Origin of the sequence: Pseudomonas sp. 91RF (assembly GCF_003576265.1) — a bacterium.
Classification (GTDB): domain Bacteria; phylum Pseudomonadota; class Gammaproteobacteria; order Pseudomonadales; family Pseudomonadaceae; genus Aquipseudomonas; species Aquipseudomonas kribbensis.
The window spans coordinates 1-57,671 of the sequence record NZ_QWFC01000045.1 but is presented as its reverse complement, the minus strand read 5'-3'; the positions used below and the strand labels follow the sequence as shown (position 1 = coordinate 57,671).

The 57,671-nt window shown below is 62.5% G+C and carries 47 protein-coding genes (1 of these 47 running past the window's edge); 25 read left to right on the top strand and 22 right to left on the bottom strand.

Annotated elements, in window-relative coordinates:
• On the top strand, positions 1-10,162 hold the 3' portion of the coding sequence (locus tag DXT77_RS23230) for a filamentous hemagglutinin family protein (protein ID WP_119429342.1). The gene continues 2,348 nt to the left of window position 1, outside the view; only the last 10,162 of its 12,510 coding nucleotides appear in the window; its start codon lies off the left edge, out of view; its stop codon occupies positions 10,160-10,162.
• A gap of 48 nt (positions 10,163-10,210) precedes the next feature.
• On the opposite strand, the gene DXT77_RS23225 is transcribed toward DXT77_RS23230, so the two are convergent.
• The 3 genes from DXT77_RS23225 to DXT77_RS23215 form a co-directional block, all read right to left on the bottom strand.
• Complete coding sequence (locus DXT77_RS23225) at positions 10,211-10,552, bottom strand: type II toxin-antitoxin system RelE/ParE family toxin (RefSeq protein WP_119429341.1); 342 nt, start codon at positions 10,550-10,552, stop codon at positions 10,211-10,213.
• A complete protein-coding gene (locus DXT77_RS23220) occupies positions 10,485-10,679 on the bottom strand; it encodes a stability determinant (protein ID WP_119429340.1) in 195 nt (64 codons plus the stop codon). The genes DXT77_RS23225 and DXT77_RS23220 overlap by 68 nt, the downstream gene beginning before the upstream one ends.
• Before the next feature lie 254 nt (positions 10,680-10,933).
• Positions 10,934-11,881 carry a transporter gene (locus tag DXT77_RS23215; protein WP_119429339.1) on the bottom strand — a complete coding sequence of 316 codons (948 nt, stop codon included), beginning with the start codon at positions 11,879-11,881 and terminating at the stop codon, positions 10,934-10,936.
• Between the two features lie 211 nt (positions 11,882-12,092).
• Here DXT77_RS23215 and DXT77_RS23210 point away from each other — a divergent pair, with 211 nt between their 5' ends.
• The 11 genes from DXT77_RS23210 to DXT77_RS23160 all read left to right on the top strand — a co-directional run bounded on the left by DXT77_RS23210 (position 12,093) and on the right by DXT77_RS23160 (position 22,512).
• Entirely contained in the window at positions 12,093-13,127 is a 1,035-nt protein-coding gene (locus DXT77_RS23210; protein ID WP_119429338.1) for an AraC family transcriptional regulator, read from the top strand.
• A 57-nt stretch (positions 13,128-13,184) separates the two neighbouring features.
• Entirely contained in the window at positions 13,185-14,072 is an 888-nt protein-coding gene (locus DXT77_RS23205; RefSeq protein WP_119429337.1) for a Dyp-type peroxidase, read from the top strand.
• Between the two features lie 9 nt (positions 14,073-14,081).
• Complete coding sequence (locus tag DXT77_RS23200) at positions 14,082-15,050, top strand: Gfo/Idh/MocA family protein (RefSeq protein ID WP_119429336.1); 969 nt, start codon at positions 14,082-14,084, stop codon at positions 15,048-15,050.
• 208 nt (positions 15,051-15,258) lie between these two features.
• Complete coding sequence (locus tag DXT77_RS23195) at positions 15,259-16,011, top strand: GntR family transcriptional regulator (protein ID WP_119429335.1); 753 nt, start codon at positions 15,259-15,261, stop codon at positions 16,009-16,011.
• Positions 16,008-17,738, top strand: a complete 1,731-nt coding sequence (locus tag DXT77_RS23190) for a fumarate reductase/succinate dehydrogenase flavoprotein subunit (RefSeq protein WP_119429334.1) — start codon at positions 16,008-16,010, stop codon at positions 17,736-17,738. The genes DXT77_RS23195 and DXT77_RS23190 overlap by 4 nt, the downstream gene beginning before the upstream one ends.
• A 25-nt stretch (positions 17,739-17,763) precedes the next feature.
• Positions 17,764-18,009, top strand: coding sequence for a ferredoxin family protein (locus DXT77_RS23185; RefSeq protein WP_003225615.1), 246 nt, complete (start codon positions 17,764-17,766; stop codon positions 18,007-18,009).
• Positions 18,010-18,241: 232 nt separating this feature from the next.
• Positions 18,242-19,645 (top strand): ABC transporter substrate-binding protein, encoded by a 1,404-nt coding sequence (locus DXT77_RS23180; RefSeq protein ID WP_119429333.1) that lies wholly within the window; start codon positions 18,242-18,244, stop codon positions 19,643-19,645.
• Between the two features lie 2 nt (positions 19,646-19,647).
• The gene (locus DXT77_RS23175) at positions 19,648-20,430 is read left to right on the top strand and encodes an ABC transporter permease (protein WP_119429332.1); all 783 of its coding nucleotides are present in this window, start codon (positions 19,648-19,650) and stop codon (positions 20,428-20,430) included.
• Positions 20,430-21,278, top strand: a complete 849-nt coding sequence (locus DXT77_RS23170) for an ABC transporter ATP-binding protein (RefSeq protein ID WP_119429331.1) — start codon at positions 20,430-20,432, stop codon at positions 21,276-21,278. The genes DXT77_RS23175 and DXT77_RS23170 overlap by 1 nt, the downstream gene beginning before the upstream one ends.
• On the top strand, positions 21,275-22,237 hold the full coding sequence (locus DXT77_RS23165; protein WP_119429330.1) for a HEAT repeat domain-containing protein: 963 nt from the start codon (positions 21,275-21,277) through the stop codon (positions 22,235-22,237). The genes DXT77_RS23170 and DXT77_RS23165 overlap by 4 nt, the downstream gene beginning before the upstream one ends.
• Entirely contained in the window at positions 22,234-22,512 is a 279-nt protein-coding gene (locus DXT77_RS23160) for a DUF971 domain-containing protein (protein ID WP_119429329.1), read from the top strand. Before DXT77_RS23165 ends, DXT77_RS23160 begins: the two co-directional genes overlap by 4 nt.
• A gap of 125 nt (positions 22,513-22,637) precedes the next feature.
• Here DXT77_RS23160 and DXT77_RS23155 read toward each other — a convergent pair whose 3' ends face one another.
• Together DXT77_RS23155 and DXT77_RS23150 are read right to left on the bottom strand one after the other, a co-directional pair.
• Entirely contained in the window at positions 22,638-23,375 is a 738-nt protein-coding gene (locus DXT77_RS23155) for a TorF family putative porin (protein ID WP_119429328.1), read from the bottom strand.
• Between the two features lie 145 nt (positions 23,376-23,520).
• Positions 23,521-25,275 carry an amidohydrolase gene (locus tag DXT77_RS23150; RefSeq protein WP_119429327.1) on the bottom strand — a complete coding sequence of 585 codons (1,755 nt, stop codon included), beginning with the start codon at positions 25,273-25,275 and terminating at the stop codon, positions 23,521-23,523.
• A gap of 103 nt (positions 25,276-25,378) precedes the next feature.
• Between DXT77_RS23150 and DXT77_RS23145 the strand changes: the two genes are divergently transcribed.
• The 8 genes from DXT77_RS23145 to DXT77_RS23110 all read left to right on the top strand — a co-directional run bounded on the left by DXT77_RS23145 (position 25,379) and on the right by DXT77_RS23110 (position 34,110).
• Positions 25,379-26,296, top strand: coding sequence for a LysR family transcriptional regulator (locus DXT77_RS23145; protein ID WP_119429326.1), 918 nt, complete (start codon positions 25,379-25,381; stop codon positions 26,294-26,296).
• Positions 26,297-26,388: 92 nt separating this feature from the next.
• Complete coding sequence (gene lexA / locus DXT77_RS23140; protein ID WP_119429325.1) at positions 26,389-27,006, top strand: transcriptional repressor LexA; 618 nt, start codon at positions 26,389-26,391, stop codon at positions 27,004-27,006.
• Positions 27,006-27,623, top strand: coding sequence for a translesion DNA synthesis-associated protein ImuA (gene imuA, locus DXT77_RS23135; protein WP_119429324.1), 618 nt, complete (start codon positions 27,006-27,008; stop codon positions 27,621-27,623). The genes lexA and imuA overlap by 1 nt, the downstream gene beginning before the upstream one ends.
• Before the next feature lie 7 nt (positions 27,624-27,630).
• The gene (locus DXT77_RS23130) at positions 27,631-29,046 is read left to right on the top strand and encodes a DNA polymerase Y family protein (RefSeq protein WP_119429323.1); all 1,416 of its coding nucleotides are present in this window, start codon (positions 27,631-27,633) and stop codon (positions 29,044-29,046) included.
• On the top strand, positions 29,043-32,120 hold the full coding sequence (locus tag DXT77_RS23125) for an error-prone DNA polymerase (RefSeq protein WP_119429322.1): 3,078 nt from the start codon (positions 29,043-29,045) through the stop codon (positions 32,118-32,120). Before DXT77_RS23130 ends, DXT77_RS23125 begins: the two co-directional genes overlap by 4 nt.
• A 255-nt stretch (positions 32,121-32,375) precedes the next feature.
• Positions 32,376-33,062 (top strand): CsgG/HfaB family protein, encoded by a 687-nt coding sequence (locus DXT77_RS23120; RefSeq protein WP_167748751.1) that lies wholly within the window; start codon positions 32,376-32,378, stop codon positions 33,060-33,062.
• 29 nt (positions 33,063-33,091) lie between these two features.
• Positions 33,092-33,454, top strand: coding sequence for a DUF4810 domain-containing protein (locus DXT77_RS23115; RefSeq protein WP_085710128.1), 363 nt, complete (start codon positions 33,092-33,094; stop codon positions 33,452-33,454).
• Entirely contained in the window at positions 33,451-34,110 is a 660-nt protein-coding gene (locus DXT77_RS23110; protein WP_085710127.1) for a DUF799 domain-containing protein, read from the top strand. Before DXT77_RS23115 ends, DXT77_RS23110 begins: the two co-directional genes overlap by 4 nt.
• A gap of 39 nt (positions 34,111-34,149) precedes the next feature.
• On the opposite strand, the gene DXT77_RS23105 is transcribed toward DXT77_RS23110, so the two are convergent.
• From DXT77_RS23105 to DXT77_RS23075, 7 genes are all read right to left on the bottom strand, one after another.
• A complete protein-coding gene (locus DXT77_RS23105) occupies positions 34,150-34,809 on the bottom strand; it encodes a flavin reductase family protein (protein ID WP_114883506.1) in 660 nt (219 codons plus the stop codon).
• Positions 34,810-34,820: 11 nt separating this feature from the next.
• Positions 34,821-36,308: an amidohydrolase family protein gene (locus DXT77_RS23100; protein ID WP_119429321.1), complete on the bottom strand. Its 1,488-nt coding sequence runs from the start codon at positions 36,306-36,308 to the stop codon at positions 34,821-34,823.
• Complete coding sequence (locus DXT77_RS23095) at positions 36,305-37,501, bottom strand: amidohydrolase family protein (protein WP_119429320.1); 1,197 nt, start codon at positions 37,499-37,501, stop codon at positions 36,305-36,307. Before DXT77_RS23095 ends, DXT77_RS23100 begins: the two co-directional genes overlap by 4 nt.
• A gap of 130 nt (positions 37,502-37,631) precedes the next feature.
• Positions 37,632-38,684 (bottom strand): extracellular solute-binding protein, encoded by a 1,053-nt coding sequence (locus tag DXT77_RS23090; RefSeq protein ID WP_119429319.1) that lies wholly within the window; start codon positions 38,682-38,684, stop codon positions 37,632-37,634.
• Positions 38,685-38,699: 15 nt separating this feature from the next.
• A complete protein-coding gene (locus DXT77_RS23085) occupies positions 38,700-39,488 on the bottom strand; it encodes an ABC transporter permease (RefSeq protein WP_119429318.1) in 789 nt (262 codons plus the stop codon).
• Positions 39,485-40,402, bottom strand: coding sequence for an ABC transporter permease (locus tag DXT77_RS23080; protein WP_119429317.1), 918 nt, complete (start codon positions 40,400-40,402; stop codon positions 39,485-39,487). The genes DXT77_RS23085 and DXT77_RS23080 overlap by 4 nt, the downstream gene beginning before the upstream one ends.
• Position 40,403: 1 nt before the next feature.
• The gene (locus DXT77_RS23075) at positions 40,404-41,489 is read right to left on the bottom strand and encodes an ABC transporter ATP-binding protein (RefSeq protein WP_119429316.1); all 1,086 of its coding nucleotides are present in this window, start codon (positions 41,487-41,489) and stop codon (positions 40,404-40,406) included.
• Positions 41,490-41,628: 139 nt separating this feature from the next.
• Between DXT77_RS23075 and DXT77_RS23070 the strand changes: the two genes are divergently transcribed.
• The 3 genes from DXT77_RS23070 to DXT77_RS23060 all read left to right on the top strand — a co-directional run bounded on the left by DXT77_RS23070 (position 41,629) and on the right by DXT77_RS23060 (position 47,227).
• Entirely contained in the window at positions 41,629-42,318 is a 690-nt protein-coding gene (locus DXT77_RS23070; protein WP_085710119.1) for a GntR family transcriptional regulator, read from the top strand.
• A 131-nt stretch (positions 42,319-42,449) separates the two neighbouring features.
• Entirely contained in the window at positions 42,450-44,561 is a 2,112-nt protein-coding gene (locus DXT77_RS23065) for a PAS domain-containing hybrid sensor histidine kinase/response regulator (RefSeq protein ID WP_119429315.1), read from the top strand.
• Positions 44,562-44,590: 29 nt separating this feature from the next.
• On the top strand, positions 44,591-47,227 hold the full coding sequence (locus DXT77_RS23060; protein WP_119429314.1) for an excinuclease ABC subunit UvrA: 2,637 nt from the start codon (positions 44,591-44,593) through the stop codon (positions 47,225-47,227).
• An 89-nt stretch (positions 47,228-47,316) separates the two neighbouring features.
• On the opposite strand, the gene DXT77_RS23055 is transcribed toward DXT77_RS23060, so the two are convergent.
• From DXT77_RS23055 to DXT77_RS23025, 7 genes are all read right to left on the bottom strand, one after another.
• Entirely contained in the window at positions 47,317-49,260 is a 1,944-nt protein-coding gene (locus DXT77_RS23055; protein WP_119429313.1) for a response regulator, read from the bottom strand.
• Complete coding sequence (locus DXT77_RS23050) at positions 49,250-50,125, bottom strand: sensor histidine kinase KdpD (RefSeq protein WP_119429312.1); 876 nt, start codon at positions 50,123-50,125, stop codon at positions 49,250-49,252. The genes DXT77_RS23055 and DXT77_RS23050 overlap by 11 nt, the downstream gene beginning before the upstream one ends.
• Positions 50,118-51,128 carry an ATP-binding protein gene (locus DXT77_RS23045; protein WP_119429356.1) on the bottom strand — a complete coding sequence of 337 codons (1,011 nt, stop codon included), beginning with the start codon at positions 51,126-51,128 and terminating at the stop codon, positions 50,118-50,120. The genes DXT77_RS23050 and DXT77_RS23045 overlap by 8 nt, the downstream gene beginning before the upstream one ends.
• On the bottom strand, positions 51,125-51,529 hold the full coding sequence (locus DXT77_RS23040) for an anti-sigma regulatory factor (RefSeq protein ID WP_119429311.1): 405 nt from the start codon (positions 51,527-51,529) through the stop codon (positions 51,125-51,127). The genes DXT77_RS23045 and DXT77_RS23040 overlap by 4 nt, the downstream gene beginning before the upstream one ends.
• Positions 51,526-51,888, bottom strand: a complete 363-nt coding sequence (locus DXT77_RS23035; protein ID WP_007959463.1) for an STAS domain-containing protein — start codon at positions 51,886-51,888, stop codon at positions 51,526-51,528. The genes DXT77_RS23040 and DXT77_RS23035 overlap by 4 nt, the downstream gene beginning before the upstream one ends.
• Positions 51,889-51,890: 2 nt before the next feature.
• Positions 51,891-52,742: an STAS domain-containing protein gene (locus DXT77_RS23030; protein ID WP_119429310.1), complete on the bottom strand. Its 852-nt coding sequence runs from the start codon at positions 52,740-52,742 to the stop codon at positions 51,891-51,893.
• Positions 52,743-52,983: 241 nt separating this feature from the next.
• Positions 52,984-53,505 carry a DUF4142 domain-containing protein gene (locus tag DXT77_RS23025; RefSeq protein WP_119429309.1) on the bottom strand — a complete coding sequence of 174 codons (522 nt, stop codon included), beginning with the start codon at positions 53,503-53,505 and terminating at the stop codon, positions 52,984-52,986.
• 204 nt (positions 53,506-53,709) lie between these two features.
• On the opposite strand from DXT77_RS23025, the gene DXT77_RS23020 reads away from it, so the two are divergent.
• Complete coding sequence (locus tag DXT77_RS23020) at positions 53,710-53,952, top strand: YdcH family protein (protein WP_085710111.1); 243 nt, start codon at positions 53,710-53,712, stop codon at positions 53,950-53,952.
• A 109-nt stretch (positions 53,953-54,061) separates the two neighbouring features.
• Entirely contained in the window at positions 54,062-54,232 is a 171-nt protein-coding gene (locus DXT77_RS29950) for a hypothetical protein (RefSeq protein ID WP_178083487.1), read from the top strand.
• A 137-nt stretch (positions 54,233-54,369) separates the two neighbouring features.
• Here the strand turns inward: DXT77_RS29950 and DXT77_RS23015 are convergent, their stop codons facing one another.
• The 3 genes from DXT77_RS23015 to DXT77_RS23005 all read right to left on the bottom strand — a co-directional run bounded on the left by DXT77_RS23015 (position 54,370) and on the right by DXT77_RS23005 (position 57,561).
• Positions 54,370-55,386, bottom strand: a complete 1,017-nt coding sequence (locus DXT77_RS23015; RefSeq protein WP_372238684.1) for an SMP-30/gluconolactonase/LRE family protein — start codon at positions 55,384-55,386, stop codon at positions 54,370-54,372.
• A 56-nt stretch (positions 55,387-55,442) separates the two neighbouring features.
• Positions 55,443-56,588 (bottom strand): SRPBCC family protein, encoded by a 1,146-nt coding sequence (locus DXT77_RS23010; protein ID WP_119429307.1) that lies wholly within the window; start codon positions 56,586-56,588, stop codon positions 55,443-55,445.
• A 109-nt stretch (positions 56,589-56,697) separates the two neighbouring features.
• On the bottom strand, positions 56,698-57,561 hold the full coding sequence (locus DXT77_RS23005; protein WP_119429306.1) for a LysR family transcriptional regulator: 864 nt from the start codon (positions 57,559-57,561) through the stop codon (positions 56,698-56,700).
• Positions 57,562-57,671 lie beyond the last annotated feature (110 nt).

Sequence of the window (57,671 nt, the reverse complement as noted above, 5' to 3'; positions counted from 1 at the left end):
CAAGGGCAAACTCTATCTTGATAACGATCAGCTCAACGGATTCCGCCTCGGTGCGCTCAAGGTTTCGGCCAAGGATCAGATCGCCGTTGACGGTGCACTCACGGTCGATAACGGTGGTGACATTACCCTGTACGCCCCGGATGTGCAGGTCGGCGCCGATCTGACTGCTCGCGGTGGCAGTCTGCGTCTGGGCAACGTACTCAATCAGTTCAATGGTGGCGCAAACACCGACACTCGTCTGGCGGCCAAAGCCGACAAAAAGACGCAAACCCGCATCGCCGAGGGCGTGCTTCTCGACACCCGCGGCCTGTGGAGCAACCTGCGCACCAACCCGGACGACAACGCCAGCCTGGCGTATCTGAACGGTGGCCTGATATCGATCCGCAGCAGCGGTGATATCCACGTCGCTGCCGGTAGCCTGGTCGACGTTTCTTCCGGTGGCGCTGTGCTCGCAAACGGTAAGGCCCGGGGCGGCAAGGGCGGTGATCTGACGCTGGAATCCAGTGCCATTTCCGCGCCTGGCAAAACCCGTCTGAACCTCGATGGCGAACTGCGCGGTTACGGCGTCACGGGCGGCGGCACACTGACGGTGCAGGCCAACAAAATTCTTGTCGGGCAAACGGATAAAGCCCTGGCAGACAACACCCTGCAACTGTCCACCGACCTGTTCAGTAAAGGGTTCTCCGCCTACAACCTGATCGGCCTGAGCGGGCTCGATGTTGCCGAAGGCACCGCAATCGACGTGAACATGCCGGTGTACCGTTTCGGCGATGCGGCACCCAGCCAGGTCAGTGGCGTCGATCCGCGAACGGCGCTGGAGCTGTGGACACCCACGCTGTTCCAGGAAAACCCGACCAAGGGCGTGCTGACCCAGCGCGCCGGTGCCAGCCTGACACTGCAAGGCGGCGCGACGCTGGTCGAGTTGATCGACGCCGCCAACAGCACCTTGACCCTGGGCCGTGGCTCGCGCATCAGCGTCGACCCGGGGCAGAGCATCAAGCTGCGCGGTGCCGGGCAGATCACCGTCGGCGGTGAACTGAATGCCTGGGGCGGCACGATCGATATTCGTCAACAACAATTCGGCTCGATCCAGCCGGCCACCTCCATTCAAACGGCGGATCCGAACGCGCATGACCGCTCGATCTGGATCGGCGAGCATGCCGTGCTGGATGTCGCCGGGCGTGCGAATACGGCAACCGACACCCTGGGCCGCACTTACGGTCAGGTCGGCAAGGGCGGCAGCATCATCATCGGCGGCGAGATCGATTCGAAACTGGCAACGGCCACGGCCACGGCCGCCGATGCCTACGTGATTGTGCGTCCGGGCGCGCGGCTGGATGCCTCGGGCACCGAGGCTGTTCTGGATATCGCCGGTCAGGGCCCGACCCGCGTGGCAACGGATGGCGGGCGCATCGGTTTGAGTTCCTACACAGGCCTGTTCATTGAAGGCAACTTGCGGGCGGCGGCGGGTGGCGTCGGGGCGGCCGGTGGTCGTCTGGAACTGGCGCTGGAGACGCCGCTGTATTCCGACTCGGCGAGCAACGCGGTGCGTGCACCGAGGGAAATGATCATCGGCCAAGGGGCAGGGAACGGGCTGTTGCCCGCGAATCTGCAACCCGGCGAAGGCGCCGATGGCTTGCGCTACGGTCAAGCCCGTTTGAGTGCCGATGGCTTGATGACGGGCGGGTTCGACAATCTCAGCCTGTTGAGCAACGGCCTGTTGTCGTTTGACGGTGACGTCAATCTGCGCATGAATCAGAGCCTCAGTCTGTTCGCCGGAGCGCTGTCGCTCGCCGAGAATTCCAAAGGCACGGCACGGATCGACTTGAGTGCTCCGTACCTGCGTCTGTCGGGTGTGGGCACCTACTTTGCCGGCTTCAGCATGATGCGACCACGACTGCTCCCTGGCCCGACGACCCGGTTGTCCGACGCGACGTTCAATGCCTCCGCGAACCTCCTGGATGTGAGCAATGGCCTGTCCTTCGGGACTCAGGGTTCGATCCTGCAACGGCAGGCGCCGGCCGTTGAATACAGCCGTCGGGCTTTCGGTCTGGTGAGCCTCGACAGCAGCGGCGACCTGCGTTTCCTCGCGCCGAACGATGGCGCTGTGGGCACCCGTTTGTGGACGCCAGGCGACTTGAATCTAGGGGCGGCGCAGATCTATCCCGCCACCGGTATTCAGGCCGAGGTGCGCGTCGGTTATCAGGGCGAGGTTCCGGTTTCTCAACACACCTTGCGGATCAGCGGCCACGGAGCCGCACCGGCTGCAGTGCCGTACTCGGCATTCGGAAAGCTGATTTTTTCCGCCGCGTACATCGAGCAGGGCGGTGTCTTGCGTGCACCGCTGGGCAAGATCGTATTGGGTGACGATCTGCTCAGCACTACTCGCGAGGTTCATCTCTTGCCGGGCAGTCTGACCTCGGTCAGCGGCGCCGGTCTTGTCATGCCGTACGGCGGCACCACGGACGGTATCGACTATCGCTACAACGGCAAATCCGTGGTGCTCGACGGCATCACTGGCGAAACCTCAGGTGTGTCGATCGGCACGCAGTACGCCGACGTGCAGGGCGGCGCGGTCATCGACCTGTCCGGCGGCGGGGATCTGCGCGGAGCCGGCTTCGTGTCCGGTCGTGGTGGCTCTACCGATGCGCGCTTCAACCCGCTGGTGCGCAATGCGCCTGACGGCACCTTCAGCCTGCCGGGGCTGGCGAGCAACCCGGTCTATGCCATCGTGCCTGGCAACCAGAGCAGCTATGCGCCGATGCTGGCCGAGGCCGGTGCGGTGGATCCGCGCATCGGCCAGCAGATCACCATTGGAGGCGGCGTTCCGGGGTTGGCGGCGGGTACTTACACACTGTTGCCGTCAACGTTCGCCTTGATGCCCGGTGCGTTCCGCGTTGAGGTAAACGGTCAGGCGACGCCCGGCGTGACAACGGGGGCGCTGCCACTGCGCAATGGTTCATGGACCAGCAGCGGGCAGATGTCGATTGCCAATACCGGCCTGCGTGACAGCCTGGCCAGTCAGGTCATTCTCACGTCTGCCGATGTGTTGCGTCGTTACTCGCAGTACAACGAAACCGGTTTTACCCGGTTCATCCAGAGCGACGCCGCCCGGCGCGGTGTGCCGCGTGCGCTGACACCGATGGACGGCAAGATACTGGATCTGCGCCTGGCCCCGGGGGGCAAACAAGGCATCGCTTTGCAGTTCAACGGGCGCGCGTTGTTCGAGGCTGCCGAGGGCGGTCTGGTCGGAGCGGCGGTGGTGCGTGGTGGTTATGCGGGCGCCAGCTTTGAAATCCTCGGTTCAGGGCATGCACCGACTCAGGGGTTCAGTGGTGTGTCGTTGTACGCCGATACGCTCAATAATCTCAATGCCGGGCGTCTGGCCATCGGTGCGATGCCGAATGTCCTGTACAACACCGCCGCCAACATTATCGGTTTCGTGGGCACCAGCCCAAACATTGTCTTGCGTGAGGGGGCGATTCTCTCTGCGCCGGAGGTCTTGCTGCGTACCACGTCAACGCTTGGCGGCATCACGGTCGAGGCAGGGGGCGGGATCAATACGCTGGGGCGTGGCAACGTGGCCTACGACTCGATGGCCGGTTTCGTTTATGAGCCGAAAGCCTCCAGCGTGTTGCTCGTTTCCAACGGTTGGACCCAGGTACTCGCGCCGGAGCTGGCAAGTGCCATTACCGGAGCGGGCAGTATCCGGATCGGCACTTGCGCAACGAATGCGTGCAGCAATCCGGCCCTGCTGTATTCGAACGGCAGCATCACTGCCGCCACGGATAACCAGTTCGAACTCGGTGAAGCCGTGCGTTTCGGCACCCGTCATCTGGCATTGTCGGTCGGCTCGGTCAATGCCGGCAGTGCCGAGGCACTGGCGGCGGCAGGCAGCCGCGTACCCGCCGGCCTCACGCTGAACCAGAACGTACTCGACCGCTTGTTGCGCGGTGATACACAGTTTGGTGCGCCGGCCCTGGAAACCCTGAGCCTGACCACTCGCGACGCCTTCAATTTCTACGGCAGCGTCAGTCTCGACACGATCGATTCACAGACCGGCCAGAGCAAACTGCAGAATCTGGTGCTGGTCACTCCGGCGATTTACGGTCTGGGCAACGCCAGCGACGTGGCGAGTATCCGTACCGCCAACCTGATCTGGAACGGCGCTAAGCAGAGTCCTGGCGCGGTCATCACGGGTGGCGCCGGTACAGGCAGTGGCACGCTGGACATTCAGGCCCAGCGAATCGAGCTGGGTTACGGACCGATGCCTCAGGCCAGCGGCCTGGATCAGAACAATCGTCTGGCGCTGGGGTTCGCCAACGTCAACCTGAGCGCCAGCGACCGCATCACCGCCAATCACAAGGGCAGCCTGGCGGTGTATCAGGAGCAGGGCGCTTACGATCCGGTCAAGGGTTACAGCTTCAGCGGCGGCCATCTGAATCTGCGTACACCGTTGCTCACTGGCGAGGCGGCATCAGTCAGCCTGCTCAAGGCCGGCAATAGCCTGACCTTAAGCGGCGCCGGGGCTGCCGGCGGGGCCAATGCCCTGGGTGCGGAGTTGAACCTTGAAGCCCGCGATATCGTGCTCGACAGCCGAATCGCATTGGCCAGCGGCAAACTGACGGTGAAGTCCGAGGGTGATTTGATCCTCGGCGGCAATTCCGTGCTGGAGCTGTCCGGACGCACCTTGCCGTTCAACGATGTCAGCAAGTACAGCTGGGGTGGCGACATATCGCTGTACAGCGCCAACGGCAATATCCGTCAGGCCGCAGGCTCGCGGATCGATCTGTCGGCGAAGAACAATCAGGCCGGTAACCTCAGCGTCGTCGCTCTGGCCGATGCGGCCGGGATGGTCGACCTGCAAGGCGAGATTGTCGGCGGCAGTAGCGGTTACTACGACGCCGGGGGCACGCTGGTGCCGTACAAGGCGGGTGGCGTCGACATTCGCGCGCAACGTCTGGGCGGTGACGCCACCGAGCAGTTCGCCGCACTCAATCAGCGCTTGAATGCCGGACAGGTTTACGGCAGCCGCAGCCTGCAACTCAAACAAGGCAATCTTGTGATCGGCGACGGCCTCAAGGCCGGTGAGGTCAATGTGTCGGTGGACAATGGCAGCCTGACGGTTGCCGGTCTGATCGACGCCAGCGGCGAACGTGTCGGCAGCATTCGTCTGTCGGCGAAAAACGGTCTGACCCTGGCGGGCAACAGTGTGCTCGATGCCCATGGCCGCGTGCTGCGGGTCGACAGCTACGGCAAGATCATCGATGCGCCGAACCGTGCCACGGTCGAACTCGGTTCCGGCGATGGTTTGCTCACGCTGGGGAGCGGCGCGCGCATCGACCTGCGCCACGGCACCGATGCCGTGCCCGGTTTCCTCGCCGGGCAACACGATGGAATGCTGCGCGGCACGCTGGAGCTGAACGCGCCACGTCTGGGCAGCAATGACATCGCCATCGACGCCAGCGGTGTGTTGACCATTCAGGGCTCGCGCTCTATCGGGCTCAATGGCATGCGCCGCTACACCGATGCCCGCGATGGTGTCGATCAGGCGGTCAGTGGCCGGCCGTATCAAGTGATTGATCAGGCCATGCTTGAACGCATTCACGGTGATAGCAAAGACTTTATCAACGCTGCTTTGGGCAACGGTGATCTGTTGCAACGCAAACTCGCCGGACTGAATAACGCCACCTACGCCGATGCATTCCATCTGCGGCCGGGCGTGGAAATCGCCAGCAAGACTGCCAGCGGTGATCTGGTGGTGGAGGGCGATCTGGACCTTTCGGGCTATCGCTATGCCAGTCTCAATCCGCACACGCGACTGAACCCGTTGGTGTACGGGTCAGGGGAGGCCGGCAGCCTGGTGATCCGCGCTGGTGGCAACCTCGACATTTACGGCAGCATCAACGACGGCTTCGCGCCGCCATCGGAAACCAAGGATGACGCTGGCTGGAAACTGATTGCCGGTGTGCAGCCGTTCGGTGGCGATCTGATCGTGCCGGGCAGTGGGGTGACGCTGGCCGAGGGCACGCAGTTTCCGGTGGGCGCGACGCTCAATTACGACGTGACGATTCAAGGCGCGCGACTGGCCAGTGGCACGTTGCTGCCGACCCAGGCGGTACTGGGCGAGGCGTACACGTTCAGCGCCGGCACTGTGCTGGCGGGGGCTATCCATGATGCCAGCGGTAATCTGTTGTATGCGGCGGGAACGTTGCTCGGCGAAAGTGTGACGTTGCCGGCGAACACTCGCCTGGGTGCCGGTATCCGCCTGAACAAGGCGACGAGTCTGCAGGCCATGACCTGGCCCAAGGGCGTGCCGCTGCCAGGGGTATTCGACCTCGATCTTTTAACGGTTTCCGGTGTGAAGCTGAGCAGCTCGCTGGCCTTGCTGCGCGGCTCGCTGATTCCTTCGATGACTGATGTAAAGCTTGCCGACGGCACTTCGCTGATCGAACTGCGTCCGTTCAACGGCACGCAGCAAGGCAGGAACTGGGCGTTGGCCAGTATGTTGCCTTCGGGCAGTGCATCCTGGTCAATGCGTGCGGTGGCCGGTGCCGATCTTGAGGCGGCGGACAGCCGTGCCGTGAAGCCTGTCACCACCGATGGCAATCTGCGGCTGGCGGACACTCATTACGGTGTCACGCTGACCCAGGCAACGGGGATACTTGTGTGGGCACCGGACAATCCGTATGACCTTCCGGGGTATTACCCTGTGCCCGATGACCAATTGGAGATCTGTTCGCAGGTGGAAGGACTCTGTGTGCCGATGGCACGTTGGGTCTGGGCGCCGGGCAATGGTCAAGGACCTGACTACGAACCCGTTCCCGAGGAGTATCAGGTCCTTTGTGAAATCTATCCGGAACTCTGCATCGGCAATAATCCCGGCACAACCGCCAAGGCCCACAGCCAGATGTTCAGCGTATTGCGCACCGGTACGGGCGACCTCGATCTGATGGCTGCCGGCAACTTGAGCATGGATTCACCGTTCGGCGTTTACACCGCCGGCACTCAATCAGGGAACGTCGATCCGTTGTACAACCAGAAACGTGGGCATCTGTCGGACAGTAATTCGGTGCTGGGCACTGCCGGTGCTGATTATGAAAAATGGGTCAACGGCGGCACCGACAGTCTTTATCAGGCCTGGTATCCGCAGATGGGCGGCAATCTGACGATCAACGCGGGCGGGTCTGTTTCGGGCGATTCGGTAGGTCAGAAAATTCGATCGACTTCAGGTGGAACCCGGGAGCAGATCGCAAGTGTCGCGGTGGGCAACTGGCTGTGGCGCCAAGGCACGGGCAACCCGGATATGCCCACGGCCTGGTGGATCAACTTCGGCAGCTATGCCACCCAATTGATGCCAGATACGAACACCAATACCGAACCGTACCTGGTCGGGTTCACCGGTTTTGGCACTTTGGGCGGCGGTAATATCAGCCTGCGGGCCGGTGGTGATGCCGGCATGCTCAAGCCGTTGGGTGATGCCGTTAACAATCCTCGAAGCCAGGGTCTGATCGTCGCGGTGGGCAGCACCGGTCGAGTCGCCAGCGATGGCAGCGTGCAGATGACCGGTGGTGGCGACATGGATATTCGAATCGGCGGTACGTTCAACCCGTCGCTGCAAGCGCGGGCAGGAGAATCCGGCACCGGCAAACCGGTCCATGATCTGCAAGGTGCGCTGATCAACCTGCGCGGCGCGGCACGGATGACGGGTGGGGCACTGGGTGGAATCAACCTGCAGTACGGCGCCGGCGCCGTGGTCAATGATCTTCGGGAAACCCGGGCACTTGATCCGTTTACCTCGACCACCGCCAGCGCTTCCGGAGGCGTGGTGCTGATTCCGGGTGACTCGGGCATGAGCCTGAGCAGCCGTGGGGATCTGGTGTTGGGCGGTGCAGGGGATCCCGGGCGAGTGAGCCTGATGAACGCCAGCCCGATCATGGCGGCCAACGGCAGCGTTCAGCAGGGCGGTACTCTGAGTGGCTTCTCATTGTGGACTGACCACACCGCAATCGATCTGTTCTCGGCTGGCGGGAACCTGACGCCGGGCACACAGCCAGCCGAATTCAATACATCCAACGGCCTGATCACGGGCCGCAATACCTCGCCTACCGACGGCCGGTTTGTCTATCCGTCGATACTGCGCGCGGTGGCGGGCGAGGGGTCGATCTATGCCGGGCCATCCGCGACGTTCACTGGCGTAAACAACTATCCGCTGCAAGGTTATTCACTGCTCCTGGCTCCGTCGAAGTCGGGACAGCTTGAACTGCTGGCAGGTGACTCCATCTACGCCGGTGGTTATGCGATCAACCAGTCGGGAGCCAGCCCGATGGCCATTACCACGCCGTTCAACCCGGCGTTCAACACCTATACCACCAACAGCAACACCAGCAAGCCGGTGCGCACCAACTACAGCGACGATGGTGTGGCACCAGATAGCAACATGCGATATCCGCTATTTGCCTTTGGTCCCGATAGCTACTCGGGTTTGAACAATGTACAGGGGCCGGCGCGTTTCTATGCACTGACGGGTGACCTGGTGGGCGTTCGCAGTGGCGAAACGTTGAGCTTTTCCACTTCCAGACGCACCTGGTACGAAGCCGCCGGGCCCGTGTGGATGATCGCCGGTCGTGACATCGTCGCCTCCGGCACCACCCTGGGGCAGCCTACGGCAGTACCGGGTTCGGAAATAAGCAACGGCAAGGATGATATTTCTTCCACCGGCAACCTGTTCGTCCACAATGATCCACGAGACGTATCGCGAGTGTCGGCAGGTCGCGACATTCTCTACAGCAGCTTCGATATCGCCGGGCCTGGAACGCTGGATATCAATGCCGGGCGCAACATCCTGATGGAGAACCGCGCCAGCATCACCAGCCTCGGCTCGTTGGTGGCAGGTGATAAACAACCGGGAGCCAGCGTGGTATTGCAGGCCGGTGTGGGCGCGCAGGGGCCGGATTACTCGCGGTTCATCGCCCGTTACCTGAACCCGCAGAACCTCGCCAATCCGAACGCATCGCTCAACGGGCAACCAGGCAAAGTAGTCAAAACCTACCTCGACGAATTGCAGAGCTGGCTGACCCTCGGCTACGGCTTCAGCGGCAACGCCGAACAGGCGCAAGCCTTCTTCGCTGCACTGCCAAGCGCCGAACAGGCGATCTTCGCCCGTCAGGTGTACTTCGCCGAACTGCGTGCCGGTGGCCTGGAATACAACCAGGTTGGCGGCCCGCGCAAAGGCAGTTACCTGCGCGGTCGCAACGCCATTGCTTCGCTGTTCCCGACCACCGATGTGGCCGGCAATCCGATCCGCTATGACGGCGATATCACGATGTACGGCGGAGCGGGGGTGAAAACCCTGTTCGGCGGCGACATCCAGATGCTTACGCCGGGCGGTGGTCAGGTGTTCGGCATCGAAGGTGCGGCGCCGCCGTCCACGGCGGGGATCATCACTCAGGGTTCGGGCAACATTCAGCTCTACTCCGAGGGCAGCATTCTGCTGGGGCAGAGCCGGATCATGACGACGTTTGGTGGCTCGATTCTCGGCTGGTCCGCCGAGGGCGATATCAACGCCGGTCGCGGCTCGAAAACCACCGTGGTCTACACCCCGCCGAAACGCGTGTACGACACCTGGGGCAACGTGACCCTGTCGCCATCGGTGCCGAGCACCGGCGCCGGTATCGCCACACTCAATCCGATTGCCGAAGTGGCACCCGGCGACATCGACCTGATCGCGCCGCTGGGCACCATCGATGCGGGCGAGGCGGGGATTCGCGTCTCGGGCAACGTCAACATCGCCGCACTGACGGTGGTCAACGCCGCCAACATCTCGGTGCAGGGCAAGGCGACCGGTGTGCCGGTGGTTTCGGCGGTCAACACCGGGGCGATCACCTCGGCCAGTTCCGCTGCGTCGTCGGCGACTCAGGCCGCGGAAGACGTCGCCCGTCAGCAGCAGGCTGCATCGCGCCAAAACCAGGCCTCGGTGTTCACCGTGCAGGTGCTGAGCTTCGGCAACGAGCAACTGGCCCCGACCCGCGACGGTGCCAGCCGCGCACCGACACCGGGTTACAACCCCAACAGCCCGGTGCAGGTGCTGGGCGCCGGGGTGCTGGATGAACAGGCGAAACAGCAGCTGACCGAGGAGGAACGGGGGCAGCTGACGTTGTAAAGAACTCTCGTGTAGTACGCTTCGGGCGGCCATTTGGCCGCCCTTTTTTTATGGTGATGAGGTTGTAGGGTATTTTTGTCGGGCGTGAAGCACCCTCAGTATTTTGATGTGGCCATTCACTCGATAGACCAGCAGATAGTTCGGATGAATCACCATTTCGCGAGTGCCAGGCACTCGGCCAGGTCGGTAACCATAAGGTATTGATGTAAGTCGTTGTGCTGCTGCACCCACCTTGTGTCTTAGCGAAATTGAAGCGTTGGTGTTGTGTTGCTCGATGTATTTGAAGATATCAGCCAGTTGACGCGAGGACTTGCTGCTCCATTCAAGCAGCAGAGCGGCGCTTCCTGCGTATCTCTTCCAGCATCTGGTCGAGCATTGCCATAACTTCATCATGGGGAATGCCAGGGCTAGGATCATCGAGTGCCTCCTGTACCTCTGCGCGAAACCAGCGATCGTAGCTCTCGGCCTCTTCTTCGGATTCGAAGTCAGAGTAAAACGGGGAATGCAATATGCTCATAGTGATCTCCGTGATCAATTTCAGCAGTCTAAGGGGGGATGGGCCCATTGTCGTCACTGGCAGACGATGCACCCCATGAGCCCTCGAGGAACCATGAGGTAGCGGGACCCAGTATCTGCAAGCCCCCCTTTCAAATCTGCCGGACGTTTCCCTCCGTTGTCCGGCAATCTCGACCGCCGTTGTAGGCCTATTCCACCCCAGCGTTTTTCAGGTTTTCCGGCTACACACTCAGGCGCGTTTTCCTACAAATGCGCTCAAAACGCATACGGAATACTCACCTTCGCCCACAACATATCGCCCTCCGGCCGGTTCTCCACATCGAACTCCCTGGCCCAGCGGATCTCCGCGCTGGCGTATTTGAGGAAGGTGAAGTGCAGCGCCGGGCCGATGGCGAACACCTGGCCGCGCACGCCGTCGTCAACGTCCTGGCCCGCGAACTGCACGGTGTGGCCGAACTGTTTGTCGTCGGTGGTCTGCTTGAGGTAATAGCCGTTGACGCCGAGCATCAGGTCGTCGGTGATCTTGTAGCTGGCCGAGTAATCGAAGTGGAAGATCTGCCCGGACTTGTAGTCGGTGTCCTTGTTCTTCTCGTTGAAGCTGTAGGTGGTCTTCATCGAGACTTCGGTCTTGTCCGTCGGCAGCCAGGTGAAGGAGAACAGCGGCTTGTAGGTGTAGAAATTGTTGCTGGTGTTGGCCAGCCGGTCGACGCTGTATTCGCCGGTGGGTACTGTGATTTCCACAGCTGCGCCGAGGGTCAGGTTCTTGCCCATGTCCCACAGGATGATCGGGGCGATGGTGGTATCGCCCATGCCTTCGCGGGTGTCGCTCTGGCCGAACACCGAGACTTCCTGCTTCAGCCATGGCTGGGCGATGTAGCCGGCGAGGCGGCCGTCGAACACCCGCACCGGGCTCAGGTAATCGATGCGCGGGATGACCGCCGTGGATTCGATCTCGACATTCGGCACCTTGCCGCCGAACGAGCTGATGTTCAGTTTGGTCGCCTTGTAATGGTTGTAGTAGAGGTTGAAGGCGACCATGTTCTCGGGAAGGCTGTCGACCTCCAGCGGCAGCATGAAGAAGCCGTCGGTGCCGGGGCCGATGTTGTCGACGCCGGCTTCGGTGGCCAGTACTGGCAGGGTGGTGGCGCAGCCGAGCAGGCTCAGCGCCAGTCGCACAGGGAGTGTCGCGCGATTCGTGGTCATGTCCGTCCTCATTATTATTGTGTTTGGGCGCACCGCCGGCGCGCAGGACGCCCGGCCACTATAGAGATAAGCCCTTGGCGCACGCCGGGGCAGGGTATTGGCGGACACGGAAGGGGGCTTCTGCGGACACTTCGTCAACCCTGTGCTAACTTCCTTCGACATAACCGGTAACAAAAATAACAATTCAGCGTGATCCGGAATGTCAGCCCCCATGAACGCAAAACTCCAAGACCCCACCTTCGATCTGGCGCTGGTGTCGCCATTTCTGCTGCAGACCCTGGCCGAAGTCGCCGCGAACAAGGGCATCGAGCCGCAAAGCCTGTGCCGTGGCCTGGGCTTTGACGTCGAGGATCTGCAGGATCCATCGCAGCGGATTTCCTATCGCCAGGCCGTGGCCATGATCCAGCGGGCGCTCAAGGTCCTGCCCAATCAGGGGCTGGGCCTATGGGTCGGCGCGCAGAACGTGCTTGGCACCCTGGGTTTGCTCGGGCACGTGCTGTCGCTGTGCAAGAACCTGCGCGATGCGTTCGAGCTGGGCATTCGCCATCAACACACGTCCGGCGGGATCGTGGTGATCAGCGTGGATGTGGTGGGCGAGCAGGTGTACGTCGACGTGGAATGTCGCCTGCCGTTCTCTGAGGTGCAGATATTCGCCGTCGAAGAGTTTTACGCCAGCCTGCTGGTCTACGGCCGGGCGCTGGTGGGCGAGACGTTCAAGCCGATTGCCGTGGAGTTTGTGCATGCCGCCCCGGATTACGTCGATGAATACCGGCGGCTGCTGGGGCCGGACGTGCGCTTCGGCTGCCTGCACAATCGCATGCTGATCGACGTGCAATGGCTGGATGTGAACCTGCCCAATCACCATTCGCTGGCACTGCGTCAGGCGGTCAAACTGCTGGAGCTGGAAGCGGCGCAAGTCCATCAGAAGCTCGATCTGATCCAGGCCGTGGAGCGCGCCATTGCCCGGGACCTGAGCCGGGGCAGCCACATCGAAAAGATTGCCGGCGACCTGAACATGAGCAGCCGCACGTTGCGCCGGCGGCTGACCGAGCACTCACTGACTTTCGAGGCGCTGCTGGAGCAAGTGCGCCAGGCCCGCACCATGAGCCTGCTGGCCAATCCCGACATGCCGATCGAGCGGATTACCGAGGAAGTCGGCTATAGCGACGTGCGCAGCTTTCGTCGGGCGTTCAAGCGCTGGACCGGCAAAAGCCCGAGCGCGTGGCGCAACGAGTGCGTCATCTGATCCCACACAAATCCTCCGGCTACAGTTAAACTCCGCGCTCTTTCCCAAGGAGTTCACATGAGTTACTACCAGCCGGGCATCCTCGCCACCCCAGTTCCGCCGCAAGCACGTCACCTGTTTTTCGCCCTCGAATCGGTTGAAGCACTGCCGCAGGCGATCGACAACCTGCTGAACCTGGTGGACAGCAAGTCGGCGGTGATCGGCTTCGGTGAATCCCTGGCCAAGGCGCTGAATGTGAACATCGACGGTCTGCGCAGCTTCCCGGCGCTGACTGGTGTCGGCGTGGAAAACCCGTCGACCCAGCACGCCCTGTGGGTCTGGCTGCACGGCGTCGACCGTGGCGATCTGCTCAATCGCAGCACCGCGCTTGAGGCCGCACTGGCCCCGGCGCTGCGTCTGGTGCAGATGCAGGAAGCCTTCCGCCACAAGGACGGCCATGACCTCACCGGTTATGAAGACGGCACTGAGAACCCGCACGACGAAGCCGCCATCGCCGCCGCACTGCAAAGTGAAGGCGCCGAAGGTCTGGTCGGTGGCAGCTTTGCCGCGATCCAGCAGTGGCAGCACGACCTCAAGGGTTTCCATGCGCTGTCCGCCGAGGACAAGGACAACATCATGGGCCGTCGCCTGAGCGACAACGAAGAGATCGACGACGCCCCGGTGTCTGCCCACGTCAAACGCACCGCCCAGGAAAGCTTCGCCCCGGAAGCCTTCGTCGTGCGCCGTTCGATGCCGTGGATCGAAGGCGATCGCGCCGGTCTGATGTTCCTGGCCTTCGGTTTTTCCCTCGATGCCTTTGAAGCGCAACTGCGCCGCATGAGCGGTCTGGAAGACGGCATCACCGACGGTCTGTATCGCATCAGCCGGCCGATCACTGGCGGCTACTACTGGTGCCCGCCGCTCAAGGACGGCCACCTCGACCTGCGCGCACTGCGCATCGGCTAAGGCGTGACGATGAACGTGGTGCGCTGGGGCATGATCGGTTGCGGCAGTGTTGCCGAACGCAAGAGCGGGCCGGCCTTCTACAAGGCTCCCGGCTCGGCGTTGGTGGCGGTGATGGGGCGACGCCTCGAAGCGGTGACCGATTACGCGTCGCGCCACGGCATCGCCCGGACTTACACCGACGTCGATGCGCTGATCAACGATCCCGAGGTGGACGCGGTGTATATCGCCACGCCACCCGACAGTCACCATGCCTACAGCCTGAAAGTCGCCGCCGCCGGCAAGCATTGCTGCGTGGAAAAACCCATGTCGCTCAACGCCGGGCAAAGCCGCGAAATGCAGCAGGTGTTCGCCGATGCCGGTCTGCACCTGTTCGTCTCCTATTACCGCCGTTCATTGCCGCGTTTTCAGCAGGTTCGGCAATGGCTGGAGCAGGGGCGTATCGGCGAGGTGCGGCACCTGAGCTGGACGCTGACCAAAGCGCCGTCGCCGAAGGATCTGGACGGCAGCGCCAACTGGCGCACCGATCCGACGGTGGCTGGTGGCGGTTATTTCGCGGATCTGGCCAGCCATGGTTTCGACCTGTTCCAGTACCTGCTCGGCGATATCGTCGAGGTGGCCGGATTCACGGCGCGTCAGGCCGGGTTGTATGCGGCGGAAGATGCGGTCAGCGCCAGTTGGCGATTCGCTTCCGGCGCGCTCGGCATGGGCTGCTGGAGCTTTGTCGCGGACCGGCGCGAGGATCGGGTCGAGATCATTGGCAGCAAAGGTCGGATCGGATTTTCGGTGTTCGACGAACATCCGGTCGAACTGTATGCCGATGAAGAAATCAGCCTGGAAATCCCCCATCACGAACACATCCAGTGGCACCACGTGCTGGGCATGAACGCGCAGATTCGCGGCCAATTGCAGCATCCGGCGACCGGGGCAGAGGCCCTGAAGACCGATTGGGTCATGGATCAGATTCTCAAACGAACCTGATCAAAATCCCCTGTGGGAGCGAGCCTGCTCGCGATAGCGGTCTATCAATCGCTGAATTGTCGTCTGACATACCGCTATCGCGAGCAGGCTCGCTCCCACATTTGGCTTTGTGTGCTCGTATCTAAGGTTATGCCCAAACAATATTTCTCAAGCTTGTCATAACGTCTCTAAGATCACGTCATAACTCGTTATGACAAGTGATCCCGTGATGACCGATAACGTTCTCTCCCTTGGTAGTGTTCCGCTGCACACCCAATTGCGCGATGTGCTGCGCGCCCGCATTCTCGACGGCGAATACCCGCAGGACAGTCAGATGCCGTCCGAAAGCGAGCTTGGCACGCTGTTCAAGGTCAGCCGCATCACCGTGCGCCAGGCCCTGGGCGATCTGCAGAAAGAAGGGCTGATCTTCAAGATCCACGGCAAAGGCACCTTCGTCGCCAAACCCAAGACCTTTCAAAACGTCAGCACCCTGCAAGGCCTCGCCGAGTCCATGACCGGTCGCGGCTACGAGGTGATCAATCGTCTGCGCAGCTTCAAATTCATCGCCGCCGACAAACTGGTTGCCGAGCGCTTGCAGGTCGCCGAAGGCGAAATCGTCGCCCAGATCAAACGCGTACGCCTGATCAACCGCGAGCCGATCTCGCTTGAAATCACCTACCTGCCCAAAGCCGTCGGCGAGCGGCTGGAGAAGGCCGATCTGGTCACCCGCGACATCTTCCTGATCCTCGAAAACGACTGCGGTATCGCCCTCGGCCACGCCGATCTGGCCATCGACGCGGTGTTGGCCGACAGCGACCTGACCCAGGCGCTGAACGTCGAGGCCGGCTCGCCGATCATGCGCATCGAGCGTCTGACCCACGACGCCAACGGCCAGCCGCTGGACTTCGAACACCTTTACTACCGTGGCGATGCGTTCCAGTACCGCCTGCGGATCGACCGGCAAAAAGGGGAGCAGGCATGAGTCGAACGACACTCGAACAGGAATACGACATCGTCGTGATCGGCGGCGGCACCGCCGGCCCGATGGCCGCGATCAAGGCCAAGGAAAAGAACAAGGCGCTGCGCGTGCTGCTGGTCGACAAGGCCAACGTCAAGCGCAGCGGCGCGATCAGCATGGGCATGGACGGCCTGAACAACGCGATCATCCCCGGCCACTCGACGCCCGAGCAGTACACCAAGGAAATCACCATTGCCAATGACGGCATCGTCAATCAGGCGGCGGTGTACGCCTACGCCACCCACAGTTTTGAAACCATTGAGCAACTCGACCGTTGGGGCGTGAAGTTCGAGAAGGACGAAACCGGCGATTACGCGGTGAAGAAAGTCCATCACATGGGCGCCTACGTGCTGCCGATGCCGGAAGGGCACGACATCAAGAAAGTCCTGTATCGCCAGTTGAAACGGGCGCGGGTGAGCATCACCAACCGACTGGTCTGCACCCGTTTGCTGACCGACGAGGAGGGCACCGTCAACGGTGTGGTGGGCTTCGATTGCCGTACTGCCGACTTCCATGTGATCAAGGCCAAAGCGGTGATCCTCGCTTGCGGCGCTGCCGGGCGACTGGGGTTGCCGTCCTCGGGTTACCTGATGGGCACCTATGAAAACCCGACCAACGCCGGCGACGGCTATGCGATGGCGTATCACGCCGGGGCCGAGCTGGCGAACCTCGAGTGCTTCCAGATCAACCCGCTGATCAAGGACTACAACGGCCCGGCCTGCGCCTACGTCACCGGCCCGCTCGGTGGCTACACCGCCAACAACAAGGGCGAACGCTTCATCGAGTGCGATTACTGGAGCGGGCAGATGATGTGGGAATTCCATCAGGAACTGGAAAGCGGCAACGGCCCGGTGTTCCTCAAGCTCGATCACCTGGCCGAGGAAACCATCCAGAACATCGAGGAAATCCTGCACAGCAACGAGCGCCCGAGCCGCGGCCAGTTCCACGCCAATCGCGGCACCGATTACCGCACGCAGATGGTGGAGATGCACATCTCGGAAATCGGCTTTTGCAGCGGCCATTCGGCGTCCGGTGTGTGGGTCAACGAGCGTGCCGAAACCTCGGTGAAAGGTTTGTACTCGGCCGGCGACATGGCCGCCGTGCCGCACAACTACATGCTTGGCGCGTTCACCTATGGCTGGTTCGCCGGCCATAACGCGGCGGAGTTTGTAGCCGGGCGCGAGTTTTCCGCGCTGGATGCCGAACAGATCGAGAAGGAAAAGACCCGGGTCTACGCACCACTGGACCGCGAGCACGGTCTGCCGCCGGCCCAGGTCGAGTACAAGCTGCGGCGCTTCGTCAATGACTACCTGCAACCGCCGAAAGTGACGAAGAAGATGGAAATCGGTCTGCAACGCTTCAGCGACATCGAACGCGATCTCAACGAGATGAAGGCCAACAACGCGCATGAGCTGATGCGTGCGATGGAAACCAGCGTGATCCGCGACTGCGCCGAAATGGCTGCGCGGGCCTCGCTGTTCCGCGCCGAAAGCCGCTGGGGCCTGTACCACTACCGCGTCGACCACCCACAACGCGACGACCGCGAATGGTTCTGCCACTGCCACCTGAAGAAAGGCGAGGACGGGCGCATGACCAGTTTCAAAAAAGCCGTCGAGCCTTACATCATCCCCCTTGATGCCGAGGAAATGCAGGCTTACGACCGACTTCGGGTCGGCGCTTTCGCCGCTTGAAGCATCACTAGAGAGAGTCCGGACCATGGCCTATCAAGCCCAGGAAATCTTCTTCCGCTCCAATGCCCCCGTCACCGTGGACGAGGACAAATGCATCGCCGAAAAAGGCTGCACCGTGTGTGTCGACGTCTGCCCGATGGACCTGCTGGCGATCAACCCGGCCACCCAAAAGGCCTATATGGCGTTCGATGAATGCTGGTACTGCATGCCTTGCGAAAAGGATTGCCCGACCGGTGCCGTCAAAGTCGACATCCCGTATCTCCTGCGGTGAAGCGCAGTTCCCTGTGGGAGCGAGCCTGCTCGCGATAGCGGTGTTTCAGGCGATGAAATGTTGGATGTGCTACCGCCATCGCGAGCGGGCTCGCTCCCACATTGGATTTGTGAGAACCCCAAAAGCCATCCGGTAGACCCCGGACGCTGAATTGAAAGACACCCCTCGTTTCCCACCGCGCCCTGATCGCGGCGGAGACGAACATCCTAAAATGATTCGAGGGGATTCAACCATGTTGCGTGCAGCAATCGCCGGTCTGGTACTGGCTTCGTTCACCCTGTCGGCTTCGGCCGAAACCATCCGCATCGCCATCGGCACCCAGGACACCACCATCAACTGCGCCGCCGGCGGGCTGTTGATCCGCGAACTGGGGCTGCTCGACAAATACCTGCCTCACGACGGCGCCTATAAAGACGCCAAATACGACGTGCAGTGGAAGAACTTCACCAGCGGCGCGCCACTGACCAACGAGATGGTCGCCGGCAAACTCGACTTCGGCGCCATGGCCGATTTCCCCGGTGCGTTCAACGGCGTGGCGTTCGAAACCGCCGGCAAACACAGCCTGTTCATCAGCGTGCTGTCGGGCAGCATCAAGGGCAGCGGCAATGGCATCGTGGTGCCGAGCGCGTCCGGCGTGCAGTCGTTGAGCGAACTCAAGGGCAAGACCATTTCCGTGCCGTTCGCTTCCACCGCCCACGGCATGTTGTTGCGGGCCGTGGCGGAGCAGGGCTGGGATCCGCTCAAGGATGTGAACATCATCGCCCAGCCGCCGGAGGTCGCAGGCTCGGCGTTGCAGGCCGGCAAGATCGACGCCCATGCCGACTTCGTACCGTTCGCCGAACTGTTCCCGAGCCGTGGCTTCGCCCGCAAGATCTACGACGGCGCCCAGGCCAATGCGCCGACCTTCCACGGTGCGCTGGTCGATCAGGCCTACGCGAAAAAGTACCCGGAAATCGTCGTCGCCTACCTGCGCGCAAGCATCGAGGCCAATCAACTGCTGGCCGCCGAACCGGAGAAATACAGCGAACTGATCGCCAAGGTCACCGGCGTCGATGCCGAGGTCAATTATCTGTTTCATGGCCCGCTGGGTGTGCAGACCCGTGACCTGAGCTGGAAGCCGGAATATCGCCAGGCCGTGGCCACCGCGATTGATACGCTGAAGCTGTTGAAGAAGGCCGATCGCGGGCTCGACCTGAATACCTTTATCGACGATCAGTACATCCGTGCGGCGTTCAAGGCCTCCGGTCTCGACTACACCGCCCAGCTTGGCAACTACGCGCAGACGCCGTTGAAGTCCGTCGATGCGGTAACTGGTAAAGCCATCACCGATTTCAGCCATGTCGCGGAAATCTGGGTGCGGGGTGAGGACAAGGTTCGTCGCTATTCTTCGGCTGAAGAGGCGTTCACGGCGTTGGCCGGCCTGAAGTCGGAAGGCAAGAACATCCGCGCGGTGTATGCCCAGGCGAGTGACAGCGGGATCAAGTTGCTGGCGGAGCAGGCGTGGTTTGCCAGTGATGGGAAGGGGCGCCTCAGCGCGTTTTTGTTGAAGGGGCAGGCGCAGCAATTTGCTTCGGCGCAGGGCGGGAAGGTGTTTGATTTCACCGATGCCACCGCGCAGGCCGTGGCCAGTCGCTAATCATGAAAATCTCAAAAAAACGCTGGATATCAAGAGCAGCTTCACTGCTGCTCTGCCTGCTCTTCTGGCAACTCGCCGCCAGCCACCACTGGAACCTCGGCCTCGTCACCTTCGCCAACGTTCCGACCCCATTGGCCGTGATCGAAGCCGCCCTCGGCCTCGGCGACTCCGGCAAGCTCCTCCAGCACCTGAGCGCCAGCCTCGGCCGGGTCTTCGCCGGCTACCTCGCGGCGCTGGTGATCGGCATCGCTCTGGGCCTGTCCATCGGCCGCTCGAAATGGGCCGAAGACCTGCTGCTGCCGCCACTGGAAGTGCTGCGCCCGATCCCCGCCGTGGCGTGGATTCCACTGGCGATCCTGATGTTTCCGTCCTCCGAACTGTCGATGGTCTTCATCACCTTCACCGGTGCGCTGTTTCCGATCCTGCTCAACACCGTGCATGGCGTCGAAGGCGTTGATCCGCGTCTGATCGCTTCGGCCAAAAGCCTCGGGGCCGGGCGTCGAGCGATCCTGCTGGAAGTGATTCTGCCAGGCGCCGCGCCGAGCATCATCACCGGGCTGGCCATTGGCATGGGCACGTCGTGGTTCTGTCTGGTGACCGCCGAAATGATCTCCGGCCAGTTCGGCATCGGTTACTACACCTGGGAGTCCTACACCATTCAGAACTACGCCGACATCGTGGTCGGCATGTTGTTGATCGGCGTGTTGGGCATGGGCAGCAGCCTGCTGATCAAACGCCTTGGCGGCCTGTTCACGCCCTGGCACCGACCACGAGGAAAAGCCTGATGAGCGTGATGCAAACCCCGGAAGGGCGGATCGACATCCGCCAACTATCCATCGTCCTCGGCGAGGGCCGGCAGGCATTCGAAGCGGTACAGGGGCTGGATTGCCAGATCGAGCCGGGCCAGTTCGTGTGCATTCTCGGGCCGTCCGGTTGCGGCAAATCGACTTTGCTCGGCGCGCTGGCCGGGCATCTGCAACCTCACGGCGGGCAGTTGAAAGTCGACGGCGCCGAAGTGTCCGGCCCGTCACCGCAGCGCGGCATGGTGTTCCAGCATCACACGCTGTTCCCGTGGCGCACGGTGCGTGACAACGTCGCTTTCGGCCTGAAGATGCGTGGCATCGGTAAAACCGAGCGCCATCGTGCCGCTGATGAAATCCTCAAACTGGTCGGCCTCGAAGGCTTCGCCGAACGCTGGCCCGATCAACTCTCCGGCGGCATGCAGCAACGGGTGGAAATCGCCCGGGTGCTGGTCAACCGGCCACGGTTGTTGCTGATGGACGAACCTTTCGGTGCGCTGGACGCGCTGACCCGATTGAACATGCAGGAACTGCTGCTGGACATCTGGACGCGGATTCGCACCACCGTGGTGTTCGTCACCCATGACATCGACGAAGCGCTGTTCCTCGCCGACCGTTTGCTGGTGATGAGCGCACGGCCGGGGCGGATCATCGAAGACCTGCGCCTCGACTTCCCACGCCCACGCACCACCGGACTGGTGACCAGCCACGAGTTCTCCCGCCTCAAGCGCCACTGCCTCGACCTGCTGCGCCACGACAACGACCGACCGCTGCCGCGCCTGAACCCGCTCGGTTTGCCTCATGAAAACACCTTGCCGAGATTTGCCCTGTGACCTCATTTTTTGCTGTGACCGATAACGAAGACATTCTCGCCCTGCAACCACGCCTGACCGCCGATGACGCCGGGGTGCGCCGGATTGCCCTGATCGATCTGGCCGACCTCGAAGAGCCGGACGGCTTGCTTTGGCTGGTTGAACGACTGGCTGAAGACCCGGCCGAAGAAGTCCGCGCTGAAGCGGCGCGTTTGCTGGAGGCCTGGGAAGATGAACCGGTGGTTGAAGCGCTGTGCCAGGCGCTGACGGATCCGTCGCCTGCGGTGCAGGCTGCTGCGGCGCAGAGCCTGAGCCTGCTCAAGACCGAAGCGGCGGGGAGGGTGATTCTGCCGTGGACTGCTCATGCCGAAACCAGCGTGCGGATTGCCGCGTTCCGGGCCTTGCGCGAGTTGCGTTTCCCCGGCGCTGCATCCGCCGCCATTCAAGCGTTGAGCGATGCCGACGCCAGCGTGCGCCGCGAAGCCGTTGGCGTGCTCGGCTGGCTCAAGCAACTCGACGCGCTGCCAGCCTTGGCCCGATTGGCAAGCGCAGATCCTGATACCGAAGTGCGCCGCGCCGCCACCGGCGCCCTGGGCCTGGCGAGTGGCGCAGATGTGCTGCCGGCCTTGCGTCAGGCCTTGCAGGATGACGCCTGGCAAGTACGCGAAGAAGCCGCGACCACACTCGGCAAGGTCGGCCACACCGACGCGGGCCCGGCCTTGATCGAAGCCTTGGGCGACGACTACTGGCAGGTTCGCCTGCGCGCGACGCGCAGCCTCGGGCGCCTCAAGTACGTCGCAGCCCTTGATGCCCTGATCGACACCCTCGGCCATCGCATCAGCAACCTGCGCAAGGAAGCGGCGCTGGCGCTGGGCGAGTTGAACGATCGCGGCGCCGTGGCGGCATTGCAGGCCGCGCAGGACGACGGCGACCCGGAAGTGCGCAAAGCCGTGCGGATCGCCTTGAGTCAGTTGCAATGAGTCCGCTGGCGATCGGCAATTCCCAAAGTGAACACCGCTTGCGGCTTAGCTGGCCGGATGGCCGCGAGCAATTGCTCGACCATGCCGAACTGCGCCGCCAGTGCCCGTGCTCGCAGTGCCGGGCGTTTCGCCTGCGGGGCTCGGCGCCGCTGGTGGATGATCGGGTTCGTGTAATCGAACTCAATTCCCAGGGCTACGGATTGCAACTGGTGTTCAGCGATGGGCATCAACGCGGGATCTACCCGTGGCAGTACCTGGCGCAGCTCACTGCCTGAATTCACCACAAAACCAAAATGTGGGAGCCAGCCTGCTGGCGATAGCGGCGTGTCAGGCGACACAAAAGCTGAAAGTCAGCCCTCAATCGCCAGCAGGCTGGCTCCCACAGGAGATTTTCGGTGGGTCAGAAAGACTTGCTGACACTGGCCACAACCGTCGCCGTGCACACATCCTTGAAGCCCCAGTTGCTCAGGCACTGATTCTGCGAAAGGTCGGTGTCGATGTAACTCAGGCCCAACATCACGCCGGCCAGGTTGTGGGTCAGTTTGATTTCCCACTCCCGGTAGGATTCTTCGGCATGTCCGGACGCCGAGTACATATGCGGGTCCTTGAAGTCCATGTTGCCGTAGCGCAGCTTCAGTCCGGAATCGAACGGCAATTCGGTTTCGTAACCGATGTAGCTGTAGAGCGAACTCTGTTTGCTGTCGATGCCCGGCGCGTCACTGGAGTAATACGCCGCGAGTTTCACCCCGTAGACGCCGAGAATCCCGTAGACCTCGGTCTGATTGAACTGGCTTTCCTTGGGGTAGACGTAGCGAATGGTGCCGAGATCCAGGCTCACATCCTCGGTGGCCTGCCACCGCCAGCCGGCGTAATAATCGACTTCCTGACGGGTTTTCAGGCCACCGCCGAAATCGACGTTCGAACTCCACGCGCCGAGGTACAGACCGCTGCTGTGGGCCAGGGTCAAACCGGCCTGTACCGCCGGATCGTTCTGGGTCTGGGAGATGCCGCGAGTGCGGTAGTCGCTGGCCAGGGTCAGGTCGACCAGCACCGCGAAATCATCGTTCAGGGGGATCGCGTGGCTGCTCAAGGGCAGCAGGCTCAAGGAAGTGAGGGCGAGCAGGGGCATGGCTTTCATGTGAAGTCCCGATGTTGTGATTGTTATGGGGCGCGGAGACCTGTGGGAGCTAGCCTGCTAGCGATTGCGGTGAGTCAGACGACATATGAGTTGAATGTCAGACCGCAATCGCCAGCAGGCTGGCTCCCACAAGGAAGCGGTGTTGCTAGAGGGTTGGTGCGTAGACCTGACGACCACCGAACCAGGTCTGCAGCACCTTCGTGTCATGCAGGGCCTTGTCGTCGACGCTGAACACGTCGCGATCGAGCACGATAAAGTCGGCCTGTTTGCCGGGGCTCAGCGAGCCGATCTGTTGCTCCAGACCGATGGTCCGCGCGGCGTTGACGGTGTAGGCGTAGAACATGGTTTCGCGGTCCAGGCGTTCGTCGGCATTGAGCACGCCCAGTGGCCCGGTGCGGGTGATGGCCTGGGCGATGGCGTTGAACGGGTTCGGCGAGGACACCGGCCAGTCGCTGGCGCCGGCAATCGTCGCGCCCTGCTTGAGCAGCGAGTGCGCCGGGTATTGATAGCGAAAGGCGAGGGCGCTGACGTAAGGCTTGATCATGTCGGTGGTGTAGTCGTCGGCGCTGGCCCACAGCAGTTGCATCGAGGCAATCACGTTCAGCGGCTTGAAGCGGGCGAACTCCTTCGGATTGACCATTTGCAGGTGGGTGATCGAGTGCGTCACGCCGCTCTGCCGATCCTTGCGCGCCTGGGCGATACCGTTGAGGGATTCGCGTACCGCGCGGTCACCGATGGCGTGGATGTGCACCAGCCAGCCGCGCTGGTCGATGGCGCTGACCAGTTCGCCGAAGTGCTGCGGGTCGATCAGCAACTCACCCTGTTTGTGCGAGTTGCTGTAGGGATCGATCATCGCCGCGCTCTGGGCCGGGTATTCGATCACGCCGTCGGCGAAGATCTTGATTCCCGGCAGCGTCAGATTGGGGATGCCCTGGAACTGCTGGCGAACCTTGTCGAGGGTGTCGAGATCGGCCGGGACGCTTTTCGGATTGGCCACCAGCAGCGCAGCAACGTGAGCGGTCATGCCACCGCTTTCCGACAGGGCCTTATAGGCCGGCAGCACGCCGACGGTTTTCTCGGTGGGCTTGAGGGCGAACACCGGTTCGCCCGGTGCGGCGTTGGCGGCGGGGTCCATCCATGCTGTGATGCCGAGGCTGTTGTTGAAACGCACCGCCGATTGCGCCGCCTTGAGCATGTCGGCCGGGCTCGGTACCGGCATTTTCGAGGCGACGCGATCCCAGCCGGCATCGACCACAAAGCCGTTCGGTTCACCGCTGGCCAGTTTGCCGATGGTGTCTTTTTCCGCGTCTGGAAGGGTTTTCAGCAACGCGGCGTCGATGCCCGCACGTTTGAGCATCACGTTGTTGGCCCATGCGGTGTGGTGATCGCTGCCGGTGAACACCACCGGCACGTCGGCCCATTCGCCGTGGTTGAAGATCTTGCCCAAGGCTTCAGCCTTGGCCCAGTACGCCGAACTCATGCCGGCCACGCTCAACACATCGCCATGCCGGGCCTTGCCGTCGTCACGCCAGGCGCGCAGGCGTTTTTCCAGCTCGTCGAGTTCGACCACCTCGTCTTCCATGTTGGCCGAGACCATCTCCAGTCCGCCAAAAATCGCGTGGGAATGGCTGTCGATCAAGCCGGGCATCATGGCCTTGCCTTGAAGGTCGATCACTTGGGTGCCGGGTGCGATCAAGGTTTTGATCTGTGCATCGGTGCCGACTTTCAGCACCTTGCCGTTCTCCACGGCCAGCGCCTGAACCTGCGGTTGAGCGCGGTCGGCGGTGAAAATCCTGCCGTTGAGCAGCACCAGATCGGTGGCGGCCATGGCTTCCATCGAGGCAAAACTCACAGCGGCGATCAACAGGTTTTTGCTGAAAAGCGGGATGAATCTTTTCATTGAACATTTCCTTGTTATTGCGTCTGATGGCCAGATTAGTGGCTGCCAACGCCCGACAGAACGCCTCCCTCACGAAAAACGTTTTTGCCTGAATGGAAAAAGCATGGACAAGCTGGGTGCACTGAAAATGTTCGTGGTCACCGCGCAGCTCGGCAGTTTCAGCCGCGCTGCCGAGCAACTGGGCAAGACCCCGTCGGCCCTGACCAAAGCGGTGAATCATCTGGAATCCGAACTCGGCGCGAGGCTGTTCGAACGCAGCACGCGGCGGATCCTGCTGACGGAAATCGGCCGGCTCTATCTGGAAACCGCACGTCAGGTGCTGCAACGGCTGGACGAGGCCGGCGAGGAAATCGAGCAGTTGCAGCACGGCCTGCGCGGCAGCCTGAAAATCACCGCGCCGCTGGCTTACGGCCGGGCGTTTCTCGATCAGGTGTGCGACGGCTTTTTGCAGCAATACCCGCAGATCAGCCTGCAAGTGGATTTGTGCGACGAATTCGTCAATCTGCTGGAAAGCGGCTACGACCTGGCATTGCGCGAAGGCCATGACGACTTGCCGGGGCTGATTGCCCGGGTGGTCGGCAGCAATCGTCTGGCGCTGTGCGGCAGCCCCGGATACCTGGCGCGCAAGGGCTTGCCGGTCACGCCGCAGACCCTCGATCAGCATGAATGGCTGTTGTATCGGCATCCGTTGCTCAGTCGCGAATTCTGGTGGGCCGAGCGCGACGGCCAACGCCTGAGTCTGGCGCAACCGGCGGCGCCGCTGTTGCGCAGCGACAATTACGATTTGCTGCTGGCCAGCGCTTTGGCCGGGCGCGGCTTGCTGCACACGCCGCTGTGGAGCGCCGCCCCGTATATTGCGGACGGGCGACTGGTGCGGGTCATGGCTGATTACGACATAGACCCGGACAGTTTCGGCCCGCACATTCTGGCGGTGTACCCGAGCCATCGACGGGCGACGGCCAAGGTTGTGGCGTTTATTGACTACATCGCAGGGTTTCTCGCCGAACGCGGTTTGAACTGACAGCTGCATTCCCACGCAGAGCGTGGGAAGGATCAGTCACAGGATTTGAGCTGACTGGCGGTGCTTGTCAGGAAATTCCCACAAGAGTACAAATGTACTCCATGACGACTCTGACTCCCCGCCGTACCGCCATCCTGACCTTTATCCGCGAACGCATCGCCGAACACGGTCAGCCCCCAAGCCTCGCTGAAATCAGCGAGGCTTTTGGTTTTGCCTCCCGCAGCGTGGCGCGCAAGCATGTGCTGGCGCTCACCGAAGCCGGATTCATTGAGGTCAATCCGCATCAGGCCCGGGGCATTCGCCTGCTCGGGCAGCCGCCGCGACCGGAACTGCTCGACGTGCCGGTGCTCGGCCGGGTGGCTGCCGGTGCGCCCATCGGCGCCGATGCCGATATCCACAATCGGCTGATGCTCGATCCCGCACTGTTCTCCCGCACGCCCGACTACATGTTGCGGGTGCAGGGCGATTCAATGATCGAGGACGGCATTCTCGACGGCGATCTGGTCGGCGTACGACGCAACCCCGAGGCGCTCAACGGCCAGATCGTGGTGGCGCGGCTCGACGGTGAAGTCACCATCAAACGCTTCGAGCGGGTCGGCGATGAGGTTCGCCTGTTGCCGCGCAACCCGGCGTACCAGCCGATTGTGGTGCGTGACGATCAGGACCTGGCCATCGAAGGCGTGTTCTGCGGGCTGGTGAGGCAAGGCTGATGGGTGCCGTCGTTGCGCTGGATACGCTGTTCAATGGTGGCCAGGTCTGGAAGGGCCGGCCTGCGCCACCGGCCGCCAGCCCGCAACCCACCGGGCACGCCGCGCTGGACGCAGCCTTGCCCAGTGGCGGCTGGCCGGAGGCGGCGCTGAGCGAAATCCTTCTGGCCGGGCCCGGGGTCGGCGAACTGCAACTGGTGTGGCCGACGTTGGCGCGGCTGTCGGCGGCGGGGGAGCGCATCGTGCTGGTGGCGCCGCCGTTCGTGCCGTACCCGCAGGCGTGGGCCAATGCCGGGGTCGATCTGCGCCAGTTGTCGGTGATCCAGGCCAGTGAGCGTGATGCCTTGTGGGCGGCGGAACAATGCCTGCGCTCGGGCAGTTGTGGCGCGGTGCTGTGCTGGCCGCACAAGGCCGATGACCGTGCCTTGCGCCGTTTGCAGGTGGCGGCGGAAACCGGCCAGACCCTGGCGTTCGCGTGGCGACCCTTGAGCGAAGCGGTCAACCCGTCGCCGGCCGCGCTGCGCATTGCCATCGATGCGCGGCCGGCGCAATTGCGCGTACTCAAATGCCGGGGCGGACTGGCGCGTACTACGCCGATTGCCTTTGCCGTGGGGCACTGAGGTCGCCATGCGCTGGGTCTGTATTCTGTTCCCGCAGTTGGCCCTCGACGCCGTGCTGCGTCAGCGTCCCGATCCCGAGCAGCCGTTGGCGCTGCTCAGCGGCCCGGCCCAGCGCCGGGTGTTGCAAGCAGTCAATTCGGCGGCGCGGGCGCTGGGCTTGCGTCCGGGGCAGTCGATGACCGCCGCGCAGGCAATGAGCAAAGGGTTCGCCACCGTCGATTACGACGCGGCGGAGGTCGAGCACTGGCAGCAGTTTCTTGCCGCCTGGGCCTATCGTTTCAGCGCCCAGGTCAGCGTGCATTACCCGCGCACCGTGGTGTTCGAGATCGAATCGAGCCTCGGGCTGTTCGGTTCCTGGGCGCAGTTCGAGGCGCGATTACGCACCGAGCTGACGGAGCTGGGCTTTCGGCACCGCATCGTCGCTGCCCCCAACCCGGTGGCGGCGCGGGTGTTGGCCAACGCCTATGACGGACTGGTGGTGCCGGATGGTGAAGCCTTGCGTCATCACCTCGGGCAACTGCCGGTCGACCGTGTCGGGCTTGATCCGGGTGTGGCCACGGCGCTGTCGCGCATGGGCCTGCGCCACCTCCATCAGGTGCAGAGCCTGCCGCGTCAGGCCCTGGCCCGGCGTTTCGAGGCGCCGATGCTCAAACATCTGGACACGCTGTTCGGCGCACGGCCGCTGGCGCTGGCGTTCTACCTGCCGCCGGATCGCTTCGATGTGCGCATCGAACTCAACTTCGACGTGCAGTCCCATCAGGCGCTGCTGTTCCCGTTGCGCCGCCTGACGTCTGATCTGTCGGCGTTCTTGTGCGGGCGCGACAGTGGCGTGCAGCGCTTCGATCTGCATCTGGAGCATGCAGGGTTGCCGGACACATTGATCAAGGTCGGCCTGCTCAGCGCCGAGCGCGACCCGGCGATGCTCTTCGAGCTGGCCCGTGGCCGGCTGGAGCAGGTGCAGGTCGAAGCCCCGGTGCGCGGTTTTCGTCTGCGGGCCGAGGATCTGCCGAGTTTCGTGCCGCAGTTTCAGGAACTGTTCGATGATCGTCCGCAACAGACCTTGCCCTGGGAGCAACTGCGTGAACGCTTGCGTGCGCGACTGGGGGATGACGCGGTACAGGGCCTGCGCTTCCAGGCCGATCATCGCCCTGAGTGCGCGTGGCAGAACGCCGATGACAAGCAGCCTTGTGCTGCGTTGCCGGGCGTGCAGCGTCCGGGCTGGTTGCTGGGTGAGCCGCAGTCCGTGCCCGAAGGTTCGGCGCGCATCCTCATGGGGCCGGAACGCATCGAGTCCGGCTGGTGGGACGGTGACGACGTGCGCCGCGACTATTACCTGATCCAGAACCGCGCCGGCCAGCAAGGCTGGGCGTACCGGGCAGTGGGTGAGGGCGGCCCATTGTGGCTGCAGGGCTGGTTCGCATGAACGAGGGTTATGCCGAGCTGCACTGCCTGTCGAATTTCAGTTTTCAGCGCGGCGCGTCCAGTGCGCTGGAGCTGTTCCAGCGGGCGAAAAAGCACGGCTATCAGGCGCTGGCGATCACCGATGAGTGCACTCTCGCCGGGATCGTCCGTGCCTGGCAGGCGGCGAAGTCCGTAGAGCTGCCGCTGATCATCGGCAGCGAGATCCGTATCGAGAACGGCCCGAAACTGGTGTTGCTGGTAGAAAACATCGAGGGTTATCAGGCGTTGTGCGGCTTGATCACCCAGGCTCGACGGCGAACCCAGAAAGGTCAGTATCAAATACTGCGCGAAGATTTCAGTGAACCGCTGCCGGGGTTGCTGGTGCTGTGGGCGCCGGATACGGTCGATGACGTACAAGAGGGCCGTTGGCTGAAACAGACCTTCGGCGAACGCCTGTGGCTGGCGGTGCAGTTGCATCGCGGGCAGAACGATCAGCAACGACTGGCCGCACTGCTGAGTCTGGCGGATGAACTGCAGATTCCGGCCGTGGCCAGCGGCGATGTGCACATGCACGCCCGTGGTCGCCGGGCCTTGCAGGACACCATGACCGCGATCCGTCATCACGTCCCGGTGGCCGAAGCCGGGTTGCGCCTGCACCCCAATGGCGAGCGGCATTTGCGCAGCCTCGATGTGTTGAGCGAGTTGTATCCGCAGATCTTGCTGGAAGAGTCCGTGAAGCTGGCCCGGCGCTGCACGTTCGACCTTGGCCAGTTGCGTTATCAATATCCGAAAGAACTGGTGCCCGAGGAACACGACGCCAGTTCCTGGCTGCGGCATCTGACTGAACAAGGCATCGCCTGGCGCTGGCCGAAAGGCGCACAGCCCAAGGTGCTCAAACAGATCGACGATGAGCTGGAGCTGATCGCCGAACTCGGCTACGAAAGCTACTTCCTCACCGTGCACGATGTGGTGCGCTACGCCCGGGAGCAGAAAATCCTCTGTCAGGGGCGCGGGTCGGCGGCCAACTCGGCGGTGTGTTTTGCCTTGGGCATCACCGAGATCGACCCGGATCACACCACGTTGCTGTTCGAGCGTTTCATGTCGAGAGAGCGCAACGAGCCGCCGGACATCGACGTGGATTTCGAGCACGAGCGCCGGGAGGAAGTCCTGCAATACGTGTTTCGTCGTTATGGCCGCCGTCGTGCGGCGCTGACGGCGGTGGTCAGCACCTATCACGCTGCCGGTGCGGTGCGCGATGTGGCCAAGGCGCTGGGCTTGCCACCGGACCAGATCAACGCGCTGGCCGACTGCTGCGGCCACTGGAGCGATGAAACGCCGCCCGTGGAGCGCCTGCGCGAAAACGGCTTCGACCCGGACAGCCCGATCCTGCACCGGGTGCTGAGCCTGACCGGGCAACTGATCGGCTTCCCCCGGCACCTGTCGCAGCACCCCGGCGGTTTCGTGATTTCCGAGCAGCCGCTGGACACTCTGGTGCCGGTGGAAAATGCCGCCATGGCTGACCGCACCATCATCCAGTGGGACAAGGACGACCTCGATGCGGTCGGGCTGCTCAAGGTGGATATCCTCGCCCTCGGTATGCTCAGTGCGATTCGCCGCTGTTTCGACCTGCTGCGCCGTCATCGCAACCAGGATCTGAGCCTGGCTACCATCCCGGCTGACGATCGCCCGACCTACGACATGATCAGTCGCGCAGACACCATCGGCGTGTTCCAGATCGAGTCCCGGGCGCAGATGTCGATGCTGCCGCGCCTGCGCCCACAGAACTTCTACGATCTGGTGATCGAGGTGGCCATCGTCCGGCCGGGGCCGATCCAGGGCGGGATGGTCCATCCGTACCTGCGCCGCCGGAACAAGGAAGAAAAGGAAACCTATCCGTCGCCGGAGCTGGAAGTGGTGCTCAAGCGCACCCTCGGCGTGCCGCTGTTTCAGGAGCAGGTGATGCAGATCGCCATCGTCGCGGCCGACTACAGCCCCGGGGAGGCCGACCAGTTGCGGCGCTCCATGGCGGCGTGGAAGCGCCATGGCGGGCTGGAACCGCACAAGGAACGGCTGGCCGCCGGCATGAAGAAAAACGGCTACAGCCCGGAATTTGCCGCGCAGATCTTCGAGCAGATCAAAGGCTTCGGCAGTTACGGTTTTCCCGAGTCCCATGCCGCCAGTTTTGCCTTGCTGACCTATGCCAGTTGTTGGCTCAAGTGCCACGAACCGTCGGCGTTCGCCTGTGCGCTGATCAACAGTTGGCCGATGGGTTTCTACAGCCCGGATCAGATTCTTCAGGACGCGCGCCGGCATCATTTGCAGATTCGCCCGGTGGACGTACGCGCCAGCGACTGGGATTGCAGCCTGGAGCCGATCACCGGCGAGCAACCGGCGATTCGCATGGGCCTGCGCATGATCAAGGGCTTTCGCGAGGACGATGCGCGGAACATTGAAAAGGCTCGGGCGAGGGGCGCGTTTGCCGATGTCGCCGATCTGGGCGAACGGGCCGGGCTCGACAGTCGGGCTCAGGCGTTGCTGGCAGATGCCGGGGCGTTACGTGGGCTGGCCGGTCACCGCCATCGGGCGCGCTGGGAAGTGGCCGGGGTGCAGAAGCAGCTCGGGTTGTTTGCCGGGTTGCCGAGTCAGGAGGCGCCCGATGTGCGGCTGCCCACACCGAGTGTCAGCGAGGACCTGTTCACCGACTACGCCACGTTGGGCACCACGCTGGGACCGCACCCGCTGACGTTGTTGCGCGACGAGTTGCGGGCGCGGCGCTGTCGCAGCTCCCGGGAGTTGCTGGAAGTCGAGCACGGGCGACCGGTCAGCGTGGCGGGGCTGGTGACCGGCCGCCAGCGCCCGGCAACTGCCAGCGGCGTGACCTTCGTGACCCTGGAAGACGAGTTCGGCAACGTCAACGTGGTGGTCTGGCGCGATCTGGCCGAGCGTCAGCGCCAGGTGCTGGTCGGCTCGCAACTGCTCAAGGTCGATGGCCGCTGGGAGCGCGAAGGCGAGGTGCGGCATCTGATTGCCGGACGCTTGAGCGATCTCAGCCCGTTGCTCAACGGGATTCGGGTGCAAAGCCGCGATTTCCACTGACAACCTCTGAACCTGTGGGAGCGAGCCTGCTCGCGATGGCGTCCAGACAGCCGATAATTATTTCGTCTGATGCATCGCTATCGCGAGCAGGCTCGCTCCCACAGGATTTTGTGTCTGACATTTAGCCAATTCACTGGCGTCAAAAAAACCTGTCCTCACTGATGGCACTTTGGCATAATGCCGGCCCTTTCCCGATCCCCCACGATTTTTGCCGTGCCGGGACACATCATTTTTCAGAAGGAATGCACAGTGAGAATGATCTCCCGGATGTTGGTCTCGGGCGTTGCGATTGCCGTCCTCGGCACCCTGGCCGGCTCGCTTTCCGGTTGCGCCACCGAAAGCTCCCGCGCATTGCCGGTGGCCAAGGTGGAAAGCGCCACTCAAGCCTGGACCGGTGTCCGTATCCCGATGGCCGTGGGCAAATTCGACAACCGTTCGAGCTACATGCGCGGGATCTTCTCCGACGGCGTCGACCGTCTCGGCGGTCAGGCCAAGACCATCCTGATCACTCATCTGCAGCAGACCAACCGCTTCTCCGTGCTCGACCGCGATAACATGGGCGAGATCCAGCAGGAAGCGGCGATCAAGGGTCAGGCCCAGCGTCTGAAAGGCGCCGATTACGTGGTCACCGGTGACGTTACCGAGTTCGGCCGCAAAGAGACCGGCGATCATCAGCTGTTCGGCATTCTCGGCCGTGGCAAGACTCAGGTGGCCTACGCCAAGGTCAACCTGAACATCGTCAACATCAGCACTTCCGAAGTGGTGTATTCGACCCAGGGCGCCGGCGAATACGCCTTGTCCAATCGCGAAATCATCGGCTTCGGCGGCACTGCTGCCTACGACTCCACCCTCAACGGCAAAGTCCTCGATCTGGCCATGCGCGAGGCGATCAATCGCCTGGTCGATGGCATGAACGCCGGCGCCTGGAAACCGGGCAACTGATAGACGCCCATCGCAAGGAGCAACACACCATGAATCTGTCCCTGTCCCGGTCGCTGATGGCCCTGACCGCCAGCGCCTTGCTGGCCGGTTGCAGCAGCCCGCAAACCCTGTACCAGTGGGAAGGCTACCAGCCACAAGTCTACGAATACTTCAAAAGCGAAACGCCGAAAGAGGCCCAGGCCGAAGCGCTGGAAGCCGATCTGCAAAAAATCCGCGCCAGTGGCAAGCCTGTACCGCCGGGTTACCACGCACACCTCGGTCTGCTGTACCTGAGCATGGGCAAGGACGATCAGATGGTGCAGCAGCTGCGCACCGAGAAGACCCTGTTCCCCGAGTCCGGCACCTACATGGACTTCTTGCTCAAGAACGCCAAGACCGGAGACGCCAAATGATCTCGCGTGCCTTGAAACTGCTGGCCGCCGGCCTGGCGCTGACCGTCCTCGGTGGCTGCGTCGCACCGAAGACCGTGGACTATTCGGCGTACAAGCAAGCACGTCCGAAGTCCATTCTGGTGCTGCCGCCGCTGAACACCTCGCCGGACGTCAAGGCGTCCTACAGCCTGTTGTCGCAAGTGACGTTCCCGCTGGCCGAGGCCGGCTACTACGTGCTGCCGATTACCCTGGTCGACGAAACGTTCCGCCAGAACGGCCTGACCACGCCGGATGACATCCATCAGGCGCCGGTCAACAAACTGCACGAGATCTTCGGTGCCGACGCGGCGCTGTACATCACCGTCAGCGAGTACGGCACGCGCTACATGGTGATCAGCAGCGAAACCGCCGTCACCGCAAGCGCCAAACTGGTGGACCTGAAAACCGGCGCCACCCTGTGGACCGGTGCAGCCCGGGCGTCGAGCGAAGAGGGCGGCAACAACAGTGGCGGCGGCCTGATCGGCGCGCTGATCACCGCTGCGGTAAAACAGATCGTCAACAGCTCCACCGATGCCGGCTACCCGATTGCCGGTGTGGCCAGCAATCGTCTGCTGTCGGCCGGTCATCCGGCAGGCCTGCTGTACGGGCCACGGTCGCCGAAGTACGGCACTGACTGATCGACCTGTCACGGCGGCCCACCTCGGTGGGCCGTTTTTTTATTTGCCAGGCCAGAACCGTTCGCCACCCCCCGGTGCCTCCGTCCACGCTTGCAACGAGCGGGTCGGCAGATCGAAGTAATCCCGGGTCCGCGCATAACCATGGCCGCCCATGCGCCCGATCGCATCCAGCCCCAGTTGATCGATGTACAGGGTTTTCGGGTCGATCAACTCGTCGCGCACATGCGCCATCAACACCTCGCCAAAAATGATTTCCCGCGACTGGCCGATGTTCAGCGCCATCATCCGCCGACATTCCAGCGCCACCGGTGCTTCGCCGATTCGCGGGCATTTGACCGAAGTGCCGGGGATCGCCGTCAGGCCGGCAGCCGTCAACTCATCGAAGCCCGGCGCGAAGGGCACGGCGCAGACGTTCATGGCTTCCACCAGTGCATCGTTGACGATGTTGACGGTGAATTCCTGGTTCATCTGGATATTGCGTGTGGTGTCCTTGGGGCTCTGGTCGCCGTAGTTCTCGACACCGAGCGCGAGAATGGGCGGGTCCGCCGACAGTGCATTGAAGAAGCTGAACGGCGCCGCGTTGACCCGGCCTTCGCCGTCGATGGTGGTGACCAGGGCAATCGGGCGCGGCACCACGCTGCCGATCAGAATCTTGTATTTTTCCCGTGGGCTCAGTTGGCTGAAGTCGAAGCTGTGCATGGCAGTGTTCTCTAAAGAAGTGGATCGATGGCGCTCAACGGCGCTTCGGCGCTGTAGTCGTCGGCGAACGGAATGGCCGGCTGGAACAGGGTTTTCCAGTCCGATCGGCCAAAGGCCCGGTCGCTGTGGCTGCGCATCAGCTTTTCGTATTGGCGTTGCGCCTGGCGTTGCAGAGTGGGGTAATCGACGCCGTTGACCTGACCGTCGTGCATCACGCAGCGACCGTCGATGTAGCTGGCAATGCAGTCGTCGCCGCGTCCGGCCAGCAGCAGGTTTTTCAGTGGATCGAACAGCGGGCCCAGATGCAGACCGCGCAGGCTGAATACGGTGATGTCGGCCTTGGCCCCCGGTGCCAGGCGACCGAGGTCGTCACGGCCCACCGCCTTGGCGCCGCCGAGTGTCGCGGCGTTATACAGGTCGAGGCTGCTGGTCAGCGCCGGCCCGCCCTCCATCAATCGGGCGATGTTTAAACCGTGGCGCATGTTGGCCAGCAAGTCCGCCGGCCAGGTGTCGGTGCCGAGGGCGAAGTTGATGCCCTTGGCGCGATAGCGGCCAAACGAATTCAGAGCCTCGCCATCGCGGGCGAACACCAGCGGGCAGTGCACCAGACTCGCGCCACCGTCGATGACCCGTTGCAGATCGTCATCCCCTGAGGTGTAGATGCCGTGGGGCAACAGGCTGCGCGGGCTGAGCAGGTCGAGTTGCTGCAACCAGCCCAGAGGCGAAGTGCCGCGCAATTGCTCGACCATCGCCACTTCGCCGGGTGCCTGGCAGCAATGCAGACGCATCGGTGCATTCAGTTCGCGGCTCAGGGCGGACGTGCGCTGAAGCAACGCCGGGGTGCAGGTCTGGATGCGATCCGGTAGCAGCGCACCACGAATCAACCCGGCGTGCGCGCCATCGAAATCCTTGAAAAACCGTTCGGCCGCGTCGAGCCCGGCCAGACCCCGGGCCTCATCCCAGTGATGGGCGAGGCTGCCGTCGGCGCGCCAGTAACTCATGCCGCTCATGTAGCAGGGGCCGAGATAGGTGCGCAGCCCCAGGTTGCCCGCCACGTCGGCGACGGCGGCGAACTCGTCGTAGGTCTCCGCCCATTCGCGGTAGTACATCGAGGTGATAGGCATCGTCGTGGTGATGCCGTTGCGGATCAGCTGGGTGAAGGCGTAGCGGTATTTGAAGAGCTCTTCTTCCGGGCTGAACGACTCACGCGGGCCGGCCGCCAGATACTCTGCCGACCACATCCGGCCCATGGCGCGTTCATCGCCATTGTCCAGGGTCAGTACTGTGGAATCGAGATCACCGAGGGCATCCAGGTCAATGAAACCGGGGCCGATCAACGCATTGCCGTAATCGATCCACTGATCCACCGGCCCTTGGTAACCGCGCCCGACAAACTCGATGCGTGAGCCGGCAAACACCACCTCGCCGTCACGCCACAGCACATGTTGCGTGCCGTCGAAACCGACCACGCATCCGGCCTTCAGGCCGATCCGTTTCACAGACGGCTGCCCAGCAAACGACCGCCGCTGGCGATCAGTTCGCCACCGCGATAGACCTGACGCGCCGGTCGCGCGACCACAGCTTCACCGAGGGTTTCGACCGGCATCAGCAGAAAATCCGCAGGCTTGCCGATGGCGAAACCGTAATCCCCGATCCCCAATGCACGGGCACCATTGGTCGTCGCCGCTTCGAACGCCGCCGCCAGTTCATCGTCCTTGCCCAGGTCGAAACGGAACGCCAGCAACATCGCCCGTTCCAGCATGTCGCCGTTGCCCATCGGCGACCACGCATCGCGGATGCCGTCGGAGCCGAGGCACACGTTGACGCCAGTCTCGCGCAGCGACAGAAATGGCGGCACCGCGCAGTCCGCCGGCGCCGAACTCATCAGCGAAATCCCCAGCGCCGCGAGGCGTTCGGCGACGGGTCTGACCTGGCTCCACGGCAGCATGCCGAGGCAATAGGCGTGGCTGATCATCACCCGGTTTTGCAGGTTGAAGCGCTCGGTGTAATCGGCGATCCGGGCAATCTGCCACAGGCCCAGTTCACCTTTGTCGTGCAGGTGGATGTCGACGCCACGCTGGAATTCGCCGGCCAGTTTGAATACGAAATCCAGTTGCGCAATCGGGTCGTTGTCGATGCCGCAAGGGTCGAGTCCGCCGACGTTCTCCACGCCCAGGGCCATGGCTTCGCGCATTAGCTCGGCGGTGCCGGGGCGGCTGATCAGGCCGGTTTGCGGGAAGACCACCAGTTGCAGGTCGATCAGATCGTTGTAGCGTTCGCGCAGTTGTTGCATGGCTTCGACGTGCCGCAGGCCGAATTCCGGGTCGATGTCGACATGGCAACGCAGGGTCAGCGAACCCCGGGCGATGCAGTTTTCCAGCAGCGCGCCGGCGCGTTCGGCAATCGGCGCCTTCACTTCGCGCAACACGCGGCGCTCGTTGCTGATGTAGTCCTTGAGCGTCGGGCCGGCGCTGTTCGGGCGCCAGGGTTGGCCGTACAAGGTCTTGTCGAGGTGGACGTGGCTTTCCACCAACGGGGCGGTGAGCAACTGGTTCTGGCCGTCGATGTCGGTGGCGGCCAACGGTGCGTTGGAGGCCGGGCGGCGTTGGGTGAACTTGCCGTTTTCGATCAGCAGGTCTTCGGCGGGGGCGCCGTAGGGGCGAATGTTTCTGAGCCAGCGGGGGTGGGACATTTCGTACCTCTGTTTCTATGTTGTCTGGGCGGGCCTATTCGCGAGCAGGCTCGCTCCCACATTGAAATGCGCTCACCTTGTGGGAGCGAGCCTGCTCGCGATGGACGCGACGCGGTCTCAAGTCAGGCGATCAGCCTTTGAGCTTCGACCAGATCCGATCCTGCAGCTCCCGCGCCTTGTTGCTGCATTCCTTCTCCGGCCGCAGGCGCGAGGCGTATTCCTCGGGCATGTTGATCGCGTCCATGACTTTCCATTTCGCATCCAGCAACTGATCGCTCTGAATGCCGTTGGCGTAAGCAATCGCGTTGGACACGGCCGCCGCGTTTTCCGGTTTCATCATCCAGTCGATGAAGATCTTCGCGTTGCCCGGATGCGGGGCGCTTTTCGGTACGGCGAAGTTGTCCTGGAACATCGCCACGCCTTCTTTCGGGTAAACGTACTTGATGGTGTTCTTCTGCAAGGTGGCGCGGGCCGTCGAGCCGTTCCAGTTCTGCATCATGATCACTTCGCCCGAGGCCATGCGGTCGACGGTGTTGTCGGAGCTGTACATCTTCAAAAACGGTTTCTGCTTTTGCAGCAGCTCGAGGATGCGCTTGGCGTCCTGCGGGTTTTCCGTGCATTCGTCGACATTCAGGTAATGGCTGGCGGCATTGATCACGCTGCTGGAGGTGTCGAGGGCGGCGAGCTGGCCTTGCAGTTCCTTGCGCGGTTCGAAGAACTCTTTCCACGAATCGTCGAGCTTGCCGCCCGGCACCCGGGCACTGTCATAGGAGAACCCGGTGGTGCCCCACAGGTACGGCGCCGAATATTTGCGGCCCGGATCGAAGCTCGGATCGCGGAACGGGCCTTTGACGTACTGGAAGTTGCTCAGGGTCGGGGTGTCGATTTCCAGCAGCAGGTCCTGTTTGATCAGCGTCTGCATGATCGACTGCGACGGCACGATCACGTCATACGCCGCGCCGCCGGCCTGCAACTTGGCGAGCAGGGTTTCGTTGCTGTCGTAGCCGTCCATGGTGACCTTGATCCCGGTCTCCTTTTCGAACTTGGCGAGCAGATCGACCGGGTAGTAATCGGTCCAGTTGTAGAAAAACAACTCCTTGGGCTCGGCGGCGTGGGCGCCGAACGCGGTGAAACAACTCAGGGCCAGACCGGATACTGCCAGACGCATGTTTTTGACTTTCATGAGCGCGCTCCAGGTTTATTGTTGTTTGCCGCGTTGGCCGAGCCAGAAGGCCAGCACCACGAGAACGATGGAAATCACCAGCATCAGCGTCGAGATCGCGTTGATCTCCGGTGTCACACCGGCCTTGATCGCCGAGAAGATGTACACCGGCAACGTGGTCGAGCCGGGGCCGGCGACGAAGAAGGTCATGATGAAATCGTCGAGGCTGACCACGAACGCCAGCACCGAGCCGGACAGCACTGCAGGCCACAACAACGGCAAGGTGACGCGGCGAAATACTTGCCACGGGTTGGCGTACAGGTCGTTGGCGGCTTCCAGCAGGCTCTTGTCCAGATCGTTGAGCCGTGCGCGGATCGGCAGGTAGGCGAACGGAATGCAGAAGCCGATGTGTGCAACGATCACCGTTATCAGCCCGAGCTTGATCCCCAGCGCCATGAACAGCAGCAGGGTGGCCACGGCGGTGACGATCTCCGGCAGGATCAGCGGCAGGTTGATCCCGCCCTCGACCATTTTCTGTCCGTAGAACGGCCGGTACGTCGCCAGTGCCGCCAGCAGCGCAATCGCCGTGGCGCACACGGTGGCGATGGTCGCGACGATGATCGAATTCAGCGCCGCCGTCTGGATCGACGGGTTGGCCAGGATTCGCCCGTACCAGGCGAGCGAGAACTCGGTCCACACCGTCGCCGAGCGGTTGGCGTTGAAGCTGTAGACGATCAACACCAGGATCGGCACGTACAGATAGGCGAGGATCAGCAGGCTGACTTCCCGGGTGGCCGGGAGTTTTTTCAGGTGCAGAGAGATCATGCTTTCGCTCCCCGGTTCAGGGTTTTCGCCGCACTGCGGCTGTAGAGGGCGTAGAGCACCAGGGACAACAGCAGAATCCCCAGCAGCAGGAACGACAGCGAGCTGCCCAGCGGCCAGTTGCGCGCGGTGCCGAATTGCTGCTGGATCAGGTTGCCGATCATCAGGGTCTTGCCGCCGCCAAGGATCGCCGGGGTGATGAAGGCGCCGAGGCTCGGCACGAACACCAGCAACGCACCGGCAATCACCCCGGGCATCGACAGCGGCAGGATGATCCGCCGCAGCGCGTGCCAGCGGTTGGCGCCCAGGTCATAGGCGGCTTCCACCAGACGCCAGTCGAGTTTTTCCAGGGTCGAGTAGATCGGCAGAATCATGAACGGCAGGAAGCTGTAGACCAGACCGACGCTGACCGCGAAGTCGTTGTACAGCAGGGTGATGCCGCCGGCGCTCGGGAACAGCGCGTTGAGGCTCTGGGCAACCCAGCCCTGTTCGCGCAGGATGATCAGCCACGCGTAGTTGCGGATCAGCAGGTTGGTCCAGAACGGAATGGTGATGAGCAACACCATCAGATTGCGTCGACGCGGGGTCAGGCTCGACATCCACAACGCCACCGGAAAGCCGAACAGCAAGCACAACAGCGTGGTGCCGCCGGCCTGGAACACTGAGCGCAACAGCGCCTGGGCGTAGACCCAGTTCAGCTCCAGTTCGCCGTCGAAACCTTCCTGGAAAAACAGCTGCACGTAACTCTGCAGTTGCCATTGGGCCTGCCAGTCGACGCCGCCGTAGGTGTTGCGCGGCAGCAGGCTGATGTAACCCATGATCCCCAGCGGAATGGCGATCAGGGCGAGCAGGGTCAACACCACCGGGCTGAGCAACAGCGCGCGGTTGAGGGAGGGGGAAGTGCTGCTGACGCTCATCTCAGGCCTCCATCAACAGGCAGGCCTGGGGCGGCAGGTGCACCGCCACGGGCTCGCCGACCGAGCGACAAGCGCTCAGGCCTTCGTTGTTTTCCCGCAGCATGACTTTGATGTCGTTGTTCAAACGGCACTGGTACAGGGTCGCGGTGCCGACATACAGCACGGCCTCGATCACCCCGCGCAGATGATGGGGTTGATCTGCTGCGACCAGTTGCGAGCGCTCGGGACGAAACGCCAGTTGCACGCTGCTGCCATTGACGCCCTGAGGCGGGCAGGGGATTTCCACCGGCATGCCGTTGGGCACGAACAGGTTCTGGTTGTGCTCACCACGCTTGAGCTGGCCGGGGAGGAAATTGATGTCGCCGATGAACTGGGCGACGAACCGGTGCTGCGGACGTTCATAGATGTCGGTGGGTGTGCCGATCTGCAGGATCTTGCCGGCGGACATCACCGCAATCCGGTCGGACAGGGTCAGGGCTTCTTCCTGATCGTGGGTGACGAAAATGAAGGTGATTCCGGCTTCCTGCTGCACGCGCTTGAGTTCGACCTGCATTTCCTTGCGCAGCTTCAGGTCCAGCGCCGACAGCGGTTCATCCAGCAACAACACTTTCGGTTTTGGCGCCAGGGCCCGGGCCAGAGCCACGCGCTGTTGCTGGCCACCGGACAATTCCGCCGGTTTGCGCCCGGCCAGGTGCTCCATTTGCACCAGCGCGAGCATCTCGTCGACCCGTCCGGGGATCGTCTTGCGATCAAGACCCTGCATCTCGAGGCCGAAGGCGATATTCTGCGCGACACTCATGTGCGGAAACAGCGCGTAACTCTGGAACACTGTATTGACCCGGCGCTTGAACGGCGGCAGGTGATTGACCGTTTCGCCCGCCAGACGGATCTCGCCGTCGCTAACGTGTTCGAATCCGGCGATGGTGCGCAGCAAGGTGGTTTTGCCGCAGCCCGAGGGGCCGAGCAGGGTGAAGAACTCATTATCGGCGATGTTCACCGAGACATTGTCGAGGGCTGGCGCGAGGCCGGGATCGTCGGAGTACCGTTTGGAGACATTACGCACTTCAATTGCTATTGGTTGACCCATAATGGTGCAATCCTCTAATTATTGTATGCAATATATGAATGCAATTTAGAAATACCCGGATTAATCTGCTTGTGCAACCCCCATTTCCCTGGCTGAGTCTTTCGCCGGGTCGCGTTGCCAGCATCGAAGGAGCTTTCAAATGACCGAAAAGAAAACGGAAACCACGGTCGACCGCGTCTACCAAGGGGTTTACGAGGCGATCAGCAAGCGCTCGCTGCGTCCGGGAATGAAACTGGGTGAGGCGTCGCTGGCGGAATTGTTCAATGTCAGCCGCACGTCGGTTCGCGCGGCGCTCAAGCAGCTGGAGGCCGACGGACTGGTCACCACCGAGCCCAATAAAGGTGCGTCGGTGTCGCTGCCCAGCGATGAAGAGATCCGTTCGCTGTTCGAAACCCGGCGTCTGATCGAGATCGGCATCGTCACCGAGCTGTGCCGGCGCAAGGACTCCGCCGCGATGCAGGACCTGCGCGAGCATTTGCTGCTGGAAGATGAAGCCCATGCGGCCGGCGATCACGAGCGGCTGATTCACCTGCTCGGCGAGTTCCACCTCAAACTGGCCCGCAGCCTGAACAACCCGGTGCTGCTCGACTGGTTCCAGAAGCTGATTTCCCGCGCCTCGCTGTACGCCGCCGCGCTGGATGACGACAGCCACGAAGCCTGTCGCGACGATGAACACTTGCGATTGATCGAGTACATCGAGGCCGGTAACCAAAGCGCCGCCATCGAACTGACGTGCATGCATCTGGACGGCATCCAGAAGGCGATTCTCGACGTCGCTGCCAAGCTGAAAACCGGTTATCACCCGCTCAAGCACTTGATCGAGGTGTGAATTCCGGTCACCAGTGAAATCAGCTATACCTCTAATGAAACCATTGCCCCCCGCAAGGCTCGAAACAGACGGGCGTGACGTCACTGGGCGTAGCGACATATCGGACAAACCATAAGGCGTTGGATCAAACGATGCAGTTCTTATCCGATAGTCACGGGTGTGACGGCTGGCAGGGCGAAATGGCCGGGCGTATCCGTGCGTTCGACTGGAGCGGTACGGATCTGGGCCCCCTCGAAACCTGGCCGGCCAGCCTGTGCAGCACGGTGCAGTTGATGCTCGCCTCGCCGTTGCCGATGGTCATGCTCTGGGGCCATGCCGGTTACATGATCTACAACGACGCTTACTCGCGGTTCGCCGGCGGCCGGCACCCGTATCTGCTGGGTGTGCCGGTGGAACTGGGCTGGCCGGAAGTCGCCGACTTCAACCGGCATGTGGTCGACACGTGCCTGGCTGGCGGTACGCTGTCCTATCGCAACAAAGAACTGGTCCTGCTACGCGCCGGCGTTCCCGAAGATGTCTGGATGGACCTTTATTACAGTCCGGTCGCTGACGATGCGGGAGTAACTTCCGGCGTGATGGCGATGGTGGTGGAAACCACCGAACTGGTGTTGTCAGAACGCCTGCGCCAGGCTGCCGAAGACGCCTATCGCGCCGACAACGAGCGAGTGCGCCTGGCATTGAATGCCGGGGCATTGCTCGGTTCGTTTGTCTGGGACGTGAGAAACAACGTGCTGTCGGCGGACGAGCGCTTCGCCCGGACCTTTTCCTTCCCGCCGGATCAGGACTTGACCAACCTGCCGCAGCACATTGCTGAAGCGCACATTCACCCCGATGACCGCGTCTGGGTGCAGGAGTGCGTCGAAAACTCGGTACGCACCGGCGAGCCCTACAACGCCGAATACCGAGTGATCCGCGCTGACGGCAGCCATTTATGGGTGCTGGCAAGCGGCTGTTGTGAGTTCGATGCACAGGGCCAGCCGTTCCGTTTCCCCGGGGTACTGATCGACATCCATGAACGCAAGACCGCTGAAGAATCCCTGCTTAAATTCACCCGAAACCTTGAGCAGCGCGTGGCTGATGAAGTGGAAGCACGCCTCAACGCCGAAGAGCAATTGCGCCAGTCGCAGAAACTCGAAGCCATCGGCGGTCTCACCGGCGGCGTTGCTCACGACTTCAACAATCTGCTGCAAGTGATCGCCGGCAACCTGCACCTGCTGGCGCGGCACGAGCCGAACAATGCCAATGTGCAACGCCGGGTCAGCGCTTCGCTGGCGGCGGTGGAGCGCGGCGCCAAGCTGTCCTCGCAACTGCTGGCGTTCGCCCGGCGTCAGCCGCTGTCGCCGGCGGTGTGCGATCCACGGCAGATCTTCGAAGGCGTCGGCGAATTGCTGCAACGGGCACTGGGGGAAACCATTCAGATCGACGTGCAGCTGCCCGAAGAGCCATGGCACATCAACGTCGATCGCAATCAACTTGAAAACGCCATTCTCAATCTGGCGATCAATGCCCGGGATGCCATGAAGGGCGAGGGCACCATCATCCTCGGCGCCACCAATACTTCACTGGATCGGGCGTTCTGCGCCGGCAAGGGCATCGTGCCGGGGGATTTCGTGCGGGTCTCGGTCAGCGACAGCGGCGTGGGCATTGCCCCGCACATGCTGGAACAGGTGTTCGAGCCGTTCTTCACCACCAAGGCCGACGGGCAGGGCACGGGCCTGGGCTTGAGCATGGTGTTCGGTTTCGTCAAACAGAGCGGCGGGCATGTCGAGATCGACAGCCAGATCGGCGAGGGTACGCGGGTGCAGTTGTATTTCCCGCGCAGTTTGCGGCCGCTGATCGATGAGACGCCTGACGTGCGCCGTCAGCAGGCCGGTGGCAACGAAACCATTCTGGTGGTCGAAGACAACGAAGCCGTGCGCACCTCGGCGGTCGAACTGTTGCGCGAAGAAGGCTACCGCGTGCTGATCGCCGGCAATGGCGACGCGGCCATGCAGATGCTGCTGGAGGGTGCCCGGGTCGACCTGATCTTCACCGACGTGGTCATGCCCGGGCTGATCAAAAGCTCCGATCTGGCGGCTTGGGCCAAGGTGCAAATGCCACCGGTGGCTGTGCTGTTCACCTCCGGCCACACCCGCGACATCATCTCGCGCAATCACCAGCTCAGCCCCGACACCCATTTGCTCGGCAAGCCTTACGGCCCCGAAGCGTTGTTGCAGATGATCCGCTCCGTGCTCAGAGCCTGAGTTCCGAATCCCCTGACCAAGGCTGGCCAATGACTTCCAAGCGCAGCTCAAATTCCGCCGCCGGCATGGTTCGCGTGCGCGGCGCCCGTGAACACAACCTGAAGAACGTTGATGTCGACATCCCCCGGGATGCGCTGGTGGTGTTCACCGGCGTGTCGGGTTCCGGCAAGTCGTCGCTGGCGTTCTCCACCTTGTATGCCGAAGCGCAGCGGCGCTACTTCGAATCGGTAGCACCTTACGCGCGACGGCTGATCGATCAGGTCGGCGTCCCGGACGTTGACTCCATCGACGGTCTGCCACCGGCAGTGGCGCTGCAACAGCAACGCGGCACACCGAGTACGCGCTCGTCGGTGGGCAGCGTGACTACGCTGTCGAGTCTGATCCGCATGCTGTATTCCCGCGCCGGGAGTTACCCGCCAGGCCAGCCGATGCTGTACGCCGAGGATTTTTCACCGAACACACCGCAAGGTGCCTGCCCGGAATGCCACGGATTGGGTCGGGTCTATGAAGTGACCGAAGCCTTGATGGTGCCCGATCCGGAGCTGACCATCCGCGAGCGCGCCGTGGCATCCTGGCCGCTGGCCTGGCAGGGGCAGAACCTGCGCGACATCCTGGTGACCATGGGCATCGATGTCGATATTCCTTGGCGCAAGCTGCCGAAAAAGCAGCGCGACTGGATTTTGTTCACCGAGGAAACGCCGACGGTGCCGGTGTACGCCGGGTTGACGCCGGAAGAAACCCGCGTCGCCCTCGAACGCAAGATGGAGCCGAGCTATCAGGGCACGTTCACCGGGGCCCGGCGCTACATCCTGCACACCTTCACCCATTCGCAAAGTGCGCTGATGAAGAAGCGCGTATCGCAATTCATGCTCGGGAGCCTCTGCCCGTTGTGCGATGGCAAGCGCCTCAAACGCGAGGCTCTGTCGGTGACGTTTGCCGGGCATGACATCGGCGAGCTGTCGCGGATGCCGCTGCTGCAAGTCGCCGAAGTCTTGAAACCGGTGGCGGACGCGAGCTGGCTGGAACACGCCGATGAAACCGGCGAAACCCTGACCCACAGCCAGACCCGCGAAGCCCGACAGCAGCGCGTGGCCCATGGCGCCAGCGGCCACGCCAACGCGCCGGACGTGCGCCACACGCCCAACCTGTCGCTTGAAAAACGTTTGGCGGCTCAGCGCATTGCCGAGGACTTGCTGGAGCGGGTCAGCACCCTGACCGATCTCGGCCTCGGTTATCTGGCGCTGGAACGCAGTACGCCGACTCTCTCGTCCGGGGAGTTGCAGCGTCTGCGCCTGGCCACGCAACTGGGCTCGCAACTGTTTGGTGTGATTTACGTGCTTGATGAACCCTCCGCCGGTTTGCACCCGGCTGACGGCGAGGCGTTGTTTGAAGCTTTGCAGCGGCTCAAGGCTGACGGCAACAGTGTGTTTGTGGTCGAGCACGATCTGGAAACCATGCGCCGCGCCGACTGGTTGATCGATGTCGGCCCGGCGGCAGGTGAAAAGGGCGGGCAGATTCTCTACAGCGGCCCGCCTGCCGGGCTTTCAGCCATCGAGCAATCCCAGACCCGCGCCTATCTGTTCGCCGAGCAACAGCGGTCACCGCGAACTGCGCGCAAATCTTCGGGCTGGTTGAGGCTGGAAGGCGTCACGCGCAACAACCTGAACAACCTCAGCGTCGAGTTTCCGCTGGGATGCTTTACCTCGGTGACCGGGGTCTCGGGTTCGGGCAAGTCGAGTCTGGTCAGTCAGGCGCTGCTGGAGCTGGTCGGGGCGCAGCTCGGTCGCAGCAGTGACGCCGAGCCGGAAGAGCTCAATCTGGAAGACGATACCCCGACTGCCAGCACCGGCCAGGTCAGCGCAGGGCTGGAGTCGATCAAGCGTCTGGTGCAGGTCGATCAGAAGCCTATCGGCCGCACGCCGCGTTCCAATCTGGCGACCTACACCGGGCTGTTCGATAACGTACGCAAGCTGTTCGCCGCCACTGTTGAGGCAAGAGCGGCGGGCTACGACGCCGGGCAGTTTTCCTTTAACGTCGTTAAGGGTCGTTGCCCCACCTGCGAGGGTGAGGGGTTTGTCAGCGTAGAGTTGTTGTTCATGCCCAGCGTTTATGCGCCGTGCCCGACCTGCCATGGCGCACGTTACAACCCCGAGACGCTTGCGATTCAGTGGCAGGGGTTGAGCATTGCTCAGGTGCTGCAATTGACCGTGGACGAGGCGGTGACGGTGTTTGCCGAGCAACCGGCGATCCGCCGTTCACTGGAGGTGCTGCGCGACATCGGCCTCGGTTACTTGCGTCTCGGGCAACCGGCGACCGAGTTGTCCGGCGGCGAAGCCCAGCGGATCAAACTGGCGACCGAATTGCAGCGCAAACAGCGTGGTGCGACGTTGTATGTGCTGGACGAGCCCACTACCGGGCTGCACCCGCGAGACGTCGACCGCTTGCTCGAACAACTGGACACGCTGGTGACGGCGGGGCACACGGTGATTGTGGTCGAGCACGAAATGCGCGTGGTGGCGCAGAGCGACTGGGTGATCGATATCGGCCCGGGGGCAGGGGATCAGGGTGGCAAAATTGTCGTGGCCGGCACGCCGCAGAAAGTGGCATCGAGCAAGAAGAGCCGGACTGCGCCGTTCCTTGCCCGTGCCCTCAGCCGCCAGGCGTAGCGCCTAGAATATTGTCATCGCCAGCAGGCTGGCTCCCACAGGTTTCTGGTGCTTCATGTGGGAGCCAGCCTGCTGGCGATAGCGGTATATCAGGCACCGTCGAGCGTACGGCGCACCTTGTCCAGCAGTTCGCTGATCTGGAATGGCTTGACCAGCATCTCCATGCCCGCGCCGAGAAACACCTGACGGTTGATCGCGGTTTCCGCGTAACCGGTCATGAACAGGATCGGCAACCCGTCGCGCCAGCCCCGGGCCACGTCCGCCAGTTCGCGACCGCTCATGCGCGGCAGGCCGACGTCGGTCAGCAGCAGGTTGATTGACGGATCGTTCTGCAGGCGTTCCAGCGCGGTTTCGACATCGCCGGCCTGGGTGCAGCGATAACCGGCATCCTCCAGCACTTCGGTGACGAACAGCCGTACCGACGGCATGTCCTCGACGATCAGCACATGCTCGCCGGAACCTTGCGGATCCACCGCTGGTGGCACCAGATCGACGGCCGTCGGGTCGCTGGTGGCCGGCAGCATGATGGTCACTTCGGTGCCGCGCCGGGCGACGCTGCGGATGTGCGCATCGCCGCCGGACTGACGGGCGAAACCGTAAATCGTCGACAACCCCAGACCGGTGCCCTGGCCCAATGGCTTGGTGGTGAAAAACGGGTCGAACACCTTGTCGATCAGGCTGTGCTCGATGCCGGTGCCGTCGTCGCGCACCGACAGCGCAACGTAAGAGCCATCGGTCAGGTTCGGGTCGCCATGGGAGTACGCCGCATAGGTGCTGACCCAGATATTGCCGCCCTGAGGCAACGCATCCCGGGCATTGATGACCAGGTTGAGCACGGCGCTTTCCAGTTGAATCGGATCGACCAGGGCGATGGCCGGTTTGCTGGTCAGCTCTAGCTTGAGGGCGATGCGTTCGCCAATGGTGCGCACCAGCAATTCTTCGAGCGAACGCACGTGATCGTTGATGTCCACCGGCCGGGTGTCCAGCGGCTGTTGTCGGGCGAAGGCGAGCAGGCGATGGGTGAGTGACGCGGCGCTCATCGCCGAATTCAGCGCGGCGTCGGCGTAGAACTGCACTTTGTCGAGACGGGCATCGGCGACGCGTTTCTGGATCAGTTCCAGACTGGTGATGATCCCGGTCAGCAGGTTGTTGAAGTCATGGGCGATGCCGCCGGTGAGCTTGCCCAGCGCGTCCATTTTCTGCACTTGCAGCAGTTGCGCTTCGGCGCGTACCCGGTCGGCGACTTCCTTGGCCAGTTGCGTGGTGGTGTCGTCCAGCCGCGCCAGGTGCGAGCGCTCGCGGTGACGGTGTTCGGTGACGTCTTCGACGAACACCAGGCTCAGTTCCGGCGTACGGTACGGGGAAATCTGCCACTGGGTTTCGCGGATTTCGCCCTGCACGCGCATGTTCAGCGTGCCTTTCCAGCGTTCGCCGTCCACCAGTCGCAGACGCAATTCCTTGAGGATTGCGCCCTGATCTTCGGCAAAGCACTCGTCGAGGATCTGCGCTTCGCGGTTGTCCTGGATCAGTTGGGCAAAGGCGTGGTTGCACTCGTGGACTTTCAGGGTTGCATCGATGACCGCAATCGGCGCCGAAACATTGACGAAGATCTCCCGGAAGCTCGCCTCGCTTTCGCGCAGGGCATTTTCCGTATCGCGCACCCGCAGCAGGGTGCGCAGGGTTGCCAGCAGCACGTCCGGGTCCACCGGGTGAATCAGGTAGGCGTCGGCCCCGGCGTCGAGGCCGGTGATGATGTCGCCGGTCTGGATCGATGCTGCCGATACATGAATCACCGGGAGCAGGGCGGTACCGGGGTCGGCGCGCAGTTCGCGGACAATATCGAAGCCGCTCATGTCCGGCAGGTTGACGTCGAGAATCAGCGCATCCAGTGCCTCGCCGGCGATCAGCGCCAGGCCTTCGCCGCCGGTGCCGGCCTCCAGCACTTCGTAGCCGTGGCGCTCCAGGCGCCGGCGCAGGGCGTAGCGGGTGGCGACGTTGTCGTCGACGATCAACAGGCGGATGTCATGTTTCATCGACGTTCTCCAGAGCGATCGCCAACGGGATGATCACGAAAAAGGTCGAGCCGACCCCAGGTGCGCTTTCCACCCCGACTTCGCCGCCCAGCAGCGCCGCAAAGCGCTTGCACAGGGACAACCCGAGCCCGGTGCCGCGCAGGCGTTTTTGCAGCGGTGAATCGACCTGGGAGAAGTCTTCGAACAGGGTGCCGTGCAACTCCGCAGCGATGCCGATGCCGGTGTCGCTGACGGCGAAACGCACCTTGTCCTGGCCTTCAAACCGTGCCGAGACCCGGACTTCGCCGCGAGTGGTGAACTTCAGCGAGTTGGAAATGAAATTGCGCAGGATCTGCGCGAGCTTCTTGTCGTCGGTGTACAGGCGCGGCAGGCCCACCGGTTCTTCGAAAATCAGGTCCACCGCCGTGGCGTCGACAATCGGCCGGAACATCCCGCGCAATGCCGCGAACAGGTCGAACATGTCGAACCACGCCGGGGAGATGGTGATGCGCCCGGCCTCGATCTTCGCCAGATCGAGCAGGTCATCGACCATGTCGCTGAGTTCGCGGGCGGCGCTGCTGACGAACGCAACCTGCTTGTGCTGTTCGGGACTGAGCGGGCCGTCGAGCTCATCGGCCAGCAGGCTGTTGATGCTCAGGATCGAACCCAGCGGGGTGCGGAATTCGTGACTCATGTACGACAGAAAGCGGCTTTTCAGGTCCGAGGCCTGGCGCAGTTGTTCGGCCTGGGTGTCGAGCTCGGCGTACAGGGCGAGGACGCCCTGATTGGTCTCGTCGAGTTCTTCGCGCAGCGCGGCGGTTTCGCTCTGCAACTGGGCGATCAATGCGCTCTGTTCTGCGCTGCTCAAGGTCGTGGACTCAGCCATGGGTGGCCTCCAGGGCAACGACCAGCACCGTTACATCGTCGCGGCCGCGACAGAAGTCGCGGTGCAGGACGGTGGCTATCACGGCGGGATGGCGATGCACCAGGCCGGGGTAGTCTTGAAGGTTCCAACGGGACTGCAAGCCGTCGCTGTACATGATCAATAGATGTCCATTCACGTGAGCATAGTCAAAGGGCCGGGCTTTCCGGTATTGGGCGCCGACGATCCCCGGGTGCGAGGCCAGTCCACGGGATTTGTCGGCGGTGACGAGGCTGGCGCCGATGTTGCCGATACCGGCGAAGCTCAGGCTGTCGCGTTCACCATGGAACTGGGCAAATGCCACCGCGCCACCGCGGCTGCCGATCATTTCCCGGTGCAGGTCTTCCATCAGCTGCACCGGGGCGGCGAACGGGGTCAGGGCGAAGGCTTTTTCACCGGCCCGTCCAGCCCGTTCCGCCTCTTCGCCGTGGCCTAGACCATCGACGATCAGTGCGCTGAAGTCCTGCCCGTTGAACGCCAGATGCCAGACATCACCGCACGCGGGATCGTTGTGCAGTGAATGCTGGCTGACTCCGAAACGCATGTCGGGCTGGCTGTCGTCGCGCGAGTAGAGGCGTGCCAGCAATACGGCGCCCCGAGCGTCGGAGTAGACGTCGAAGACTTCAGCCTGTCGGGATATTGCGCCGAGGCCGATACCATGGGTGCCTCCCGTGGAAAAGCCGTCGGTCAGACAGTCCTGCAGATCGAAGCCATTGGCCCTGTCGACCGCCAGCATCTCGATGCCACCCCCGCCGGCTCGGGGCAGGGCACGCAGGTGCAGTTCGCCGCGTCCGGCGTGCTTGAGCACATTGCTGGCGAGTTCCGTGGCCACCAACGCTACACGTCCGGCGTCGTGCTCGTCGAAGCCGTGCTGCTCGGCAAGTTTCTGCGCGATGCGCCGGGCGTGACCGATCTGACTGTTCTCTTCGATCAACAACACCTGGGTCAGTGACCCGCTGATATTCATGTCCATCGTGTGATCGTTATGCGAGTGCCTTTGCCGGGTGCTGTGTCCAGTTCGAATTCGTCCACCAGCCGCTTGGCGCCGGTCAGGCCCAGACCCAGACCGCTGCCGGACGTCCAGCCATCGGTCATCGCCAGTTTGATGTCGGGAATGCCCGGGCCTTCATCGCGGAAGGTCAGGCGCAGGCCGACCTTGTGGTTGTCATCGAGGATCTGCCAGTCCATGTCGCCGCCCCCGCCATACACCATGGTGTTGCGCGCCAGCTCGCTGACGGCGGTCACCAGTTTGGTCAGGTCGATCAGGCGCATGCCGCACTCGGTGGCCAGTTTGCGCGCCTGTTGCCGGGCGAGCACCACGTCCTGCTCGATGTTGATCGGTTGCGTACCGCTGCTGCGCACCGTCATTGCTGGCGTACTCGTTCCTGAAGCAGTTTCATGCCGCGCTCGACATTCAGCGCGGTGCTGACGCCGGGCAGGTTGAGGCCGAGCTCGACCAGAGTGATCGCCACCGCCGGCTGCATGCCCACCAGCATGGTTTCGGCGTCCATGATTTTCGACAGACCGGAGATGGTGCCGATCATCCGGCCGATGAACGAATCGACCATGTCCAGCGCCGAGATGTCGATCAGCACCCCGCGGGCGGAGGTCTTGCTGATGCGCTCGGACAGATCGTCCTGCAGGGTGAGGGCGAGCTGGTCATGCATGTCGACCTGGATGGTCACCAGCAGGAAGTCGCCCATCTGGAGAATCGGGATACGTTCCATACTCAAACCGTCTTGTTCAGGGTGATGCCCAGGCGGGTCAGGGCCAGCTTCAAGGCGTCGGCCAGGTTGGCCTTGGTCACCACGCCTTGCAGGTCGAGGCCCAGGTGCACGATGGTCTGGGCAATCTGCGGACGCACGCCGCTGATGATGCAGTCGGCGCCCATCAGACGGATCGCGGTGACGGTCTTGAGCAGGTGTTGGGCGACGAGGGTGTCGACGGTCGGCACGCCGGTAATGTCGATGATGGCGATTTCCGAACCGGTGTCGACAATGCGTTGCAGCAGCGACTCCATGACGACCTGGGTGCGTTGCGAGTCGAGGGTGCCGATCATTGGCAGCGCCAGTACGCCGTCCCACAACTTGACCACCGGGGTGGACAGCTCCAGCAGTTCCTCTTGCTGACGCTTGATCACTGCTTCACGGGATTTCTGGAAGGTGCGGATGGTGTGCAGGCCGAAAGCGTCGAGCAGTTCGGAGATTTCCCAGAGCTGTTCGGCCAGCAGCGCCGGTTGTTCCCGGTAGTGACTTTGGAGCAAAGAGAAAATCGGGCCCTTGAGGGCAAAGATGAACGTGGCGGTCTGTTGCGAGTCCTGGCCGAGCAGGGCGCGACTGTGGGACAGCCGTTCGAGGAAGTGACGAGTGGTTTCCCAGCCGGTAGCGGAAATGTCGGTGCCGCTGTTTTTGGCCATGCCATCGACCACCAACTGCAGGAACTCTGAGGCCTGTTGCCGCACTTCCTGTTCTTTAAGTTGGCGAGTGGCACCGCTGTCTTCCATGTTTTGTATCCATTCACCCAGCAGCTGTGCCTGTTTGTTCTTCATCGCATCTAGTGTGCTGTTCTGCAGTGCTGCCATGTGTCTGTTGCTCCGTCGCGAAGTGGGGGCCGGTGTGCGGGAAAACGACCGGCGCGAAATCAATGACATTTGCCGTATGAAATAGTTGTTCGTTCCCGCACGGATATTTTTGCTGTGCAGCAAGGAACGTTCCGGTAACTCTAGTCGGCATGGGGGGCGGCGGAGGTCTTTTGACGGATTTCGGGGGGCAGAAATGAAAGGGCCGCACCCTCTGAATGCGGCCCTTTGGCGCGGTTGGCGTTTATTTGCTCGGGTGTTTGGCCTGCAGCTCCTTGGCGGCTGCCAAGTGTTTTTCCAGACCGGGCAGCATTTTCTGGGCGAAGCCCTTGAGTTCGGTGGCGCCTTTGACCTTGTCGTCGGTCACGGTGTTGGCTTCTTTCTTGAACAGCTCGATGGCTTCTTCGTGGGCTTTCACCTGGTTGTTGGCGTAGGCCGCGTCGAAGGACTCATCGCGCATGTCGAGGATCTTCTCCTTGGCCTGTTTCACCAGGGTGGTGGAGTCCGGAACCTTGATGTCGTGGGCCTGGGCAATGGCCGCCAGTTCATCGTTGGCCTTGCCGTGGTCGGTGATCATCATGTTGGCGAAATCCTTGATGTCCGCCGACTGGCTTTTTTCCAGGGCCAGGCGGCTGGTTTCGATTTCGGCGATGCCGCCGGCCGCCGCGTTATCGACAAAACTGTTGGAGGTGGCGGCGAAGGCGCTGCCCATGCCGGTACTCAAGGCGATCGCCAGGGCGAGATGACGCAGGTTGAATCCGTCCATTGGTGTTTCTCCACGCAGATGTTTTGGGGTGTTACTCAATGGAGGGAAGCCTGCGGCACAAGGTTTTATCGTATTTGCCTCAGGGCGACGAACGGCCACCGCTGGTCTGACAGGTGGTCGACAGAAGGGTACAACCGAGGCCATTCTGGTAATGGCTGACGCAATCGGTCGCGTCGGCTGCCGATCAATTGACGGAGGTGTTCCATGCCGGTGACCCATGACCTGTATCAGGACTTGAAGCTTACGAAGGAAGAGATCCAGCAACGACGCACCGAGGATCCACATCTGGACGCACTGATCAACAAGTATTCCCAGGCGGACGCCGAGGTCGTCAAGGCCGAGACGGCTGCCTCGGATGCGCCCAGCGATGACGCACTGAAGAAACTCAAAGAGAAACGCTTGCAGGTCAAAGACAAGATCGTCGAGCAATTGCAGGCTCGAACCTGACCGTCAGTCGCGCCATCGACCTTCGGGGGTGGCACGACTGGAACGACAGCCACGACCGGCACCTCGAATGTACAGAGTCTTCACTTAGCGAATCTTTGCGAGGTGCCTTATGAACAAACCCAAATTCCCCAGTGAAGAGCAGGGTGCATTCGACCCGGTTCCCACCCATCCCGAGCCCAACAGTCCGGCGCATACGGTCCGCCATCCGGAAGAAAAACGGAAGGACGACGAGGTGCCGGAGGATGAAGATCCGGACAAATTCGACCGATCCAGCAACTGACTACCCGCCATCGCCAGCAGGCTGGCTCCCACATTTGGAATTCAATCCCACTGTGGGAGCCAATTTGCAATGTAGTCCACTGTGGGAGCCAGCCTGCTGGCGATAGGGCCATTCGATTCAGTACAGAACCCCGGGCTTCACTTCAAGGCCGCCTCCAGCGGCATCCGCGCCATATGGGTCGCCTTCAGCGAGCCGAAATACAACCAGTCGCCATACTCGCGCGCGGTGGTGATCGGCGAGTAATTGCCGTCGCTCGCATCCTGCAAGTTCGCGATGACCTTGCCGTCCAGATCCAGCCCCAGTACAAACCCGCGTTTCTCCACCGGTTTGGGTACGACGGTCATCGCCCGCACGATCATCTTGCGCACGAACGGGTGTCCGGCGGTGCCATCGAGCAGCGGATTGCGCGGCGTGTACAGCGCCACCCAGAAACGATCCCGGCCATTGAAAGCAAGGTTGTCCGGCAGCCCCGGCAGGTTGTCGATGAACAAGTCATGGGTGCCGGCCTTCGGCCCGGTCAGCCAGTAGCGGCTGATGCGATAAGCGCCGGTTTCATTGACCAGCACATAGGCGTCATCCGGGCCGAGGGTGACGCCGTTGGCGAACTCCAGCTTGTCGAGCAGGACGCTCGTCTTGCCGGTCTGGAAGTCGTAACGCAGCAGGCGACCGTCACCGCCATGCTCAATGATCGCCTCGCCGTCATGACCGTAGCCCCAGCGACTGCTGGCATCGCTGAAGTAGGCGTAATGCCCGGGCTTGTCGATGGCCACGTCATCAGTGAAACCGAACTTCAGGCCATTGGCTTCAGTGGTCAGCGCGGTCAGCCGTCCTTGAGCATCAAGGGACAGCAAGCCCTTGACCCCGTCGGCAATCACCAGCAAACCGTTGGGGTGCCGCGCCAGGCCCAGTGGACGCCCGCCGGTATCGGCGAGTACCTGTCGCTTTTGGCCGTCGAGGCTGGTGCGCAGCAGGCGCCCGTCATGCAGGCCGGTGATCAGAAAGCCGTCTTCCAGCAGCAGCGCTTCGGGGCCTTCGATATCGCCCGGGCCGACCTGCTTCGCGCTTTTGAGGCGTTGATTGTCCGCGTAGACCCCTTCAGTCAATGAGGGGGCTGCTTGCGGCTTCCACGCCACGGGCTGGACTTTGGTCGGCATCAGCAACAGGAAGGCTAGAATCAAAATCACCAGCAGTAGTATCAGATGGCGCAGCTTCACACGTGGGCTCCCGCGAGTGCCAGATGCTCGGTCGCCCTGTCGCGCAGGGCCAGCATCGAAGCGGCCGATTCACGTTCGATGCGGCGTTTGAGCAACAGCTGATTGGCGATGCGCATACCCAGGCTCTCGAACCGGTAATCCAGCGTGCGCACGAAACGCGTGCCGTCGTTATGGGCCGAGCATTCATAGGTCAGCAGCAGGGACAGACCGTGATCGCCCTGGGCCCGGGCACACCAGCGCCGGCCCGGCAGGTACTCGGTGACTTCCCAGCTCAAATGCCCCTCGCGGCCACCGGCATGAATGTCTTCCTCGAAACGGGCGCCGGCATGCAGCGGGCCGGCGGGGCCGTCGATTCTCAGCGAGGACGGATGCCACTCGGGCCAGCGGCTGACGGTGGCGGCGTAGGCGAGTACGGCAATCGGCTCGCCGGCAATGTCGATCGGATGCTGCATGCGGGTCATGGGCGTTCTCGAATCGGTGAGGGGGACGGGCTCCGGCTCCCAATAGAGGGTGCCGAACAGGTAATCCATCAATGGCAGGACGATGTTGAAATTGCGCTCCTGCATGCGTTCACGCCGATGATGCAATTCGTGCAGACGGCGCATCTGGCGAATCCACGGCAGACGGCTCAGCGGATGCTTTTCCGGCAAGTGCTCGCAGGCGTGAAACACCTCATAGGTCAAATATCCCAGCACCATGCAGCCGCCGAACAGCCCGGCGATATTGGCGTTGACCTGTGCGAACAGCCACCACAGGGGCAGGGTTATCACCAGCGTGTGCACCACGATCAGCCACGCCGGAAACAGGATCACCCGCCAGTCGCGGGCGCTGTCCCAGGTCATGTGGCCGGGGGTGAAGAAGCTGTGATGGTCGCCGGCATGGCGGGCGTAGAACATTTTGGCAAAGGCTTTTTTGTGATGCCCGAGATGGCGGTGCACCACGTACACGCCAAAGTTGAAGAACAGCAAGGTCAGCGGCACCGCCAGCCATTCCAGCGGACGCACCTGCTGCACGCTGCTCCAGAACGCGCCGATGGCCAATACGCCGAACAGCAGCACGAAGACACCGTGCAGCCACGGGTTGTACAGCGGATGAATCGCCGCACGATAGCGGCTGCGAAATGCCTCGGTGGTCTGCCTCACTGCGGTCACCTGCGGATATTGTCGTTATCCCGGCAGATTAGCCGATCCCGCCGTTTGTGCAGGGTCTACCTTGAGGTCACAACTGCCATGCTCCGGTGCATAGCGGTCGTCAGCTCAACGGGTTCCAGCGCTGGGACCAGTCGTCATCGGCCTTGATCACTTCGCGCAGCAGATCGAACGCCTGTTGCAGGGTCGCCGAATCACGGTCGCGGGAATAGACGAGATAGGTCGGATAGCCGAATTCCGGGGCTTTGGTCACGACTTCCAGGGCGCCGCTTTCCAGGTAGGTGCGAACGACACGGGTGCGAAAGTAGCCGCTGCCGCCGTTCTCCAGAATGTATTGCAGGGCCAGCGGGCCGAGGTTGAAGCTCAGGGCGGCCTTGGCTTTTTCCGGCAGTGCAGCATCGTGCTGGCGGCGGAAGTCGGTGCCCCAGTCGATGTACACGTAGGGAGCGGGGCGGTTGGGTGTCCGGACCAGAATCAGCTTCTCTTCCAGCACTTGCTCGACCTGCAGGCCCGGCCAGTATTCCGGCTGATAGACCAGCGCGGCGTCGAGCACACCGAGTTCCAGTTGACGCAACAGGTTCTCGCCGTCGCGGATGTCCATGCGCAGGGCATGGCTGGGGATCTTCGCACGCAGTTCGGTGGCCCAGCTGAGCATCAACGGGTTGCACAGGCTGACTTCGCCACCGATGTGCAGCACGTTGTCGTAGCCTTCTGGCAGCGGCAAGTCACGGCGGGCGGCTTCCCAGGTCTGCACCAGTTGATTGGCGTAGACCACGAACGCCTCGCCATTGGCAGTCAGCCGCGCACCGGCGCGGTTGCGCACGAACAGCGTGCTGCCCAACTGGCTTTCGAGTTTTTGTACGCGGGCGGTGATCGCAGTCTGGGTGACAAACAGCTTTTCCGCCGCCGCAGCGAGGCTGCCGTGGCGGACGATTTCCAGAAAGGTGCGGGCGAGGTCGATGTCCATGGGCGGGCCGGAGGTTGAGGTGCCGGCATTGTAGGTGCAGGTTCGCGATCGCGTCATCGTGCAATCGCAAACCTGCCTTGGGATTCAACCGGCCAACTCAGCCTCTGTCT

Coding starts and splice junctions, on each gene's coding strand:
- DXT77_RS23040 (WP_119429311.1), bottom strand. CDS start 51,529: ATGACGGTGCGCAGCAGCGGTACGCAACCGATCAACATCGAGCAGGAC.
- DXT77_RS23110 (WP_085710127.1), top strand. CDS start 33,451: ATGATCTCGCGTGCCTTGAAACTGCTGGCCGCCGGCCTGGCGCTGACC.
- DXT77_RS23030 (WP_119429310.1), bottom strand. CDS start 52,742: ATGGCAGCACTGCAGAACAGCACACTAGATGCGATGAAGAACAAACAG.
- DXT77_RS23045 (WP_119429356.1), bottom strand. CDS start 51,128: ATGAATATCAGCGGGTCACTGACCCAGGTGTTGTTGATCGAAGAGAAC.
- DXT77_RS23015 (WP_372238684.1), bottom strand. CDS start 55,386: ATGCCGACCAAAGTCCAGCCCGTGGCGTGGAAGCCGCAAGCAGCCCCC.
- DXT77_RS23150 (WP_119429327.1), bottom strand. CDS start 25,275: ATGAAAAGATTCATCCCGCTTTTCAGCAAAAACCTGTTGATCGCCGCT.
- DXT77_RS23205 (WP_119429337.1), top strand. CDS start 13,185: ATGAGTTACTACCAGCCGGGCATCCTCGCCACCCCAGTTCCGCCGCAA.
- imuA (WP_119429324.1), top strand. CDS start 27,006: ATGGGTGCCGTCGTTGCGCTGGATACGCTGTTCAATGGTGGCCAGGTC.
- DXT77_RS23035 (WP_007959463.1), bottom strand. CDS start 51,888: ATGGAACGTATCCCGATTCTCCAGATGGGCGACTTCCTGCTGGTGACC.
- DXT77_RS23105 (WP_114883506.1), bottom strand. CDS start 34,809: ATGCACAGCTTCGACTTCAGCCAACTGAGCCCACGGGAAAAATACAAG.
- DXT77_RS23115 (WP_085710128.1), top strand. CDS start 33,092: ATGAATCTGTCCCTGTCCCGGTCGCTGATGGCCCTGACCGCCAGCGCC.
- DXT77_RS23065 (WP_119429315.1), top strand. CDS start 42,450: ATGCAGTTCTTATCCGATAGTCACGGGTGTGACGGCTGGCAGGGCGAA.
- DXT77_RS23060 (WP_119429314.1), top strand. CDS start 44,591: ATGACTTCCAAGCGCAGCTCAAATTCCGCCGCCGGCATGGTTCGCGTG.
- DXT77_RS23225 (WP_119429341.1), bottom strand. CDS start 10,552: ATGAAGTTATGGCAATGCTCGACCAGATGCTGGAAGAGATACGCAGGA.
- DXT77_RS23170 (WP_119429331.1), top strand. CDS start 20,430: ATGAGCGTGATGCAAACCCCGGAAGGGCGGATCGACATCCGCCAACTA.
- DXT77_RS23195 (WP_119429335.1), top strand. CDS start 15,259: ATGACCGATAACGTTCTCTCCCTTGGTAGTGTTCCGCTGCACACCCAA.
- DXT77_RS23220 (WP_119429340.1), bottom strand. CDS start 10,679: ATGAGCATATTGCATTCCCCGTTTTACTCTGACTTCGAATCCGAAGAA.
- DXT77_RS23180 (WP_119429333.1), top strand. CDS start 18,242: ATGTTGCGTGCAGCAATCGCCGGTCTGGTACTGGCTTCGTTCACCCTG.
- DXT77_RS23025 (WP_119429309.1), bottom strand. CDS start 53,505: ATGGACGGATTCAACCTGCGTCATCTCGCCCTGGCGATCGCCTTGAGT.
- DXT77_RS29950 (WP_178083487.1), top strand. CDS start 54,062: ATGAACAAACCCAAATTCCCCAGTGAAGAGCAGGGTGCATTCGACCCG.
- DXT77_RS23050 (WP_119429312.1), bottom strand. CDS start 50,125: ATGGCTGAGTCCACGACCTTGAGCAGCGCAGAACAGAGCGCATTGATC.
- DXT77_RS23190 (WP_119429334.1), top strand. CDS start 16,008: ATGAGTCGAACGACACTCGAACAGGAATACGACATCGTCGTGATCGGC.
- DXT77_RS23175 (WP_119429332.1), top strand. CDS start 19,648: ATGAAAATCTCAAAAAAACGCTGGATATCAAGAGCAGCTTCACTGCTG.
- DXT77_RS23125 (WP_119429322.1), top strand. CDS start 29,043: ATGAACGAGGGTTATGCCGAGCTGCACTGCCTGTCGAATTTCAGTTTT.
- DXT77_RS23155 (WP_119429328.1), bottom strand. CDS start 23,375: ATGAAAGCCATGCCCCTGCTCGCCCTCACTTCCTTGAGCCTGCTGCCC.
- DXT77_RS23185 (WP_003225615.1), top strand. CDS start 17,764: ATGGCCTATCAAGCCCAGGAAATCTTCTTCCGCTCCAATGCCCCCGTC.
- DXT77_RS23160 (WP_119429329.1), top strand. CDS start 22,234: ATGAGTCCGCTGGCGATCGGCAATTCCCAAAGTGAACACCGCTTGCGG.
- DXT77_RS23020 (WP_085710111.1), top strand. CDS start 53,710: ATGCCGGTGACCCATGACCTGTATCAGGACTTGAAGCTTACGAAGGAA.
- DXT77_RS23085 (WP_119429318.1), bottom strand. CDS start 39,488: ATGATCTCTCTGCACCTGAAAAAACTCCCGGCCACCCGGGAAGTCAGC.
- DXT77_RS23120 (WP_167748751.1), top strand. CDS start 32,376: ATGATCTCCCGGATGTTGGTCTCGGGCGTTGCGATTGCCGTCCTCGGC.
- DXT77_RS23090 (WP_119429319.1), bottom strand. CDS start 38,684: ATGAAAGTCAAAAACATGCGTCTGGCAGTATCCGGTCTGGCCCTGAGT.
- DXT77_RS23215 (WP_119429339.1), bottom strand. CDS start 11,881: ATGACCACGAATCGCGCGACACTCCCTGTGCGACTGGCGCTGAGCCTG.
- DXT77_RS23130 (WP_119429323.1), top strand. CDS start 27,631: ATGCGCTGGGTCTGTATTCTGTTCCCGCAGTTGGCCCTCGACGCCGTG.
- DXT77_RS23055 (WP_119429313.1), bottom strand. CDS start 49,260: ATGAAACATGACATCCGCCTGTTGATCGTCGACGACAACGTCGCCACC.
- DXT77_RS23075 (WP_119429316.1), bottom strand. CDS start 41,489: ATGGGTCAACCAATAGCAATTGAAGTGCGTAATGTCTCCAAACGGTAC.
- lexA (WP_119429325.1), top strand. CDS start 26,389: ATGTACTCCATGACGACTCTGACTCCCCGCCGTACCGCCATCCTGACC.
- DXT77_RS23210 (WP_119429338.1), top strand. CDS start 12,093: ATGAACGCAAAACTCCAAGACCCCACCTTCGATCTGGCGCTGGTGTCG.
- DXT77_RS23080 (WP_119429317.1), bottom strand. CDS start 40,402: ATGAGCGTCAGCAGCACTTCCCCCTCCCTCAACCGCGCGCTGTTGCTC.
- DXT77_RS23145 (WP_119429326.1), top strand. CDS start 25,379: ATGGACAAGCTGGGTGCACTGAAAATGTTCGTGGTCACCGCGCAGCTC.
- DXT77_RS23005 (WP_119429306.1), bottom strand. CDS start 57,561: ATGGACATCGACCTCGCCCGCACCTTTCTGGAAATCGTCCGCCACGGC.
- DXT77_RS23070 (WP_085710119.1), top strand. CDS start 41,629: ATGACCGAAAAGAAAACGGAAACCACGGTCGACCGCGTCTACCAAGGG.
- DXT77_RS23095 (WP_119429320.1), bottom strand. CDS start 37,501: ATGTCCCACCCCCGCTGGCTCAGAAACATTCGCCCCTACGGCGCCCCC.
- DXT77_RS23200 (WP_119429336.1), top strand. CDS start 14,082: ATGAACGTGGTGCGCTGGGGCATGATCGGTTGCGGCAGTGTTGCCGAA.